The following is a 56,304-nucleotide window of genomic DNA, read 5'->3' on the forward strand; positions in this document are numbered from 1 at the left end:
CCGGCCCCCCCCCCCCCCCCCCCCCCCCCCCCCCCCCCCCCCCCCCCCCCCCCCCCCCCCCCCCCCCCCCCCCCCCCCCCCCAGCGGCCCGCGGCGCCGCTGCGGTGGATCAGAGAGAGGCGACCTTCTTGGCCAGCGCCGACTTGCGGTTGGCGGCCTGGTTCTTGTGGATGATGCCCTTGCTCGCGGCCTTGTCCAGCGCCTTGCTGGCGGTCTGGAGCGCGGTGGTCGCCGCTTCCTTGTCCCCGGCGTCGGCGGCCGCGCGGAAGCGACGCACCTGCGTCTTCAGGGCGGACTTGACCGCGACGTTGCGCTGACGCGCGATCTCGTTGGTCTTGATCCGCTTGATCTGGGACTTGATGTTCGCCACGCGTGAGCCTCGGATGTCTCGCAGGGAGGTGTACTTCTGACAGTGCGTCCGCGGCGCAGCACAGCGCACTGCGGACCGGCCTCACAAGATACCAGCTCACCCGCACCGAGCCCTACGGCGGACCGGTCGCCCACCCGGCGCACCGCTCAGCACCACCGTCGGGGACGACGCCCCGCCGGGCGATCGCCGTCCTCGGCCGAGTCATGGGACGATGGGCAGCACTGTGACGACTCCTGCCTCCACCGATCCCGCCCGGATCCGGAACTTCTGCATCATCGCCCACATCGACCACGGCAAGTCGACGTTGGCCGACCGGATGCTCGAGGTGACCGGGATCATCGAGGCGCGGCAGATGCGCGCCCAGTACCTCGACCGGATGGACATCGAGCGCGAACGCGGCATCACCATCAAGGCGCAGAACGTGCGCCTGCCGTGGGCCCCGCGCACCGGTGCGGCCGCCGGCGACGAGTACGTGCTGGACATGATCGACACCCCCGGACACGTCGACTTCACCTACGAGGTGTCCCGGTCGCTGGCCGCGTGCGAGGGGGCCGTGCTGCTGGTCGACGCCGCGCAGGGGATCGAGGCCCAGACGCTGGCGAACCTGTACCTGGCGCTGGAGAACGACCTCACGATCATCCCGGTGCTCAACAAGATCGACCTGCCGGCCGCCCAGCCGGAGAAGTACGCCGCCGAGATCGCCCACATCATCGGGTGCGACCCCGACGACGTGCTGCGGGTCAGCGGCAAGACCGGCGAGGGCGTCGCCGAGCTGCTCGACGCGATCGTGGAGAAGATCCCGCCGCCGGTCGGCGACGCCGACGCCCCGGCCCGCGCGATGATCTTCGACTCGGTCTACGACATCTACCGCGGCGTCATCACCTACGTCCGCGTCGTCGACGGCCGGATCAGCGGCCGTGACCGGATCAAGATGATGTCCACCGGCGCCGCCCACGAGCTGCTGGAGATCGGCGTCATCTCCCCGGAGCCCAAGCCGGTCGAGGGCCTCGGCGTGGGCGAGGTCGGCTACTTCATCACCGGGGTGAAGGACGTCCGGCAGTCCCGGGTCGGTGACACCGTGACGCTGCAGCACAAGCCGGCACCCGAGCCGATCGGCGGCTACAGCGACCCCAAGCCGATGGTGTACTCCGGCCTGTACCCGATCGACGGCAGCGAGTACCAGCTGCTGCGCGAGTCTCTGGACAAGCTGCTGCTCAACGACGCGGCGCTGGTCTACGAGCCGGAGACCTCCGCGGCGCTGGGCTTCGGGTTCCGGGTCGGGTTCCTCGGCCTGCTGCACCTGGAGATCGTCCGCGAGCGGCTGGAGCGCGAGGCCGGGATCAGCCTGATCTCCACCGCGCCCAACGTCGTCTACCGGGTGGTGATGGAGGACCGCTCGGAGGTCGTCGTCACCAACCCCAGCGACTGGCCCAGCGGCAAGATCGACAAGGTGTACGAGCCGATCGTGAACGCCACGATCATCGCCCCCAGTGACTACACCGGGGCGATCATGGAGCTGTGCCAGAGCCGGCGCGGGTCGCTGACCGGCATGGACTACCTCTCCGAGACCCGGGTCGAACTGCGCTACACGCTGCCCCTGGGCGAGATCATCTTCGACTTCTTCGACGCGCTGAAGTCCCGCACCCGCGGCTACGCCTCGCTGGACTACGCCGAGGCCGGTGAGCAGGAGTCCAAGCTGGTGAAGGTCGACATCCTGCTGCAGGGCGAGGCCGTCGACGCCTTCTCCGCGATCGTGCACGCCGACAAGGCCTACAGCTACGGCGTGCTGATGGCCGGCAAGCTGCGCGAGCTCATCCCGCGCCAGCAGTTCGAGGTGCCCATCCAGGCCGCCGTCGGTTCCCGGGTCATCGCCCGGGAGACGGTCCGCGCCATCCGCAAGGACGTCCTCGCCAAGTGCTACGGCGGTGACATCACCCGCAAGCGGAAGCTGCTGGAGAAGCAGAAGGAGGGCAAGAAGCGGATGAAGATGGTCGGCCGCGTCGAGGTCCCGCAGGAGGCCTTCGTCGCCGCGCTGTCCACCGCCGAGCCCACCACCGCGAAGAAGTGACCGGCCAGGTCCTCGCCGTCTGTGTCTCGGGCGCGGACCTGCTGCCGCTGCCGGACAAGCGCCCCAACCGGTCGGGCATCGACAAACGTCCGGTCACCGGCCGGGTCGCCGTCGGGCAGCTCGGCCTGGACGGCGACGTGCAGGTCAACAAGAAGCACCACGGCGGCGAGGGCCAGGCGGTCTACGCCTACGACCAGGCCGACGCCGACTGGTGGGCCGCCGAACTGGACCGCGACCTGCCGCCCGGCCGGTTCGGGGAGAACCTCCGCACGTCCGGCCTGGACCTGACCGCCGCGCTGATCGGCGAGCGCTGGCAGGTCGGGACGGCGCTGTTCGAGGTGACCGCCTGGCGCACCCCGTGCGCGAACTTCGCACGCTTCTGGGGCGTGCCCGACCTGGTCACGCGGTTCGCCGCCCGCGGTGCGACCGGCGCCTACCTGCGGGTGCTGGAGACCGGTGACGTCGGCGCCGGGGACGTGGTCGAGGTGCGCGACCGCCCCGACCACGGCATCACCGTGGGCCAGGCGTTCCGCATCGCGACGTTCGAGAAGTCGCGGTTGCCCGAGCTCGCCCCGGCACTGCCGTACCTGCCGGTACGCGCCCAGCCCAAGCTGGCCGCCCAGATCGAGAAGCGGCTGGCCGCCCGGGCCTGAGCACCGCTCAGACGGTGAAGACGATCTTCCCGTTGGTGCGCCCCTCCAGCATCCGCGCGAAGCCCTCGCGGGCCTCGGACAGCGGCAGCTCCACGTCGATCTGCGGGCGCACCCCGGTGACCCGGCACATCTCGATCAGGTCGTCGAGCTCCTCGCGGGTGCCCATCGTGGAGCCGATCACCGACAGCTGGGTGAAGAACACCCGGTTGAGCTCGGCGCCCGGGTTGAAGCCGGTGGTCGCCCCGCAGGTGACGACGACGCCGCCGGGCTTGAGCGACCTGACGCTGTGGCTCCAGGTGGCCTCGCCGACGGTCTCCATCACGCCGTCCACCCGCTCGGGCAGCCGCGCGCCGGACTCGAACGCCTGGTCGGCGCCGAGCGCCAGCGCCGCGGTGCGCTTCTGCTCGCTGCGGCCGGTCACCCACATCCGGTAGCCGGCGGCGGAGCCCAGCCGGACCAGCGCCGTGGCCACCCCGCCGCTGGCGCCCTGCACGAGCACGGTCTGACCTGGCCGCAGGCCGGAGCGGACGAAGAGCATCCGGTAGGCGGTCAGCCAGGCGGTGGGCAGGCAGGCGGCCTCGGCGAAGGACAGCTCGGCCGGCTTGGGGACGACGTTGCGCCGCGGTACCGCCACCCGCTCGGCGAGCGTGCCCTGGTACCGCTCGGACAGCAGTGAGCGCTTCGGGTCCATCGTCTCGTCGCCGGTCCAGCCGGGGGAGGAGACGACCGCGTGCACGACGACCTCGTTGCCGTCCTCGTCCAGCCCGGCGGCGTCGCAGCCGAGGACCATCGGCATCCGCTCGGCCGGCAGCCCGACACCGCGCAGGCTGAACAGGTCGTGGTGGTTGAGCGAGGCGGCCTTGACCGTCACCGTCGTCCAGCCCTCCGGAACCTCCGGCTCGGGCCGGTCGCCGACCTCCAGCACCGAGAGCGGATCGTCCGGGGCGGGCGTGGAGACGAAGGCAGCCAGCATGCCCGGACGCTAACCGACCACCTCCCCCATCCGCGACGCCGTGGTCGCGACCGTTCCCGGTTCCCCGGCTGCCTGGCGGGCCGCGGTGGCGCGCCAGGCAGCCGGGTGCGAACGGTGCCCGGACGGTCGGGCGACCGGGTGTCAGCGGATGGCGTGCCCGTCCGGATCGAACAGCAGGACCTCGCCCAGGTGGACCCGCAGGACCAGCTCGATGCCCTCCTGGACGACCTGGCGCTTGTCCAGCCGGACGATCAGCTCGCTCCGCGGGGCCACGCCGTCGTTGAGGCCCAGCGGGTCGAGGAAGGCCAGCGTCTCCGAGCCGAGGCGCTCGATCCGGGTGACCCGGGCGGCCAGTCGGTCCCCTGACCCGGTCACGTCACCCCCGATGGCGTCGGCCCCCTCCGGACGGATGCCGATCGTGACCCGCTCGTGCCCCGTCCTGCCACCGGGAACCGGGATCTGCAGCCACGGGGTGACCTCGGCCCGGCCGTCGCGCACCGGCACGCCGTCCACCAGGTTGATGGACGGCGAGCCGATGAACCCGGCGACGAAGGCGTTGACCGGCCGCTCGTAGAGCTCGGTCGGAGTGCCCACCTGCTGCAGTTGCCCGTCCCGGAGAACGACGACGCGGTCGCCCATCGTCATCGCCTCGGTCTGGTCATGGGTGACGTAGACGGTCGTGGTGCCCAGCCGCTTCTGCAGGTTCGCGATCTCCGCCCGAGTGGACACCCGCAGTTTCGCGTCCAGGTTGGACAGCGGTTCGTCCATGCAGAACACCTTCGGGTCCCGGACGATCGCCCGCCCCATCGCGACCCGCTGCCGCTGCCCGCCGGACATCTTGGCGGGCCTGCGGTCCAGCAGGTCCTCCAGCTGGAGCACCCGGGCGGCCTCGGCCACCCGCCGGCTGATGTCCGCCTTGCTGACACCGAGGTTCCTCAGGGCGAACGCCATGTTCTCCCCGGCAGTCATGTTCGGGTACAGCGCGTAGCTCTGGAACACCATCGCGACGTCCCGGTCACGGGCCCGGCTGCCGGTGACGTCGACACCGTCGATGAGCACCCGTCCCGAGGTCACCGGCTCCAGGCCGGCGAGCATCCGCAGGCTCGTGGACTTCCCGCACCCGGACGGACCCACGACGACGAGGAACTCGCCATCGTGGACGTCCAGGTCCAAGCGGTCCACTGCCGGCCGCTCACCCCGGGCGAAGGAGCGTGTGACCTCCTCGAACGTCACCGACGCCACGGCCGGCTCCCTCCTGCTGCTGGCCGGGACGTCACAGCTTCGGCTCGATGTCCCGCTCGTAGACCTGCTGGCTCTCCTCGGCCAGCTGACCGAAGACGGTCTCCACGTCCTCACCGCCGATGGTGATGCGGTCGAGGCCGGCGCCGATCCGGGCGCCACCACCGGGCAGGAACACCCGGACGTAGTCCTGCGGCGCGGTGACCTCGAGCTGCTCCAGCGCGGTCCGCGCGTTCGGGTTCTCCTCCAGGTAGGCGGCCATCTCCGGGGCGTCGATGGCGTCCTTGCGGACCGGCATGTACCCGGTGGCCTGGCTGAAGGTCACCGTGTTGTCGGTGTTGGTGAGGAAGGCGATGAGCTCCATGGCCGCCTCCTTGCGCTCATCGGAGATGCCCGCAGGGATCGCCAGCCCGGCTCCACCGGTCGGCGTGCCGGGACGCGGGCCGGGCAGGAAGGCCGTGCCGAACTCGAACTGGGCGGTCTCGCTGAGCCCGCCCAGGGACCCGGTGGACTGCAGCAGCGAGGCAGCCTGGGCAGCACCGAACTGGTTGTTCGCGTCGTTGGAGACGGCGATGTGGTCCTGGCGGTACTGGTCCTGCAGGAAGCGACCGGCCTCCAGTGACTCCGGGGAGGTGAACGTCGGCTCCCACTCGTCGGAGTACGCCCCGCCGAAGGTCCAGATCATGCCCTGGAAGTACCAGTCGAGGTAGTTGCTGCCGTCGGGCAGCACCATGGGGGCGATCCCCGGGTTGGCGGCGGCCAGCCGCGGTGCCCACTCGGCGAACTCCGCCCAGGTCTCCGGGCCGCGGTCGGGCAGGCCGGCAGCCGCCCACATCTCCTTGTTGTAGTAGAAGAGCGGCGTCGACCGGGCGTAGGGCAGGGCGTAGTGGGCGCCGTCGTACTCGTAGTCCTCCCGGAGGGAGTCGACGTACCCGGCGGTGTCCACGCCGACGGTCTCCCACAGGTCGTCCATCGGGGTGATGGCGTCGTTGAGCGCGAAGTTGAACCAGGTGACGTCGGAGGCGATGACGACGTCGGGCAGGTCCCCGCCGGACAGCGCGGCGTTGAACCGCTGGGCGGCTTCCTCGTAGGACTTCCCCGCGGTGACCAGGTTGACCTCGATCCCGGTCTCGGCCGTGAAGGCGTCGAGCAGCTCGGTCTCGACGGGCTTGGACTCACCCGGGTGGTTGGACCACATGGTCAGCGTCTCGACCGCTCCACCGTCGCCGGACCCCCCGGACCCCCCGGTCCCTCCGGTGGCGGTTCCGGCGCAGGCGGACAGCGCGAGGACGCCGACCGTGGCACCGGTCAGCAGGAAGTTACGGCGGTCCAGGGACCTCATGGGGGATCTCCATTCGTGGTGGTGGGATTCGTGCGGTGGGGCGTGAAGGGCGCGCACCGGTGCGCAGGACGAACCGGCTGCCCGGGTCGGCGACGTGGGTGGTGAGGGAGGGGAGCGGGGCCGCGGCACGGACCGGCGTCCGAGCCGCCGGATCACCCCTTGACCGCGCCCGCGGTCAGGCCCTTGATCATGTGCCGCTGGAGCAGCAGGAACACGATCAGGATGGGCAGCATGGTGAGCACCGTCCCGGCCATGACGGGGCCCCAGTTGGTGAGGCCCGCAGTGTCCTGCAGCTGGGCCAGCCCGACCGGCAGAGGCGCGGTGGAGGAGTCGTCCGCCATCAGCAGCGGCCAGAGGTACTGGTTCCACTCGGTGACGACCGTGATGAGCACGAAGGCGATCAGGGTGGGCCAGGACATCGGCAGGACGACCCGCCACAGCATCTTGAGCGGCCCGGCCGCGTCCATCTCCGCCGCCTCGATGATCTCCTTCGGCAGCGACAGGAAGTGGTTGCGCAGCAGGAACGTGCCGAAGGCGACGCCGGCCAGCGGGACGATGATCCCGGCGAAGGTGTTCCGCCACCCGAGCTGGGCGACCAGGGCGTAGTTGCTGATCACGGTCACCTGGTTGGGGACCATCAGGCTGGCGATCACGAACAGCAGCACCAGACTGCGGCCCGGGAACCGCAGGAAGGCAAGCGCGAACGCCGAGAGCACCCCGAGGGTGACCTCCACGACCGTGAGCACCGTGGTGATCAGGATCGAGTTGCGCAGGTAGTCGGTGAACGCGACGCCGGTGCCGACCCGCGAGTAGTTCGCCGTCGTGAACGGGTCAGGCACCCACGTGACCGGCACGGTGTAGATGTCCGGCCGCTCCTTCAGCGACGAGAGCAGGATCCAGTACAGCGGCAGGGCGACGACCAGGACGATCAGCAGCAGCCCCAGGTAACCGCCGATGCGGCCCAACGGCCCGGACTCCTCGTGCGGCGCTGACTGCCCGTGCGCCGCAGGACCCGTCCGCGCCTGCGGCGTCGCGTCCGTCTGCCCGGAGGGCGCCGGCGTGCTCACGACTCCCGCCCCCGCTCCATGACGCGGACCTGGACGAGGGTGACGACCAGCAGGACCAGGAACATGATGGTCGCCACCGTGGCGCCGAAACCGGCCCGCTGGTGCACGAAGGTCTCCTGGTAGACCTGATAGACCATCGTCGTCGTGCCGTTGCCGAGCGGGCCACCGCGGGTCATCGTGTCGATCACGTCGAAGACCTGGAAGCTGTTGAGCAGCACGGTGATGAGCAGGAAGAACGTCGCCGGGCGCAGCTGCGGCCACGTGACGTGCCGGAACCTGCGCCAGGTCGAGGCCGCGTCGATCTCGGCGGCCTCGTCGAGCTCTGCCTGCCTGCCCTGCAGGGCTGCCAGGTAGATGACGAAGGTGTAACCCAGGTTCTTCCAGATGTAGGTGGCGGTCACCATGAACAACGCCCATCCCGGGTCCTGGTAGAACGCCGGGGCGTCCACGCCGACCCGGCCGAGCAGGTCCTGCACCAGGCCGAACGTCGGGTCGAACACGAACTGGAACGCGACGCCGACCGCTGCCCCGGCGAGTACGAAGGGCGCGAAGACCAGCGAGCGCACCGCGTTGCGACCGAAGAGCTTCTGGTCCAGCAGCAGGGCCAGCGCCAGGCCGATGACCATCGAACCGATCACCGCCGCCCCGGTGAAGACGACGGTGTTCCACAGCACCTGCCGGCTGGCCTGGCTGGTGAACCACTCGACGTAGTTGTCCAGGCCGATGAACGAGGCGGTCGGTGCGGAGATGTTCCAGTCGGTGAACGACAGCCGGACGTTGTCCAGCAGCGGGCGGTAGGTGAAGATCGCCAGCAGGACGAGGTTGGGCAGCAGGAAGGCGGCTGCGATGAGCACGTCGCGCCGACGGTTGCCCGGGGGGCCGGCCTTGAGCGAGGGCGTAGGCAGGTCGCGAGGGGCGGCCAGCGGAGCCGATGGGCGCGGAGTGTCGGACGCAGCGGTGATCGGCTGGGCACTCACGGTCGCCGACCTTGACTTGCTGGGGTGAACGGCAGGTGATCGGGCGTGTCCGTCGGACACGCCGTCGGGTGAACACGCCGGTCCGGCGTCTCGGCGACCTGCGTCCCCGCTCGTCGGGCCCGGCGGTGCCCGGGCTCGGCCGACCGCCCTCGTCCGGCGCTGCTGGGCGCTCAGCGGACGACGACGGCGAACTCCTGCTGCTCGACGAACTCACCGATCACCGGGGCGCCCAGCACCTCGCCGCCGAGCAGCAGCCCACCGGAGGTCTGCGCGTCGGCCAGCAGCAGCGCGTCGTCCTCGCTGACCGCGGACAGGTCGGTGTGCGGGCGCACCCAGTCCAGGTTGCGCCGGGTGCCGCCGGAGACGTAGCCGGCGGCCAGCGCCTCGCGCGCCCCGGTCAGGTACGGGACGGCGGCGGCGTCGACCACCGCGGTCACCCCGCTGGCCCGGGCCATCTTGTAGAGGTGGCCGAGCAGGCCGAACCCGGTCACGTCGGTGCCGGCGCGGATCCCGGCGGCGACGGCGGCGCGGGAGGCCTCGGCGTTGAGCGTGGTCATGGAGGCGAGCGCCTCCGCGGAGACCTCGCCGGTGGCCTTCATCCGGTTGTTCAGCACGCCGACGCCCAGCGGCTTGGTCAGCGACAGCGGCGTGCCGGCCACCGCCCCGGAGTTGGTGATGATCCGGTCGACGTCGACCAGCCCGGTGACCGCCATGCCGTACTTGGGCTCCGGGTCGTCGATGGAGTGCCCGCCCCCGACGTGGCAGCCGGCCTGGTGGGCGATCTCCAGCCCGCCGCGCAGCACCTCGGCGGCCAGCTCCGCGGGCAGCACGTCGCGCGGCCAGCCGAGCAGGTTCACCGCCACGACCGGGGTGCCGCCCATGGCGTAGACGTCGGAGAGGGCGTTGGCCGCGGCGATCCGGCCGAAGTCGTAGGCGTCGTCGACGACCGGGGTGAAGAAGTCGGTGGTCAGCACCAGCCCCTGGCCCCCCGGGATGCGCACGACGGCGGCGTCGTCGCCGTCGTCCAGCCCGACGACCAGCTGGGCGGCGGGGTCGACCGGGCCGGTGGCGGTCAGCCCGGCCACGACGGACTCCAGCTCGCCGGGCGGGATCTTGCACGCGCACCCGCCGCCGTGGGCGTACTGGGTCAGCCGGGTCGCAGTGGCGGTCATGACGCCGAATCTATGCCCTCGTTCCGGGCTGGTCGGTGACGCCGGGGCTCGGGCGTAGGGTCGGCCGCGGAGACGTCAGGGTGCCTGGTGGCCCCCGCGGCCTCTAAAGCCGACGTGGCCGAGCATCTCGGTCAGGCGGGTTCGATTCCCGTCCGTCTCCGCCAGCCTGCCGCGGAGCCGGCCTCTCCGGGCCGGCTCCGCGGTCGTTGGCCCCGCGCGGCGAGCACCTAGGGTGGCGGTCGTGAGCGGTGACCCGCGCCGTCAGGTGCCCCGGACGGACACGGTCCTCGGCGAACCGCAGGTCGCCGCCGCCGTCGCCCGGCTGGGCCGGGACCTGGTCAAGGCCGCGGTGCAGACCGCGCAGCAGCAGGTGCGGGAGGGCGCGCTGTCGCCGGACGACGTCGTCGGGGCCGTGCTGGAGCGGCTGCCGGGCAGCGCGAGCAGCCTGCGCCCGGTGCTCAACGCCACCGGCGTGCTGGTGCACACCAACCTCGGCCGGGCGCCGCTGTCACCGGCCGCCGTCGATGCCGTGGTCGCCGCCAGCGGCACGACCGACGTGGAGCTGGACCTGGCCACCGGCCGCCGCGGCCCGCGCGGGGAGGGCGCGCTCGGGGCGCTGCTGGCCGCCGTCCCGGCCGCCGAGGCCGCGCTCGTGGTCAACAACTGCGCCGCCGCGCTCGCCCTGGTCGCCACCGCGCTCGGCGGTGAGCTGGTCATCGCCCGCGGCGAGCTGGTGGAGATCGGTGACGGTTTCCGCATCCCCGAGCTGCTGGCCGCCACGGGCGCTCGGCTGCGCGAGGTGGGGACGACGAACCGGGTCTCCGTCGCCGACTACACCGGCGCGCTGGGGCCGGACACCGGTGCGGTGCTGAAGGTGCACCCGTCGAACTTCGTCGTCCGCGGCTTCACCCGCTCCGCCGACGTCACCGAGCTGTCCGCCGCGCTGGCCGGCACCGGCGTGCCGCTGGTGGCCGACGTGGGCAGCGGGCTGCTCCGCCCGCACCCGCTGCTGCCCGACGAGCCCGACCTGCAGACCACCCTCGCCGACGGCGCCGACCTGGCGCTGTGCAGCGGCGACAAGCTGCTCGGCGGGCCGCAGGCGGGGATCGTGCTGGGCCGGGCGGAGCTGGTGCAGCGACTGCGCCGGCACCCGCTCTACCGCGCGTTGCGGGTCGACAAGACCACCCTGGCCGCGCTGGAGGCGACGTTGCGCGGGCCGGTGCCCCCGGTGCGCCGGATGCTGGACGCCGACGTCGCGGGCCTGCGGGCCCGCGCCACCGCCGTCGCCGCGACGCTGCGGGCGCACGGCATCGAGGCGGAGGCGGTCGACGCGACCGCCCGGGTCGGCGGTGGAGGAGCCCCGGAGTTCGAGCTGCCCAGCGCCGCGGTGGCCGTGCCGCTGGCGTTCGCCGAGCCGCTGCGCGCCGCGAGCACCCCGGTGGTCGGCTACGCCGCCGGCGACCGGACCCACCTGGACCTGCGCAGCCTCGCCCCCGCCGACGACGAGCGGCTGGCCGCGATGGTGCGGGAGGTGGCGGCTGCGTGGACGTGATCGCCACCGCGGGCCACGTCGACCACGGCAAGTCGACGCTGGTGCGGGCGCTGACCGGCATGGAGCCCGACCGCTGGGAGGAGGAGCGCCGGCGCGGGCTGACCATCGACCTGGGGTTCGCCTGGACCACGCTGCCCGGCGGCCGCCGCCTGGCCGTGGTCGACGTGCCCGGCCACGAGCGGTTCGTCGGCAACATGCTCGCCGGCGTCGGCTCGGTGCCGGCCGCGCTGGTCGTGGTCGCGGCGGACGACGGCTGGTCGGCGCAGACCGCCGAGCACGTGGCCGTGCTGGACGCGCTGGGCGTGCGGCACGGTCTGCTCGCGGTCACCAAGGCCGACCTCGCCGACGCGGGCCCGGTGCTCGCCGACGCCGCGCAGCGCCTGGCCGACACCTCGCTGGGGCAGGTGCCCGCGGTGGCCGTCAGCGCCCGCACCGGCGAGGGCGTGCCGGAGCTGACCGCGGCCCTGGACGGCGTGCTGGCGGCCCTGCCGGCGCCCGACCCCGCCGCGGCGGTGCGGCTGTGGGTCGACCGGGCCTTCACCATCCGCGGCGCCGGGACCGTGGTCACCGGCACCCTGGCTGCCGGCACGGTGGGCACCGGGGACCGGTTCGCCCTGGGCGACCGGGAGGTGACCGTGCGCGGGCTGCAGTCCCTCGGGGCGCCGGTCGAGGCGGCGTCGGCGACCGCGCGGGTCGCGCTGAACCTGCGCGGGATCGCGGTCGAGGAGATCGCCCGCGGCGACGCGCTGCTCACCCCGGGCGCCTTCCGCCGGTCCACCGAGGTGGACGTCTCCCTGGCCGCTCCGCCCGAGGACCGGCTGCCCGGGGAGCTGGTGGTGCACATCGGCTCGGCCACCGTGGCCGCGCGGGTGCGCCCGCTGGACGGATCGGCGGTGCGGCTGCGGCTGAGCGCCGAGCTGCCCCTGCGGATCGGGGACCGGCTGCTGCTGCGCGACCCCGGCGCCCGCCGGGTGCTCGGCGCCGACGTGCGGGACGTCGACCCGCCTGAGCTGCGCCGCCGCGGGGCGGCCCGAACCCGCGGGGCCGAGCTGGCCGGGCAACCGACCGGGGAGGCCGGGGCGCTCGCCGACCTGCAGCGACGCCGGTTCGTGCGGCGGGCGGACTTCGTCGCGATGGGCTGGCCCGTGCCCGCCGGGGCGACCGAGGTCGGCCCGTGGCTGATCGCCCCGGGGCTGGCCGACGAGCTGGCGGCCCGGGTGCCGCAGGTGGTGGCCCGGTACCGGCAGCTGCGCCCGCTGGAGACCGGGCCGCCGACCGCGGTCCTGCGGTCGGCGCTCGAGCTGCCCGACGCCGAGCTGGTGCCCGCCGTCGTGCGCCCGCCGCTGTCGTTGCGCGATGGCCGCGTCGTCGCCGGCTCCGCGGGGCTGCCCGCGCACGTGCAGCGGGCGGTCGACGAGGTGCGGGCCCGGCTGGCCGGCGCTCCCTTCGCCGCCCCCGAGGCGCCCGACCTGGCAGCTGCCGGGCTCGGCCCGCGGGAGCTGGCGGCCGCGGTGCGCGACGAGCAGCTGGTCCGGATCGCCGAGGGGATCTACCTCGCGCCCGGCGTGGCCGAGGAGGCGAGGCGGCGGCTGGCCGAGCTGCCGCAGCCGTTCACCCTCAGCGACGCGCGCAAGGCGTGGCAGACCACGCGCCGGGTCGCCGTCCCGCTGGCCGAGTGGCTGGACGCGCGCGGGGTGACCGTGCGGCAGCCGGACAACACCCGCCGGCTGCGCTGACGGCCCGGTCGGTGGCCGGCGTGGCCGTGCGCTGAGCGAGGGTGCCTGCCCCGGCGCGAGGTGGTCCGACGACGCTCGTGCTCTGCTCACCAGGGGTGAGCAGAGCACGAGCTCCCCGGGGGCATCAGTCCGCGGCAGGCACCCAGCGGGCCGGCCGCTTCTCCCGGAAGGCGGCGACGCCCTCCCGGCCCTCGTCCGATGCGAAGGCGCGGGCCGAGAGCTCCGCGAGGGCGGGGAAGGCCCCGGCGAGGTCGTGCCCGCCGCGCAGCAGCTGCTTGGTCACCGTCAGCGCTGCCGGCGCCCCGGCCGCCAGCGCGGTCACCTGGGTGGCGACGGTCGCATCGACCTCGTCGTCGGCGACCGCGAGGTCGACCAGCCCGGCGGACGCCGCGGTGGCCGCGTCGAACACCTCGCCGGTGAGCATCAGCCGGTGCGCGGCGTGCGGCTGCATCCGCGGGCGGCACACCGCCGAGATCACCGCCGGCACCAGCCCGAGCCGCACCTCGCTGAACGCGAAGGTCGCCGAGGCCCCGGCGACGACGACGTCGCAGGCCGCGGCCAGCCCCACCCCGCCGGCCCGGGCCGGGCCGCGGACGACGGCGACCACGGGCTTGGGTGCGTGCCACACCCGGGTGAGCAGCTCGGGGAACTCGCGCACCCCCTGGTCGCTGCTCGCCCCGCCGGTGGCCTCCCGCAGGTCCATCCCCGAGCAGAAGACCCGGCCGGTGTGGTCGAGCACGACCACCCGGACGGCCTCGTCGGCCAGCGCGTCGTCCAGGGCGCCGCGGAGCTGAGCACGCATGGCCCGGGAGAGCGCGTTCCGGTCGGCGGGGGAGTCCAGGGTCAGCCGGGCCACCCCGGCGGAGACGTCGACGGTGAGCACGCGGTCGTCGTTGGTCGCGGAGGTCACCCCCGGCATCCTGCCGGGACAGCGCCCGCGGCGGTCACACTGGAGTCAGATGACCACCAGCCTGCCCCTGCTCACCGGTGCCCGCGCCAGCGACCCGGTGCTGCCGGCCGACCCGGCGATGCTGCCCGACAGCGCCCGGGCCGGCCTGGCCACCACCCCGTTCGGCCTGTACGTGCACGTGCCGTTCTGCGCCACCCGCTGCGGCTACTGCGACTTCAACACCTACACCTCCGACGAGCTCGGCCCGGGCGCCAACCGCAGCGAGTACGCGGCCACCGCGATCGCCGAGCTGCGGCTGGCCGCCGAGGTGCTGGGGCCGGACCGGCCCGCGGTGCAGACGGTCTTCGTCGGCGGCGGCACCCCCACCCTCCTGCCGGCCGGTGACCTGGTCGCGATGATGGACGCCGTCCGTGAGCTGTTCCCCGTCGCGCCGGACGTCGAGGTGACCACCGAGGCCAACCCGGAGTCGGTCACGCCGGAGTCGCTGGCCACGCTGCGGGCGGGCGGCTTCACCCGGATCAGCCTGGGCATGCAGTCCGCGGCCGAGCACGTGCTCGCGGTGCTGGACCGCCGGCACACCCCCGGCCGCGCGGTGCAGGCCGCGCACGAGGCGCGCGCCGCCGGCTTCGAGCACGTGAACCTGGACCTGATCTACGGGGCACCGGGGGAGTCCGACGCCGACTGGCAGGCCTCGCTGGACGCCGTCCTGGCCGCGCCGGTCGACCACGTCAGCGCCTACGCGCTGATCGTCGAGCAGGGCACCCGGCTGGCCCGCCGGGTCGCCCGCGGCGAGCTGCCGATGCCGGACGACGACGTGCTGGCCGACCGCTACGAGCAGGCCGACCGGGCGTTCGGGCAGGCCGGGCTGGGCTGGTACGAGGTGTCGAACTGGGCACGCGACCGCGCCGCCCGCTGCCGGCACAACGAGCTCTACTGGGCCGACGCGAACTGGTGGGGCATCGGGCCGGGGGCGCACTCGCACGTCGGCGGACTGCGCTGGTGGAACGTCAAGCACCCGGCGGCCTACGCCGACCGGCTCGCGACGGGCGTGCACCCCGCGGCCGACGTCGAGCAGCTCACCGCGGCCGACCAGGCGCTCGAGCGGGTGATGCTGGGGCTCCGGCTGCGCGACGGGCTGCCGCTGACCGCACTCAGCGACGCCGGCCGGGCGCGGGCCGCGGAGTCCGTGGTGCGAGGGCTGCTGGAGCCGGCGGCGCACGCCGCCGGGCTGGCGGTGCTGACCGACCGGGGCCGGCTGCTCGCCGACGCCGTGGTCCGCGACCTGACGGACTAGCTGTACGACTAGCCGATCTCGTCCAGCGGCAGGCCGACGTAGAGCATGCCGATGAGCTCCCCGGCTGCGGAGTGCACGCCGGTGTACGCGGTGAAGTACTCCCGGCCGGCGACCATGGCCGGCCCGGTGTAGGTCTGCCCGGCGAGCACCGCGGCGAGCACCGGGTTCGGGCTGCCATCGGGGTTGGTGCGGGGGATGTAGGTGCCGATGTTGCGCCGCCCCGCCGGGGTGACCACCGACGTGGCCGCCCGGACCATGCTGCCCTCGGCGTCGAGGCGCTGGAAGAGCGTGCAGCTGCCGCCCACCTCGGCGACGACCGCGTCGACCAGCCGCGCCGGGCGGCGCGGGTCGTCGTCCCGGTCCACCGGCACGCCGCCGAGCAGCAGCTCCGGGAGCGTCGCGCCGTGCGCGGCGTCGGTGGCCTGGTTGCGCACGGTCAGGCTCACCGCCTGCTCGCCCAGCGCCACGCCGCCGGCGTCGTCGAGCAGGTCCTGCGCGGTGGTCAGCGCCCGGCGGACGTAGGCCAGCCGCTGGCTGTCGGCGAGCTGCGCCACGGCGTCGGTGATCCGCGCCGAACCGCTCGCGGCCCGGTCGACGTTGTCCACCACCCGGTCGGTGGCGGCGCGCTGCTGGTCGACCGCGGCGCTGATCGCGTCCTGCGCCTCGGCGATGGACCCGAGCGTGCCGGTGATCCGCTGGATCGCGCTGACCGCCTGGCGGGTCTCGGACTGCACCGCCTCGATCTGCGAGCCGATGTCCTCCGCGGCCTGGGCGGTGCGGCTGGCCAGCTGCTTGACCTCGTCGGCGACGACGGCGAACCCGCGGCCGACCTCGCCGGCGCGGGCGGCCTCGACGAAGGCGTTGAGCGCCAGGAAGCGGCTCTGCTGGCTGATCGCGGAGATCAGCCGGACCATCTCGGTGATCGACTCGCTCGCCGTCTGCAGCGCGGCGATCCGCTCGTCGACGGCCTGGGCGTCGCGGACGGCCTCCTCGGCCACCGCCGAGGCGCGCGAGGTGCTGGCGGAGATGTCGGAGATCGCCGCCCGCAGCTCGGTGAGCGACTCCGCGGCCTCGCGCGAGGTGTCGGAGACCTCCCGGCTGGCCGAGGAGAGCACCCCGGCCTGCTTGGCCGCGGTCTCCAGTGTGCCGTCGTGCTCGGCCCGCCGGCGGGGACGGGCGGGCGGTGCCGGCGGCGGTTCGGCCGTCGTGGTCGTCGGCGGGGTGCTCCCAGCAGTGGACCAGCGCACGAACAGGCTCCTTCCGGCGCGCCCGAGCGCCACCGGCCGGACGTCGCGGGCACCGGGTGCGCCTGTGGGCAGCGCCCGGTCCTCCGACATGGACAGCAGTTCCGCCGGCAGGGCTCCTGTGACCGGCCGGCGGACCGCGAGGCGAATGCTAGGAGCTGGGAACGTCGTTCTCCCGCCCCCGCGTGATGACGCGCCGACCCTGGGTGATCGGCGGGGCGCGGGATCGTTTCCATCTGACGGATGTCAGACCGGGTCGACGACGTCTCGCACTGCCGCGGCCGCACCTCCGGCCACCAGCCTGGTGCCCGTGTCCGAGACCCCCGCCCTCGACATCGAGGGGCTGACCGTCCGGTACGGCGGCGGCACCGTCGCCGTCGACGCCCTGGACCTGCGCATCGGCACGGGCGAGACCGTCGCCCTGCTCGGCCCCAACGGAGCCGGCAAGTCCTCGACCGTCAACGCGGCGCTGGGCCTGTTCCGCCCCACCGCCGGCCGCGTGCGCCTGCTCGGCCGGGCGCCGGGCGCCGCCGTCCGGGCCGGTGCGGTCGGCGCGATGCTGCAGCACGGCGGCCTGCCCAGCGAGACCCGGGTGGGGGAGGTGCTCCGCCTCGTCGCCGGCAGGTACCCGGCGCCCTGGCCGCTGGCGGACCTGGCCACCACCGTCGGCATCGACGGGCTGCTCGACCGGCGCACCGACGCGCTGTCCGGCGGCCAGCGGCAGCGGGTGCTGCTGGCCGTCTCGTTGGTCGGCTCCCCGCCGCTGCTGCTCCTCGACGAGCCGACCGCGGCGATGGACGTCGAGGCGCGGCGGGCCTTCTGGACGACGATGCGCGGACTGGTCCGGCTCGGGCACACCGTCGTGTTCGCCACCCACCACCTGGAGGAGGCCGAGGCGGTGGCCGACCGCGTGGTCGTCGTCGACGGTGGCCGGGTGGTGGCCGACGGATCGGTCGCCGACGTGACCCGGGGCGCGGGGGAGCGCACCGTCCGGTTCCGCGCCGGCGGCCCGCGGGGCGAGCTGGCCGACCTGCCCGGGGTGACCGGCGTGGGCGGCTCGGCCGACGTCGTCGAGCTGACCACCAGCGACCCCGAGGCGACGCTGCGCGCCCTGCTGTCCCGCTTCGACCGGCTCCCGGACCTGGAGGTCCGCGGCGCCAGCCTCGAGCAGGCGTTCCTCGCGCTGCTGAGCGGTCGCACCCCGACCCGACCCACCACCGGAGCCGACCGATGACCGACCTGCTGCTCTTCCAGCTGCGCCGCGTGGGGCGGAACAAGCAGTACCTGTTCTTCACCGTGCTGCTGCCCGCGCTGTTCACCGTCTTCTTCACCGAGGTCTTCGGTGGCTACGCGGGGAGCGCCCGTGAGTACCAGGACTGGGCCCGCGACTACATGGTCTCGATGATGAGCTACGGCGCGCTGAGTGCCAGCCTGGGCGCCACCATCCGGCTGGCCTTCGACCGCAGGTCCGGGTGGCTGCGCCAACTGCGGGTCACCCCGATCCCGGCCGGTGCGGTGCTCACGGTCGAGGGGCTCGTCGGTGCGCTACTGGTCCTCCCCAGCCTGGTGGTGGTCGCGCTGGTCGGCCGGCTGGTCAACGGCGTGCAGCTGGGTCCGGCCACCTGGCTCGGCCTGGCCGCCGTGCTGTGGGCGGGGTCGGCGGTGTTCGTCGTGCTGGGCCTCCTGCTCGGGCTGGCCCTGGACGACCGGGCCGCCGGAGGGGCGATCGGGATCCTGAGCACCGTGCTCGCCGCCCTGGGCGGGCTGTGGGTGCCGGTGGAGGTGCTCCCGGACGGGCTGGCCGCGGTCGCCCACGCGCTGCCCTCCTACTGGTATGCCGAGCTCGGGCGGGACGTCGTCACCGGCGCCCCGCCCTCACCGGCCGCCGTGCTGACCCTGGCCGGGTTCGGCCTGGTCTTCGCGGCGGCGGCTCTCGCCGTCGCCCGGCGGCGTCCGCTGCACGCGGTCGCCGGCTGAGCCGGTGGAGGTGCGGCGGGGCGATACCGTCGCCGCCGTGGAGACCGGCGGCCGGAACTGGCGGGGAGCGGTGTGGTCGCTGCCCTGGCTGTTCTTCCAGCTGTTCCCGATCGCCGACCTCGTCGGCACCCCGCGCCCGGCGAGCGCGGTCGTGCTGGCGGTGGCCGGGCTGGTGGTCTTCACCGCGACGTACCTCTACTGCGTGACCGCGCTGCCGGGCACCGGCGGAGCCCGCTGGGACCTGGCGGTGCTGGCGGTGCTCGGCGTGGTGCTCGCCGTCGCCTTCGGCAGCGCGTGGGCCGGGCTGATGATCTACGTCTCGGCCGCGGCGTCGATGACGCTGCCGCACCGCTGGATCTGGCCCGTGGCCGGCGCGGCGGCCGCGGTGTCCGCCGCGGTGCTGGCGGTCAACGACGACTTCAGCCTCGCCGTCATCCCGGCGCTGTGCCTGCTCACCGCGTTCGCCATGCGCGGCATGCGGTACCTGATCACGGTCAACCGCGAGCTCACCGAGGCTCGCGAGGAACTGGCCCGCAACGCCGTCGCGGAGGAGCGGCTGCGCTTCGCCCGCGACCTGCACGACCTGCTCGGGCACTCGCTGTCGCTGATCGCGCTCAAGAGCGAGCTGGCCCGCCGGCTGGCCGCGCGCGACCCGGCCCGGGCCGCGGCGGAGATGGGGGACGTCGAAGAGGCGGCCCGCCGGGCGCTGGCCGAGGTGCGCGACGCCGTCAGCGGGTACCGGCAGGTCAACGCCGCCCAGGCGCTCGCCGAGGCCCGGGCTGCGCTCACCGGCGCCGGCATCGCCGTCCGGCTGCCCGACCGCGTGCCGGTGCTGCCGGGCACCGTGGACGCCGCGCTGGGCTGGGTGGTGCGCGAGGCGACGACCAACGTGCTGCGGCACAGCGGCGCCCGACGGGTGACCGTCTCGCTCACCGAGGACGGCGTCACCGCTGCCCTGGCCATCGAGGACGACGGGACCGGGACCGGGGAGCGGATCCAGGTGGTCGGTGCGTCCTCGGGCTCGGGGCTGGCCGGGCTGCGGGAGCGGGTCGCCGCGCTGGGCGGCGAGCTCACCGCGGGCCGGGTGGACGACGGCGGCTGGCGGCTCGCCGTCCGCCTGCCGCTGCAGCCGGCCGGGGCGGCGGCCCGGTGATCCGGGTGCTGCTGGCCGAGGACCAGACCCTGGTCCGCGGCGCGTTGCGGGCGCTGCTGGACCTGGAGGAGGACATCGAGGTGGTCGCCGAGGTGGGCCGCGGCGACCTGGTCGTCGCCGCCGCCCGGGAGCACCGTCCCGACGTCGCCCTGCTGGACATCGAGATGCCCGGTCAGGACGGCATCGAGGCCGCGCGGGAGCTCGCCGGCGCGCTGCCGGAGGTGCGGGCGGTCGTGCTCACCACGTTCGGCCGGCCGGGGTTCCTGCGCCGGGCGATGGAGGTGGGGGCGGCCGGGTTCCTGGTCAAGGACTCCCCGGTGGCCGAGCTGGCGCGGTCGATCCGCGCGGTGGTGGCGGGGGAGCGGGTGATCGACCGCGACCTCGCCGCGGCGGCGCTGGCGATGGGCGCCACGCCGCTGTCGACCCGGGAGGCCGACGTGCTGCGGGCCGCGGCCGACGGGGCGACCGTCGCCGACATCGCCGGGCGGCTGTTCCTCAGCGAGGGGACGGTGCGCAACTACCTGTCCTCGGCGATCGGCAAGACCGGCGCGCGCACCCGGGTGGAGGCCGCCCGGGTGGCCGAGGAGAAGGGCTGGCTCTAGCGGGGCTGGTCGAGGTCCATCGCCGCGGAGCCCCCGCGGTGGGCGCTCCACGGGCCGCTGCCCCAGGGGGCCGTGGTGGTGCCGGGGTCGCCGGACTGCGCGGGCAGCTCGGCGGTGTCCGGCGCGGCGTGCCGGGGGGCCGGCTCGCGCATGAGCGTGTCGAGGTCCAGCACCCGGACGTGGATGACGTTGCGCTGCTGCAGCGCCGCCCGCAGCGCGCGGTGCAGGCCGTCCTCCAGGTACATCTCGCCGTGCCACTGGACGGCGTGCGGGAACAGGTCGCCGTAGAAGGTGGAGTCGTCGGCCAGCAGGGCGTCCAGGGCCAGCTCGCGCTTGGTCGTGACCAGCGTGGCGAGCCGGATCTGCCGCGGCGGGATCATCGCCCAGTCACGGGTGGAGAAGTTGTGGTCGGGATACGGCCGCCCGTCCCGCACCGCCTTGAAGATCAGAGCTGGTCCTCCCGTTCCCCCGGACACCCCCGGAGGGGTGCTCTCGACCGCCGTCCACCCTAGTGGGCCGGGCCCCGCCACGCCGACGGCCGGGACGGCACCGACGACCGGGACGGCGCCGGGCACCCGGTGCCACCGCGAGCCGGACGACGGCGGGGGAGTGCGGTCGTATGCTGGCACTCGGCTCGCGCGAGTGCCAGGACGCGTCCTGGTCGGCCGTGCGCGGGCCCGTCGAACCGGTACGGGAGGTGTCAGCCGTGGCGCACGACGACCGGCGCCTGCGGGTGCTGCGAGCCATCGTCCAGGACTACGTCTCCACCAACGACCCGGTGGGGAGCAAGGCGCTGGCCGCGCGGTACGACCTCGGGGTCTCCCCGGCCACCATCCGCAACGACATGGCGGTGCTGGAGGAGGAGGGGTACATCGCCCAGCCGCACACCAGCGCCGGGCGGGTGCCCACCGACAAGGGCTACCGCCTCTTCGTCGACCGGCTGTCCTCGGTCAAGCCGCTGTCGGCCGCCGAGCGGCGGGCCATCGAGCGCTTCCTCGACGGCGCCGTCGACCTGCACGACGTGCTCGGCCGCAGCGTCCGGCTGCTGGCCCAGCTCACCCGCCAGGTCGCCGTCGTCCAGTACCCGACGCTGTCGCGCAGCGCCGTCCGGCACCTCGAGCTCGTGCCGCTGACCAGCAGCCGGCTGCTCATGGTGCTCATCACCGACACCGGCCGGGTCGAGCAGCGCGTCGTCGACACCCCGGACGACGTCGAGCCCGACACCGTCGCCGAGCTGCGCACGCTGCTCAACGCCGCCTTCACCGGCAAGAAGCTCGCCGAGGCCAGCGACAAGGTCGGCGACCTGGTCGAGAACGCCCGGCCGCAGCTGCGGCCGCTGGTCGCCGCGGTCAGCGCCACCCTGCTGGAGACGCTGGTCGAGCCCTCGGAGGACCGGCTGGTCATCGGCGGCACGGCGAACCTCGCGCAGGGCAGCGCGCTGGACTTCCCGGGCACCTTCCGCCCGCTGCTGGAGGCCCTGGAAGAACAGGTGGTCGTCCTGCGGTTGATGGCCGAGGTGGGTCCGAGCACGGTGACGGTGAGCATCGGTGAGGAGAACGAGCACGAGGCGCTGACCGCGGCGTCGTTCGTCTCCGTGGGCTACGGGTCCGGCGACCAGGCGCTCGGCGGCCTCGGCGTCGTCGGCCCCACCCGGATGGACTACGCAGGCAACATGGCCGCGGTACGAGCCGTGGCCCGCTACGTCGGCCACCTGCTGGCCGAGAGCTGAGGACGGGACAAGACTGCATGGCGACCGACTACTACGGCGTGCTGGGCCTGGCCCCCGGAGCGACCGACTCCGAGATCAAGAAGGCCTACCGCCGGCTGGCGCGGGACCTCCACCCCGACGTCAACCCCGCCCCGGAGGCCAAGGAGCGCTTCGGTGAGGTCAGCCGCGCCTACGAGGCGCTGACCGACCCGGAGAAGCGCCGCATCATCGACCTCGGCGGCGATCCGTACGACACGAACGGCGGCCGGGGCGGCAGCCCGTTCGGCAACGCCGGCTTCGGTGGGCTCGGCGACATCATGGACGCCTTCTTCGGTGGCGCCGGAGCCGCGCGCGGTCCGCGCGGCCGGGTCCGCGAGGGCAGCGACGCGCTCATCCGGGTCGAGCTCGACCTGGCCGAGACGGTCTTCGGGACGACGACGGAGATCACCGTCGACACCGCGGTGGTCTGCGACGTCTGCACCGGTGCCGGCACCGCCCCGGGCACCCACCCCGAGACCTGCCCCACCTGTAACGGCCGCGGCGAGGTGCAGAGCGTGCAGCGCTCCTTCCTCGGCCAGGTCATCGCCAGCCGCCCCTGCCCGACCTGCCAGGCCACCGGCCAGGTCATCCCGAACCCGTGCGCGCAGTGCGGCGGTGACGGCCGGGTCCGCGCCCGCCGCACCATCCCGGTGAAGATCCCCGCCGGCGTCGAGGACGGCATGCGCATCCGGCTGGCCGGCCACGGCGAGGTCGGCCCCGGCGGCGGCCCGGCCGGCGACCTCTACGTCGAGGTGCACGAGCGCCCGCACGACGTCTTCACCCGCGACGGCGAGGACCTGCACTGCCGGGTCACGCTGCCGATGACCGCCGCCGCGCTGGGCACCACGCTCAAGCTGGAGACCCTCGACGGCAACGAGGACCTCGCCATCCGGCCCGGCACCCAGTCCGGCAGCGTGCTCACCCTGCGCGCGCACGGCGCCCCGCGGCTGCGCGGCACCGGCCGGGGCAACCTGCTGGTGCACATCGAGGTGCAGACCCCCAGCCGGCTCGACGAGCGCCAGCAGGAGCTGCTGCGCGAGCTCGCGGCGCTGCGCGGTGAGGAGCTGGCCGACGGTGCCGCGGCCAACCACGGCGGCGGCCTGTTCTCCCGGGTGCGCGACGCGTTCAACGGCCGATGAGCGAGGCCCCGGACGCGCCCGCGGCGGACGGTGCCCCCCTCTTCCTGCTCGACCAGGTGCCCGACGGCGACGTCGTCACCGTGGACGGCACCGAGGGGCGGCACGCGGTCGACGTGCTGCGGCTGGCCTCGGGCGAGCGGGTCAAGGTCGCCGACGGCCGCGGCCTGCTCGTCGAGGGCACGGTCACCGCGGCCGGGCCCGGCGGGCTGCAGGTGCAGGTGGACGCCCGGCACGAGGTGCCCGCCCCGCAGCCGGAGTTCGTGCTGGTCCAGGCGCTGCCCAAGGGCGACCGCGGGCCGCTCGCCGTCGACCTCGCCACCGAGCTGGGCGTCGACCGGATCGTGCCGTGGACCGCGGCCCGCTGCGTCACCCGCTGGCGCGATGACCGGGTGGAGAAGGGCCTGGCCAAGTGGCGCTCGGCCGCCCGGGCGGCCAGCAAGCAGGCCCGCCGGCCGCGGGTGCCCGAGGTGACCGAGCCGATGACCACCCGCCAGGTGGTCGGCCTGCTCGCCGACGTCGACCTGATCCTGGTGCTGCACGAGCAGGCGCGGGAGCCGTTCGCCCGGGTCGAGGTGCCGGCCACCGGCACCGTCGCCGTCGTCGTCGGCCCCGAGGGCGGGCTCACCGACGGCGAGGTGGTGGCATTCCGCGCCGCCGGTGCCCGCTCGGTGCGGCTGGGCGCCGAGGTGCTGCGCACGTCGACCGCCGGCGCCGCCGCCCTCGCCGCACTCAGCGCCCGCACCCGCTGGGCCTGACCTCCCCGGTGATCATGGGCGGGTTGCCGGGGACAGGCCGCGGGACGGCGTGGCGACCGGCGAGACGCCCATGACCGACAACGGTGGGGTCATCTGATCGCCTGCCGGGCGCGGGCGCTGACCAGGTCGACCCCCGCGGTCAGCAGCACGACGGCCACCAGCACCGTGGTCACCGCGGCCCAGTCGAAGGTGGCCAGCGACGTCGCCAGCAGCGCGCCCAGCCCGCCGGCACCCAGCAGCCCGATCAGCACGGTGTCCCGGATCGCGACCTCCCACCGGTACAGCGCGTAGGCCAGCACCGGCCCGACGGCCCGCGGCGCCACGCCGTACAGCCAGCCGGCCACCGGCGGCGCGCCCATCGCCGCCAGCGCCGCCCGCGGTCGCGGGTCGAGCTCCTCGGTGGCCTCCGCGGCGAGCCGGCCCAGCACCCCCAGGGTGTAGACGCCGAGCGCGAGCGCCCCGGGCAGGACGCCGGGCAGCAGCACGAACAGCAGCACCAGCGCCCACACCGGTGGCGGCACGGCGCGCAGCACCAGCAGCGCCAGCCGGACGACGCTGCCCACCACCCGGCGCCCCGGGCCCGGGCGCCCGGCCGGGTGCGCGGCCACCCCGGCCAGCAGCACCGCCCCGACGGTGGCGACGGCGATCGCGATCACCGACATCTGCAGCGTCTCCACCCCGGCGGTGACGACGGCGCGCAGCAGGCCGGCATCGGTGGCCGGCGGCCAGGCGGCGGCCAGCACGTACCGCAGCTGCTCGCCGGTGCGGTCGGAGACCAGGGTCGCGGGGGAGACCGCCAGGTACCACCAGGCCCATCCCACCGCGGCGACGGTGACCGCCACTGCGCTGGTGAGCCCCGGGTCGCGCCGGAGCCGGTCACCCGACGAGCGCGGCGACGCGACCCGCCGGCGCACCGCCCGACCGGCCACCACGGCCAGCACGCAGAGGGCGGTGAGCGCGTAGACGCAGGTCCACACCTGCCCCCAGCGCAGCGAGGTGAACGACAGCGACAGCTGGTACCCCAGCCCGCCGGCGCCGATCAGCCCGAGCACCACCGCCGAGCGCACCGCGCACTCCAGCCGGTAGAACGAGTACGACAGCAGCCCGCCCGACGCCGGCGGCAGCAGTCCGTAGACGACGGCGGCCACCCGACCGGCGCCGGCGGCGAGCAGCGCGTCGTGCGCGCCGCGCGGCACCTCGTCGAGCAGGTCGGCGAACACCTTCGCCGTCACCGCCCCGTACGGGATGCCGATCGCCAGCACGCCGACCCACGGGTCCAGGCCCAGCAGGTTGACCAGCAGCAGCCCCCACACCGCCTCGTGCAGCCCGCGGGGCACGGCCAGTGCGCCGCGGGCCAGCAGCCACCCGGCCCGCCGCCGTCCCCAGGTGGTGCGGGCGACGGCGACCGCGCCGACCGCCCCCAGCCCGACCGCCAGGGCGGTGCCCAGCGCCGCGTAGGCGATGGTCACCAGCGTCGCGGAGCCCAGCACCGAGAGGAAGGCGGGGTCGAGCTCGGGGGCGAGGGCGGCCGCGGCGAACCGGCCGAACTGCGCCGTCCCCGACCGGTTGACCACCTCGCCGGCGAGCAACCCGGCTCCGGCCAGCGCCCCGCCGACGACGGCGAGCGTTCCCAGCCCCCAGGCCCACCGGGTGCGCGCCCGCCGCAGCCGGGGGGCGGGCATCGCGGTCAGCACCGTCACCGCGGCGCCCCGTAGAACTCGGCCAGGTCACCGGCGGTCAGCCGCGCCGCCGGGGCGTCGAGCACCACCCGCCCGTCGACCAGCCCGACCACCCGGGTGCAGTGCCGCAGCGCCAGCGCCGGGTCGTGCAGCGAGGCCACCAGCGCGCCGTTCCGCTCGGCGGCGAGCCCGGCCAGCAACCCGAGCACCGAGTCGGCGAGCACCGGGTCCAGCGCGGAGGCGGGCTCGTCGGCGAGCACCACCTCCGGGCGCTGCACCAGCAGCCGGGCGACCGCCACTCGCTGCCGCTGCCCACCGGAGAGCCGCTCGGTGCGCTCGTAGGCCCGGTCGGCCAGCCCCACCGCCGACAGCGCGGCCAGCACCTCGGGCATCCCCTGCGGGCGCACCAGCGACCAGGCCGCCCGGGCCGCCGACCAGTCGCCGAGCCGGCCGGCGTTGACGTTGTGCACCACCCGCAGCTGGCCGACCAGCTCCAGGTGCTGGTGCACCGTGCCCATCCGGGCGCGCAGCCGGCGCAGCGCCGGCCCGCGCAGCGCCGCCGGGTCGGCGCCGAGCACCCGCAGTGCCCCCGCGGTGGGCTGCACCGAGCCGTTGACCAGCCCCAGCAACGTCGACTTGCCGGCGCCCGACGGCCCGACCAGCGCCACCCGCTCACCGGCGCCGACGGTCAGGTCGACGCCGGTGAGGGCGGGGGTGCCGCCGTAGCGGACCGAGACGCCGTCCAGCCGGATAACGGCGGTCAGCTGATCAGCCCCAGCTCGCGGCCGATCTCCTCGATCTGGGTGTAGTTCGAGGCCTCGGTCGGGATGAACGACCCGGCGCCGAACAGCTCGAGCACCTCGGCGTCGTCCGGGTCGTCGGCGGACAGCCCGGTGAACCAGTCGGTCAGCCGGCCGGGCAGGTCCGCGCCGATCCGTTCGACCGCCTGCGGCCCGAGCAGCCAGTGGTAGTCGTGGTAGGCCGGGGTGCGGGCGTACTGCACCACGGCGGGGTCGACCGCGCCCTCCTCGCTGCGGGAGGTCCACACCTGCTCGTTGAGCACGCCGGCCTGGTAGCTGCCCGACGCCACCAGCGCCAGCGTCGCGTCGTGCGAGCCGGAGAACCCGGGCCCGCCGGGGAAGCCCTCGGGGTCCACGCCCTGCTGCTGCAGGAACCAGGCGGGCATCAGCCGGCCGGAGGTGGAGGTCTCGCTGCCGTAGGTGAACCGCAGGTCGGCCAGCGGGGCGAGGTCGTCCGACGGTGCGAGCCCGGTGGCGGTGTTCACCACGAACACCGAGTGGAAGTCCTCGTCGATGTCGCGCTGGGCGATGGGCTCCGCGCCGGGGGTCTGCAGCCGGGCCTGCACGCCGGTGAGGCCGCCGAACCAGACCAGGTCGAGGTCGCCGGTGCGGAAGAGGGAGACGGCGGCGCCGTAGTCGGTCACCGGCTGGTAGGTGACGTCCAGGTCGAGCGCGTCGGACATCGCGTCCGCGACGGTGCCGTGCAGCCGCTGCAGGACCTCGGGGTCCTGGTCGGGGATGGCGCCGATGGTGAGGGTCTGGCGGCCGCCGCTGGTCGGTGCGGCAGAGCCCCCGGAGCCGGTCACGGGGGAGGAGCGGTCGCCGCAGGCGGCGAGCGCGGCGGCGGTGACGGTGGCCGCGGCGCCGGTGAGGAAGCCGCGCCTGCTCACCCTCCTGTTCGCTTGTACGAGGCCACCCGACCGGACGGCGGAACGGGTGCTCACTACGTCCTCGCGGGGGGACGGGGAACGGACACGGGGGCCTCCACGTGGGCTCGGGGAACGGGTGCGCCCATCCTGGCGCACCCGTACCCCGAGGGGCCCCGCCGGGTTCAGCCCAGTTCGACGATGCTGCGCGTGACGCCGGCCTGCTCGGTGAGCACCTCGCCGATGTGCTGCTGGGTCTCGTTGATCCGGCCGACGATCTCCCGGATGGAGGTCAGTGCGCCGACGACGTTCTGCACGTCGCCCTGGATGGTGGCCACCCGGCCGCTGACGTCCTCGGTGGCCTGCGCGGTCTCCCGGGCCAGCTCCTTGACCTCCCCGGCGACGACCGCGAACCCCTTGCCGGCGTCGCCGGCGCGCGCGGCCTCGATGGTGGCGTTGAGGGCCAGCAGGTTGGTCTGCTCGGCGATCCCGTTGATCACCTTGACCACCTTGTCGATCTCCGCGCTGGAGCGGCCGAGCCCGGCGACGAACTCGCTGGCCTCCCCGGCGACCCGCTGCCCGTCGCCGGCCACCTGGGTGGCCTCGGCGACGTTGCGCTGCACCTCGTCGATGGAGGCGACCATCTCCCGGCCGGCGTCGGCGATCCGCTTGGCGGCCCTGATCCGCTCCATCGTCTGGCCGATCAGGAAGGCGGTGTTGCGCAGGGCGTCCTTGCGGCTGTCGGCCATGATCAGTCTCCGCTTGGCGAAGAAGTCCATCGTGCCCACGATGCGGCCCTCGACCTCGATCGGGAGGCAGACGCCAGACCTGACGCCGGCCGCCCGCGCCGAGGGCGCCCGCACGCAGTCGGTGACCGAGCCGAGGTCCTCGACGAAGACCAGGTCGTGCGCCGCCCAGGTGCGCCCGGCCACGCCGACGCCCTCGGCGAAGCTCGCGTCGCGGCTGACGGCGTGGAACTCCGCGCCCAGGTCGCCGGACTCCAGGGACAGCACGAGCGCGTCGCGGCCCTCGTCCACCGTCCAGAAGGAGCCGTACTGCCAGTCGAACTCGCGCCGGATGGTGTCCAGCGCGGTGGTGACCGCCTCCTCGACGTCGGTCGCCCGGCTGAGCCGGCGCAGCAGGCCGCTGGTGGCGGCGACGTCACCGGCGGCCCGCTTCTGGTCCGCGGCCTCGGCGACCCGGCCGAAGGCCTGTGACACCAGCAGGCCGACCGCCCGCAGCGCTGCCAGCCGCTCCGCGGAGGGGCTGAGGGTCTCGGTGGTGAAGAAGTCCATCGTGCCGATCACCTGGCCCTTCCGCGTGATCGGGAAGCAGACCCCGCTGCGCACCCCGGCGCGCTGGGCGGCGGGGGCGCGGACGCAGTCGGTCATCTCGCCGAGGTCGGCGACGAAGAACAGGTCCCGGCTCCTCCAGGCGCGGCCGGAGAGCCCGACGCCCTCGGCGAAGGAGGCGCTCAGGGTGACCTCGCGGAACTCCTGACCGGCGGTGCCGGACTCCACGGCGAAGTGCAGCGCGTGGTCGTCGGGGGAGATCCGCCAGTAGGAGCCGTAGGCCCAGCCGAAGTCCTCCCGGACGGTGTCCAGCGCGGCCCGTGCCACCTCGTCCTCGGTCGAGGCGCCGTCGAGGGCGACCAGCACCCGGGTGACCGCGGTGACGTCCGAGCGCGCTTCCGCCAGCAGGGCCAGGACGTCCTGGTCCGCCTGCCGGTTCGCTCCGAACCTCATTGCTGCACTCCTGATGCCGGTGGTCACGGGATCCGTCCCACGACTCCTCGGCAGGTCCCGGCCGGAACTTGAACGCAGATGATCAAGTTGTGCGCAGTGGAATAGACGACGTGGTTCCGGATCGGGTCGGGGACTACGGTTCCCGCCATGACCGGGACCAGCAGCGACTGCCTGTTCTGCCGCATGGTCGCGGGGGAGATCGCCCCGGACGTCGTCCGGGAGACCGGCCGCACCCTGGCGTTCCGGGACATCTCCCCGCAGGCGCCCACCCACGTGCTCGTCGTCCCCCGGGACCACCACCCGACGATCGGGGCCCTGACCGCCGCCGACCCGGCGCTCGCCGCAGAGCTCCTGGCCGCCGCGCAGGCGGTCGCGGAGCAGGAGGGGCTGGCGACGGCGGACAGCCCCGAGCCCGGCTGGCGGCTGGTGGTCAACAGCGGGCCGGACGGTGGGCAGACCGTGCACCACGTGCACCTGCACGTGCTCGGTGGCCGGGGCCTCACCTGGCCCCCGGGCTGAACGGCCGCTGCGCCAGCCCGGCCGGGGGAGCGCCGCGCGGGTAGACTCGCCCGCGTCACAGCCCCGTCGCAGGAAGGCAGGGTCGAGCGTACTTGCCCGACACCTCACCAGACGCCGTCCCGGCCGCCCTCACAGCGTCGGCCCGCGAGCTGTCCGCGCGTGCCGCGGCAGCCGGCGTCCCGGACGACACGGCCGTACCGGCCGACGTCCGCACCGCCATCACCGTTCCCGAGACCGTCTCCATGGTCGCCCTGCTGGGCTCCGGCGACGAGCTGCTCCGGCTGGTCGAGAGCGAGCTCGCCGCCGACGTCCACGTCCGCGGCAACGAGATCGCCGTCACCGGCCAGCCGGCGGACAACGCCTTCGCCGTCCGCGTCTTCGACGAGCTGATCGCGCTGCTCGCCACCGGCCAGGTCCTCCGGCCGGACTCGGTCCGCCGGGTCGTCGCCATGCTCAGGGCCGGCGGCTCCGAGCGCCCGGCCGACGTGCTCAGCCTGGACATCATCAGCCGCCGGGGCCGCACCATCCGGCCCAAGACGCTGAACCAGAAGCGCTACGTCGACGCGATCGACACCCACAGCGTGGTCTTCGGCATCGGCCCGGCCGGTACCGGCAAGACCTACCTGGCGATGGCCAAGGCCGTGCAGGCGCTGCAGACCAAGCAGGTCAACCGGATCATCCTGACCCGCCCCGCGGTCGAGGCCGGCGAGCGGCTGGGCTACCTGCCCGGCTCGCTGTCGGAGAAGATCGACCCGTACCTGCGCCCGCTGTACGACGCGCTGCACGACATGGTCGACCCCGAGTCGATCCCGCGGCTCATGCAGTCGGGCACCATCGAGGTGGCGCCGCTGGCGTACATGCGCGGCCGCACGCTCAACGACGCGTTCGTCATCCTCGACGAGGCGCAGAACACCACCGCCGAGCAGATGAAGATGTTCCTCACCCGGCTCGGGTTCGGCTCGAAGATGGTCGTCACCGGCGACGTCACCCAGGTCGACCTCCCCGGCGGCGCGCAGAGCGGGCTCCGGGTGGTCCGGGACATCCTGCAGGGCGTCGACGACGTGCACTTCTCGACGCTCAGCAGCTCCGACGTGGTGCGCCACCGCCTGGTCGGCGACATCGTCGACGCCTACGAGCGGTGGGACACCGCCCGGCAGACCGCCACCGCGACGGCTGCCGGCCCGTCCCGGACGGCCCGCCCCCGCCGGCAGCAGGGGAGCTGACCGCGGTGCCCGTCGAGGTCGCCAACGAGTCCGAGATCGCCGTCGACGAGGACGCGCTGGCCGGCGTCTGCCGCTACGTGCTCGACAGCCTGGACGTCAGCCCGCTGGCCGAGTTGTCGGTGCTCTGCGTCGACGTCGACTACATGGCCACGCTGCACGAGCGGTGGATGGGGGAGAAGGGGCCGACCGACGTCCTCGCCTTCCCGATGGACGAGCTGGACACCGGCCGTCCCGACGACCCCGAGCCGGGTCCGGCCCTGCTCGGCGACGTCGTCCTCTGCCCGGCCGTCGCCGTCCGCCAGGCCCGGGCCGCCGGCCACTCGATGGCCGACGAGCTGCTGCTGCTGGCCACCCACGGAGTGCTCCACCTGCTGGGCTACGACCACATGGAGCCCGACGAGGAGAAGGAGATGTTCGGCCTGCAGTCCTCGCTGCTGGAGGGCTGGCGCTCCGTGCCGCGTCAACCGGTCACCGGGGAACCGGTCACCAGCGGGCCCTCGGAGCCGGGGGTCCGATGAGCACGACAGCGATCGTCCTGCTGGTGATCGCCGTCCTCCTCGTCCTGCTCGCCGGTGTCTTCGGCGCGCTCGACGCCGCCCTGCAGCGGCTGTCCCCGGCCGGGGTCGACGAACTCCGGCGCGACGGGGTGAAGCGGGCGGCTGCGCTGACCGAGGTCATGACGGAGCGGGCCCGGCACGTGGCCCTGCTCCTGCTGCTGCGGAGCGTCTGCGAGATGACCGCGGCCGTGGTGGTCGCCGTCGTCCTCTACGACCTGGTCGAGGGCCTGGCCGCGGGGATCGCCAGCGCCGCCGCCGTCATGACGGTGGTGAGCTACGTGCTCGTCGGCGTCGGCCCCCGCACGCTCGGCCGCCAGCACGCCTACCCGATCGGGCTGGCCGCGGCCGGGCTGATCCGCCTCCTGGGCCGGCTGCTGGGCCCGGTCGCCACCCTCCTGATCCTGATCGGCAACGCCATCACCCCCGGTCGCGGCTACCGCGACGGGCCGTTCTCCAGCGAGGTCGAGCTGCGCGAGCTGGTCGACATGGCCGAGGAGCGCGGCGTGGTGGAGTCCGGCGAGCGGAACATGATCCACGGCGTCTTCGAGCTCGGCGACACCATCGCCCGCGAGGTGATGGTGCCCCGCCCCGACGTCGTGTGGATCGAGCGCGGCAAGAACCTGCGCCAGGCGCTGGCGCTGTGCCTGCGCAGCGGCTTCTCCCGCATCCCGGTGATCGGGGAGAACGTCGACGACATCATCGGCGTCGTCTTCCTGAAGGACCTCGTCCGCCGGTCGCAGGGGCTGGCCTCCGGTGACCCGGGGCCGCAGGTCGAGGACCTCATGCGCCGGGCGAGCTTCGTGCCGGAGTCCAAGCCGGTCGACCAGCTGCTGCGGGAGATGCAGGCCTCGCGCACCCACATGGCCGTCGTCGTCGACGAGTACGGCGGCTTCGCCGGCCTGGTCACCATCGAGGACATCCTCGAGGAGATCGTCGGCGAGATCGACGACGAGCACGACACCGTGCAGCGCCCGCCCGTCGAGGAGCTCGAGGACGGGGCGGTGCGGATCACCGCGCGGCTGCCGGTGGAGGACCTCGCCGACCTGTTCAAGGTCGAGCTGCCCGACGACGACGGCGTGGAGACCGTGGGCGGGTTGCTCGCCCGGGAGATCGGCATGGTGCCGATCGAGGGGTCGGCCGCCGAGGTCGGTGGGCTGCACCTGGTCGCGGAGAGCACCGGCGGGCGGCGCAACCAGATCGACACCATCGTCGTCACCCGGGTGCCCGAGTCAGGGTCGGACGACGACGGCGGCACCGAGGACGGCGACGAGGACACGACCGCCCGGCAGCCCGAGCCGGCCACCGTGGAATCCTGACTCCTCGTGAGCGCTGCTGAGCTGGACCCCGAGGACGCCAAGCTGATCACCCTGGCCCGCTCCGCGCGCGGCCGCACGGGGGCCGCCGAGGGGGCCGCGGTCCGCGACACCGACGGGCGCACCTACCTCGCCGCCACGGTGGCGCTGCCCTCGCTGCAGCTGACCGCGCTGCAGGCCGCCGTCGCCGCGGCCGTCTCCAGCGGGGTCGACGGCCTGGAGGCCGCCGCCGTGGTCAGCGAGGCGGAGTCGGTCGAGGCGGCCGGGCTGGCCGCCGTCCACGACCTGACCGCGTCCGCGCCGGTGCTGCTGGCGAGCCCCGACGGGACGGTCCGCGTCACCGCCTGACCGCCGAGCTGCCCGCCGGACACGGCCGGTCCGGGGCCCGCGTCCGGCACCGCATGGTCATCTCCCCGTCATGTGCGGTTTCGTGTAGTCGAGGACCCGCCGGGCAGGCCCTGAGTACGCCGTACCGGGGCAGGGCCCCAGCGTGAGGCCCTCAGCCGGCCGTCGAGCCGGTGCGCCCGGTCGTGGATCACGAGGAGGCGCGAACATGAGAGCAGTCATCTACAAGGAACCCGGCAAGGTGGCCGTGGAAGAGGTGGAGAACCCGCGCATCCAGGACCCCACCGACGTGATCGTCAAGATCACCTCGACCGCCATCTGCGGGTCGGACCTGCACATGTACGAGGGCCGCACCGGCGCGGAGCCGGGGATCGTCTTCGGCCACGAGAACATGGGTGAGGTCGTGGAGGTGGGGCCGGGCGTCGCCAGCGTGAAGGTCGGCGACCGGGTCTCCATGCCGTTCAACGTGGCCTGCGGTTTCTGCAAGAACTGCCTGGCCAACAAGACCGGGTTCTGCCTGACGGTGAACCCCGGCTTCGCCGGCGGCGCCTACGGCTACGTCTCGATGGGCCCCTACGGCGGTGGCCAGGCGGAGTACCTGCGGGTGCCGTTCGCCGACTTCAACTGCCTGCAGCTGCCCAAGGGCACCGAGCACGAGAACGACTTCGCAATGCTCGCCGACATCTTCCCGACCGGCTACCACGCCGCAGAGCTGGCGCAGGTCAGCCCGGGGGAGAGCGTGGTCGTCATGGGCGCCGGCCCGGTGGGCCTGATGGCCGCCTACTCCTCGGTGCTGCGCGGGGCCGCCCAGGTGCTGGTGGTGGACAAGGTGCCCTCCCGGCTGAAGCTGGCCGAGCAGATCGGGGCCACTCCGATCGACTTCAGCCAGGCCGACACCGTGGAGCAGGTGCTGGAGCACACCGACGGCAACGGGGCGGACAAGGGGATCGACGCTGTCGGCTACCAGGCGCGGGCCCAGGACGACGAGGAGTCCCCGGCGATCGTGCTCAACACCCTCGTCGACGCCGTCCGGGCGACCGGCCGGCTCGGCGTGGTCGGGCTGTACGTGCCCTCCGACCCCGGCGCACCCAATGAGCACGCGGCGAACGGTGAGCTGTTGTTCAAGGTCGGCAAGTTCTTCGAGAAGGGCCTCACGATGGGCACCGGACAGGCCGACGTGAAGTCCTACAACCAGCAGCTGCGCGATCTCATCATCGAAGGACGGGCCGAACCCAGCTTCGTGGTCAGCAAGGAGCTCCCGCTGGACCAGGCCCCCGAGGCCTACCAGCACTTCGACAACCGCGAGGAAGGCTGGAGCAAGGTCGTGCTGAAGCCGGGGGCTGCAGCGGCGTGAGCACGGACGGCAGCCCCTCACCGGAACGGGGCGGCCATCCTGCCGTCGGCCCGGACGCGCACGCGCCGGGCCGACGGGGTCCCTCCGGCTCCATGATCGGGGCCCTGGCGGCCGAGCTGCTGGGTTCCTGGTTCTACATCTGGATGGGCACCGGGGCGGTGCTGGCCACGGCCGGCACCGCCGGCGGCGAACCGGTGCTGGACATCACCGCGGTCAGCGTCGCCTTCGCCTTCGCCGTGCTGGCCGCTGTCTACGTGACCGGGCCGATCAGCGGGGGTCACCTCAACCCGGCGGTCACCGTGGCGTTGGCGGCCGTGCGCCGGTTCCCGTGGCGAGCGGTGCCGGCCTACGTGGTCGCCCAGCTGCTCGGGGCGGTCCTGGCTGCCCTGACCAACTGGGCCCTGTTCGGGGGCCGGGCGCGGGCGGACTTGCTGCTGGGTGCCACCACCCCCGGGGATCGGGGCGCCGGTGTCGCGCTGCTGGCGGAGATCGCGCTGACCCTGGCCCTGCTGCTCACCGTCATGGCGACGGCGATCGGACGGAACTCCGTCGGCCCGCTGAGCACGGGGCTGGCGATCGGCTTCGTGGTCGGTGCCGGGATCTTCACGACGATCAACGTCTCGGGCGGTTCGTTCAACCCGGTCCGCACCCTGGGTCCGATGATCGTCGCCGGCGCTTTCCCGGGCTGGTGGGTCTACGTCGTCGGTCCGCTGGTCGGGGCGGTGCTGGGTGCAGTGGTGTGGGAGCGGGTCCTGCAGCACGGGTCCCCGCCGGAGGTCGAGCGCTAGTCCAGCGGGCGGCCCAGGGCGTCGGCGAAGGCGTCGGCGTCGCGCACCAGCACGGTGAACGCCTCCTCGGTCTCCCCGTCCATGCCCAGGTGCCGGACGCTGACCCGGGTGCGCCCGGGCCACCACCCGCCGCGCCGGCGTGCCTTCGGCCAGCCGGCCGGCGGAGGACCGGGCACGACCTCCTGGACCAGCACCCGCGGGACGACGCGGAACGAGGAGACCTGGCGCAGCCCGGCGATGTCGGTGGAGACACCGGCGTCGGAGACGGTCAGCCGCCCGGTCGAGCCCACGACCACCAGCAGCGCCAGCGCCAGGGCGATCGGCAGCTCCGCGGCCACGCCTGAGCCGCCCTCACGCCAGGCGATGACGCCCAGCCAGGCGGCGAGGGCCAGCGCGGTCAGGCCGAGCACCAATGGGCCGGCCGGGTCGTACTGCCAGTAGCGCAGCGGGGCGGGGGTGACGGTGACCGAGCGCTTCGGCCCGCGGGCGGCGAAGTAGCCGTAGCTGGTGACCTGCGTGATGTGCCGCTCGCGGTCGCGGGCCGCCGTCACCGCCAGCGGCTCGCCCTGTTCACGTCGGGACCGGGGAGGCATGCGCCCATGATCGCAGCCGTCCTCGCCGGGCTGTCGGTGCGCAGTGGGAGACTGGACCACGTGACCGACACCGACCAGCCGCCCTACCGCAGCGGCTTCGCCTGCCTGGTGGGCCGGCCCAACGCCGGCAAGACCACGCTGACGAACGCACTGGTGGGCGAGAAGGTCGGCATCGTCAGCAACCGGCCGCAGACCACCCGGCACGCCATCCGCGGGGTGGTGCACCGGCCCGGCGGCCAGCTCGTGCTCGTCGACACCCCCGGCCTGCACAAGCCCAAGAGCCTGCTGGGCCGCCGGCTCAACGACGTCGTCCGCGACACCCTGTCCGAGGTCGACGTCATCGTCTTCTGCATCCCGGCCGACCAGCCCGTCGGCGCCGGTGACGCGTTCATCGCCCGGCAGCTCAAGGAGGTCACCACCCCGATCGTGCTGGTGGTGACCAAGACCGACGCGGCGAGCAAGAAGCAGGTCACCGAGCAGCTGGTGGCCGCCAGCCAGCTGGTCGAGGCCCGCGAGATCGTGCCGGTCAGCGCCGTCGCCGGCGACCAGGTCGAGCTGCTGGAGGACCTGCTGGTCGGCCTGCTGCCCGAGGGCCCGCCGATGTACCCCGACGAGCAGACCACCGACGAGGACGTCGAGCGGCAGATCGCCGAGCTGGTGCGCGAGGCAGCGCTGGAGAAGGTGCGGCAGGAGGTGCCGCACTCCCTCGCCGTCACCGTCGAGGAGATCCTGCGCAAGCCCGACCCGCGCGACCCCGAGGCGGTGTTCACCGAGATCCACGCGCTGCTGCACGTCGAGCGTCCCAGCCAGAAGCCGATGCTGCTGGGCAAGGGCGGGCAGACGATCAAGGCGATCGGCAGCGAGGCCCGGGTCGGGCTGGAGACGCTGCTGGGTGGCCGGGTGCACCTCGACCTGCACGTCACGGTGCTGGGGGAGTGGCAGGACGACCCGAAGAAGCTGAACAGGCTCGGGTATTGAGCACGACGCCGCAGTCGCTCTACCGCGACGAGGGGATCGTGCTGCGCACCCAGAAGCTGGGTGAGGCCGACCGGATCGTCACGGTGCTCACCCGGCGCACCGGCAAGGTGCGCGCGGTGGCCAAGGGCGTGCGCCGCACCAAGAGCAAGTTCGGTGCCCGGCTGGAGCCGTTCAGCCACGTCGACCTGCAGCTGTACACCGGCCGCAACCTCGACGTGGTCAGCCAGGCCGAGTCGATCCGCGCCTACGGGCCCGCGGTCGTCGGCGACTACCGGGCCTACACCGCGGGGACGGCGGTGCTGGAGACCGCCGACCGGCTGACCGTGGAGGAGAAGGAGCCCGCGCTGCGGATGTTCCTGCTCGTCGTGGGCGCGCTGCGCACGCTCGCGGAGGGGGCCAAGCCGCCGCCGCTGGTGCTCGACGCCTTCCTGCTGCGCGCCATGTCGGTGGCCGGCTGGGAGCCCGCGCTGGGTGACTGCGCGCGGTGCGGCGAGGAAGGCCCGCACCGCCACTTCTCCGTCCCGGCCGGGGGCACCGTCTGCCCGGCCTGCCGTCCCACCGGCTCGGCGATGCCCAGCCCGGTGACCGTCGAGCTGCTGGAGGCGTTGTTGACCGGCGACTGGGGGCGGGCCGAGGCCAGCCAGGGCGTCAACCGGCGCGAGGGCAGCGGCCTGGTCGCGGCGATGCTGCAGTGGCACCTGGAGCGGGGCCTGCGCTCGCTGCCGCTGGTCGACCGCACCGAGGCCCCCCGCGCCGGCACGCCCCACGTCGAGGTGTCGCGGTGAGGCGCGAGGTGAAGGCGCCGAATCCGCACCCCTCGGGCGCCACCCCGCCGGACATCCCGGCCGACAAGGTGCCCGGCCACGTCGCCATCGTGATGGACGGCAACGGCCGCTGGGCGAAGCAGCGCGGCCTGCCGCGCACCGCCGGGCACGAGGCGGGGGAGTCCTCGCTGTTCGACTGCGTCGAGGGCGCGATCGAGCTGGGCATCGGGGCGATCAGCGCCTACGCCTTCTCCACCGAGAACTGGCGGCGCAGCCCGGAGGAGGTCCGTTTCCTGATGGGCTTCAACCGCGACGTGATCCGCCGCCGCCGCGACGAGATGCACGAGCTCGGCGTCCGGGTCCGCTGGGCCGGCCGCCGTCCCCGGCTGTGGCGCTCGGTGATCAAGGAGCTGGAGATCGCCGAGGAGCTGACGAAGGACAACGACGTCCTGACGCTGACCATGTGCGTCAACTACGGCGGCCGGGCAGAGATCGCCGACGCCGCGGCCGCGATCGCCCGGGAGGTGGCCGCCGGCCGCATCGACCCGGACAAGGTGGACGAGAAGACCGTCGCCCGCTACCTCGACGAGCCGGACATGCCCGACGTCGACCTGTTCGTCCGCAGCTCGGGGGAGAACCGGACCAGCAACTTCCTGCTGTGGCAGGCGGCCTACGCCGAGCTGGTCTTCCTGGACACGCTGTGGCCGGACTTCGACCGCCGGCACCTGTGGCAGGCCTGCGAGGAGTACGCCAGCCGCCAGCGCCGCTTCGGCTCCGCCTGAGGCCCGATCGGCGTCAGGCGCGGCCGGCGGCCCGGCACTCGGCGCAGGTGCCCATGATCTCCAGGGTGTGGCTCACGTCGGAGAAGCCGTGCTCGCCGGCGACCCGGTCGGCCCACTGCTCCACCGCCGGGCCGGCGACCTCCACGGTGCGCCCGCAGGAGCGGCAGACCAGGTGGTGGTGGTGCTGGGCGCTGCACCGGCGGTAGAGCGCCTCGCCGGAGTCGGTGCGGATGGAGTCCAGCTCGCCGTCGTCGGCCAGCGCCTGCACCGCGCGGTAGACCGTGGACAGCCCCACCGTGTCACCCGAGGTGCGCAGCCGGGCGTGCACCTCCTGCGCGCTGTGGAAGCCGTCGAGGGAGTCGAAGACCGCGGCGACGGCGGCGCGCTGGCGGGTGGTGCGGGCCATCAGGCGTTCCCCTCGGCGGTCTCGCGGTGCGCGGCGTGGGCGATCGCGTCCCGCACGATGTGGGCGACGTGCCCGTCGACGAGCCGGTAGTCGACCTCCCGGTGCCGGCGCACGCCGGTGACCAGGCCGGCCCCGCGCAGCACGCGCAGGTGCTGGGAGACCAGCGGCTGCGGCACGCCCAGGGCGTCGACGAGCTGGTGCACGCAGCGGGAGCCGTGCTCGTCGAGCAGGGCGACGATCGACAGCCGGAGCGGGAACGCCAGCGCGGTGAGCAGCTCGCTGGCGGCCAGCACGTCGGCGGGGATGGTCCGGCTGGGGGTGGAGACGGCCGCGGACATGACATCATCCTCCACGCACATGAGAACGGTTGTCAAACACAGGAGGTCCCGGTGTTCGCCGTCACCAGGTTGCGTGCCCCGGCCGACCAGGTCGCGGAGCTCCTCGCCGCCGCGACCGACCTGCTGGCGGTGCTGCGCACCCGACCCGGCTTCCGGGACGGCGCGGTGGGCCGGGCGGCCGACGACCCGGAGCTGCTCGCGCTGTGGACCGCGTGGGACGGCGTCGGCACCTACCGCCGGGCGCTGTCCGCCCCCGAGGTGAAGCTGGCCGGCGCACCGGTGTGGGTGCACGCCCTCGACGAGCCGGGCGCCTACCTCACCGACTGAGCCCGGTGCGCTGCCGGGCCGCGGCGGCGCGATCAGTCGGTGCCGGACTCCATCGCCGCCCGGTCCAACAGCTCGTCGTTCGGGGAGACCTGGCCGCGGGAGGCGATCGCCTCGGCGCCGCCCTCCTGCGAGGCGTCGATCAGCCCGGTGGACGCCGCCTGCGCCGCACCGATCGACGTCGGGGTGGCGCCGCCGACCATGCCCATCCGGGCGTACTGCTCCAGCTTGGCGCGCGAGTCGGCGATGTCGAGGTTCCGCATGGTCAGCTGGCCGATCCGGTCGACCGGGCCGAACGCGGAGTCCACCGTCCGCTCCATGGAGAGCTTGTCCGGGTGGTAGCTGAACGCCGGGCCGGAGGTGTCCAGCACCGAGTAGTCCTCGCCGCGCCGCAGCCGCAGCGTCACCTCGCCGGTGACGGCCATGCCGACCCACCGCTGCAGGGACTCGCGCAGCATCATCGCCTGCGGGTCCAGCCAGCGGCCCTCGTACATCAGCCGGCCCAGCCGCCGGCCCTCGCTGTGGTAGGTGGCCAGCGTGTCCTCGTTGTGGATCGCGTTGACCAGCCGCTCGTAGGCGATGTGCAGCAGCGCCATGCCCGGGGCCTCGTAGATGCCGCGGCTCTTGGCCTCGATGATCCGGTTCTCGATCTGGTCGGACATCCCGAGCCCGTGCCGGCCGCCGATGGCGTTGGCCTCCAGCACCAGGTCGACGGCGGAGGTGAACTGCTTGCCGTTGATGCTGACCGGGCGGCCGTACTCGAAGCCGACCGTCACGTCCTCGGTGGCGATCTCCACCGCCGGGTCCCAGAACTTCACGCCCATGATCGGCTCGACGGTCTCGATGCCGGTGTCCAGGTGCTCCAGGGTCTTGGCCTCGTGGGTGGCGCCCCAGATGTTGGCATCGGTGGAGTAGGCCTTCTCGGCGCTGTCCCGGTAGGGGAGGCCGTGGGCGACCAGCCACTCCGACATCTCCTTGCGGCCACCGAGCTCGGTGACGAAGTCGGCGTCCAGCCAGGGCTTGTAGATCCGCAGCCCGGGGTTGGCCAGCAGGCCGTAGCGGTAGAACCGCTCGATGTCGTTGCCCTTGTAGGTGGAGCCGTCGCCCCAGATCTGGACGTCGTCCTCGAGCATCGCGCGCACCAGCAGGGTGCCGGTGACCGCGCGGCCCAGCGGGGTGGTGTTGAAGTAGCTGCGGCCACCGGAGCGGATGTGGAAGGCGCCGCAGGTGAGCGCGGCCAGGCCCTCCTCGACCAGCGCGGCCTTGCAGTCGACCAGCCGGGCGATTTCCGCGCCGTAGGCGGCGGCGCGGCTGGGCACCGAGCCGATGTCGGGCTCGTCGGCCTGGCCGATGTCGGCGGTGTAGGTGCAGGGGACCGCGCCCTTGTCGCGCATCCACGCGACCGCCACGGAGGTGTCGAGGCCGCCGGAGAAGGCGATCCCGACGCGGTCGCCGACGGGCAGGGAGGTGAGCACCTTGGACACGGGTAAGAGTATGCACAGTCATGTATGAGCATGCAAAGGTGGGTGGTCACCGCCCGCAGGGCCGGCGACTAACGTCGTGCAGGACCTCCCTGCCCCTCGACACCCGCCCGCTCGTGCCGGGATCCCGCAGGAAGACCACCCGCCGACCGCCAGCCGGATGGAGCCCTCGTGCCCAGCGACACCCAGTCCCCCCGTACCGCCGACCCCGCCCGCCTGGACAAGGTGGTCAACCTCTGCAAGCGCCGGGGGATCGTCTTCCCGTCCGGGGAGATCTACGGCGGCACCCGCTCCGCGTGGGACTACGGGCCGCTGGGCGTGGAGCTCAAGGAGAACATCAAGAAGCAGTGGTGGCGCACCGTCGTCCAGGGGCGCGACGACGTCGTGGGCCTGGACTCCTCCGTCATCCTGCCCCGCCAGGTGTGGGTCGCCTCCGGTCACGTCGGCGTGTTCACCGACCCGCTGACCGAGTGCCAGAACTGCCACAAGCGGTTCCGGGCCGACCACCTGGAGGAGGCCTACGAGGAGAAGAAGGGCCGGGCGCCGGCGAACGGCCTGGCCGACATCACCTGCCCCAACTGCGGGGTCACCGGCTCCTGGACCGAGCCGCGCGACTTCAACATGATGCTCAAGACGTACCTCGGCCCGGTCGAGGACGAGTCGGGGCTGCACTACCTGCGCCCGGAGACCGCGCAGGGCATCTTCGTCAGCTTCGCCAACGTCATGGGCGCCTCGCGCAAGAAGCCGCCGTTCGGCATCGGCCAGATCGGCAAGTCCTTCCGCAACGAGATCACCCCGGGCAACTTCATCTTCCGCACCCGTGAGTTCGAGCAGATGGAGATGGAGTTCTTCGTCCAGCCGGGCACGGACGCCGAGTGGCACCAGTACTGGATCGACGAGCGCACCCGCTGGTACACCGACCTGGGCATCGACCCGGCGAACCTGCGGCACTACGAGCACCCGAAGGAGAAGCTGAGCCACTACTCGACGCGCACCGTCGACATCGAGTACCGGTTCGGTTTCCAGGGCTCGGAGTGGGGCGAGCTGGAGGGCATCGCCAACCGCACCGACTTCGACCTGAAGACCCACTCGGAGCACTCCGGCTCGGACCTGTCCTACTTCGACCAGGCCTCCAACGAGCGGTGGACGCCGTACGTCATCGAGCCGGCCGCCGGCCTGACCCGGTCGCTGATGGCGTTCCTGGTCGACGCCTACACCGAGGACGAGGCGCCCAACGCCAAGGGCGGCATCGACACCCGCACGGTGCTCAAGCTCGACCCGCGGCTGGCGCCGGTGAAGGCCGCCGTCCTGCCGCTGTCGCGCAACGCCGACCTCTCGCCCAAGGCCCGCGACCTCGCCGCCGAGCTGCGCCGGAACTGGAACGTCGACTTCGACGACGCCGGCGCCATCGGCCGGCGCTACCGGCGGCAGGACGAGGTCGGCACCCCGTTCTGCATCACCGTCGACTTCGACACCCTCGAGGACGACGCGGTGACCATCCGCGAGCGCGACGCGATGACCCAGGAGCGGGTGGCCCTGGACCAGGTCGTCGCCTACCTCGGCGCCCGCCTCCCCGGCTGCTGAGGGCTGGGCGGCTGAGCCGCAGAACCTGATGGGGAGCCGCGCCACGGCCCGGCTCCCCATCAGGTCGGCCGGCTCACCATCGGTCGGCGGGCACCGACCCGGTCGTCGGCGCGCGCGAGCCAGCCGTCGTCCCCAGGATCCTGGTCCCGCAACCGTCCCTCGGCCCGCGGGATCACCTCGAGCTCCGGGCAGGCCGGGCCGGGTGTGGACAGCATCCGCCGCACCTGCCCACCCAGCGCCTGCCGTCGCCGGTCGGTCAGGTCCTCGGCGGCCACCCGCACGAACCGGACGCCGAGGGAGCGCAACAGGTCCTCCGTGCGCTTCTCCTGCCACAGCTCCTGCTCCGCCGTGCGCCCGAAGGCCGGCCGGCGGTACTTCACCTGCCCGTCGAACTCGATGGCCAGCGCCGCGTCCGGGTACCAGCCGTCGGCGACCTTCAGCAGCCGCCCGCCGACCCGGAGCTCGACCTGCGGCACGAACGGTGGCAGCCCCAGCGCGGTGAAGACCAGCCGCCCGTACGTCTCGAGCCAGGACTCGCTGCGGCCGTCCGCGAGCTCCACCGCTCGCACCGCGCGCGGGATCCCCGCCACCCGGGCCTGCCGGTCGAGCACCCGAGCCAGCTCCTCCCGCGTGGTCAGCCGGCGCAGCAGGGCGGCGTCGACGGCGGCCACTGCACCCACCTCCGGCCAGGAGCGCGCCACGTCGACGACCGTCCGGGCAGCGGTGGTCACCCGGTAGGCCCCGTGGATGGTGACCTCGTCGTCCGGGAGCGCCGCGCGGGTCATCAGCCAGCCCCGGCCGCGTCGCCACCTGTGCGGGTCGGTGAGCTCCACCACGGACCCGGCCGAGCGCGGTCGCGGAAGCCCCCAGACCCAGGCGGCGGTCGCGCCGCTGAACGCAGCGGACGGCCGACCGAGGCTGGTGGTCACGGCGAGCGCGTCCAGGCCGGGACGGCGCCCGGTGCGCTCCACCTCGGCGAGGTCGATGGCAGTGGTGAAGACGCCGGTGCGCAGGCGGACCCACGTGCCCCGGCGCACGGCCGACCGGACCTCGCTCTCCGAGACGCCGGAAGCGTCCAGCTCGGCTGTGGTGAAGATGCCCAGCCGACGGCGGACCGGCTCGTCGACTGTCAGCGGGACGGGCAACGGGGTGGTCACCAGTGGAGGCTGCCCTGATCGGCAGCGCGCGTCGGCCGGCGGAGCCGCCCTGGGGACGACCGCACCACGGGTGGATGGGCCACCGCGCTGCCGGCCCGTTCCTGGTAGCGGCGCCGTCGCACTCGATGGACAGCCGCTGCAGCTGATGGTGAGCCGCGTCATGGCGCGGCTCTCCATCAGGTCGCCCGGCTCATGAGCCGTGACCACGGGCACACCGCCGGGCCACCTACCCTGGAGCGCGTGACCAGCACCCTCGAGCGGACGACGGCACTGCCGGCGCTGCAGCTCGGGTCGCTGACCGTCGACCCCGCTGTGGTGCTCGCGCCGATGGCCGGCATCACCAACCCGGCCTTCCGCACGCTGTGCCGCGAGTTCGGGGCCGGCCTCTACGTCTGCGAGATGATCACCACCCGGGCGCTGGTCGAGCGCAGCGCCAAGACGCTGCAGATGGTGCAGGCGGCGCCCGGTGAGGCCGACGCGTTCAGCGTCCAGCTCTACGGCGTCGACCCGGCGACGGTGGGCCGGGCGGTGGAGATGCTGGTCGACGAGAACGTGGCCGGCACCCGCCCGGCGCACATCGACCTGAACTTCGGCTGCCCGGTGCCCAAGGTGACCCGCAAGGGCGGCGGCTCGGCGCTGCCATGGCGCCGCACCCTCTTCCGGAACATCGTGCGCGCCGCCGTCACCGCCGCCCGCGACGTGCCGGTGACGGTGAAGACCCGCATCGGCATCGACGCCGACCACGTCACCTACCTCGACGCCGGCCGGATCGCCCAGGACGAGGGCGCCGCGGGGATCACGCTGCACGGCCGCACCGCCGACCAGCTCTACAGCGGCACCGCCGACTGGGCGCCGATCACCCGGCTGGTGGAGACCGTCGAGATCCCGGTGCTGGGCAACGGCGACCTGTGGGAGGCCGACGACGCGCTGCGCATGGTCGCCGAGACCGGGTGTGCCGGCGTGGTGGTCGGGCGGGGCTGCCTGGGCCGGCCCTGGCTGTTCGGCGACCTGGCCGCGGCCTTCGCCGGCTCGTCGCGGCGCACCCTGCCGACGCTGCGCGAGGTGGCCGCGGTCATGCACCGCCACGCCACCCTGCTGGCGGAGGACCAGGGCGAGCTGTGGGGCTGCACCGACTTCCGCAAGCACGTCGCCTGGTACCTCAAGGGGTTCAGCGTGGGCTCCGACGTCCGCCGGGCGCTGGCGATGGTCAGCAGCCTCGACGAGCTGGCCGAGCTGCTCGGCCGGATCCCCGACCAGCCGTACCCGGAGGCGGTGCTGGGTGCCCCGCGCGGGCGCACCACCCCGCCGCGGCCGGTGGCGCTGCCGGAGGGCTGGCTGGTCGACCGGGACGACCCGACCCCGCCGTCCGGCGCGGAGCTGACGGTGAGCGGCGGATGAGCGAGTCATGACCACGGGCCCCTTCCTCTACGACGACGACCCGGCGCCGCTGCACACCGGTACGCCGCGGCGGCGCACCGGCCTGCTCGTGGGGCTGCTCGTCGGCACCCTGGTGGTGGCCGTCGCCATGGTCGCCGCGATGGGCGTGTTCAAGGGCTCGCCGGAGGAGCAGGCCACCGAGGTCGCGACGGTCTTCGTCCGCGCGCTCGACGCCGGTGACCTCGGCACCGCCTACGACCTGGTCTGCGACGACGTGCGGGCCCGGGTCCTCGCCCCGGACCTCGCCGAGGACTACCTCCGGCCGGGCGATCCGGAGGTCACCGCGGTCACCGGTGACGTGGTCGACGGCGCGCCGGTGCAGCTGGTCGACGTCCGCTGGGACGACGACGGCGCGGTCTCCCGGACCCAGCTCACCGTCGTCCCCGAGGGCGGCACGAAGGTCTGCGGCACCCGGACGCTCGACTGAGCGGGCACGTCGCCGTCCGGTCCGCTCCCCGTCGGCCCCGCGTGGTACCCATGACGCGTGGCAGCGTTCGCGGGCCGGCTGGCCGTCCGGGTGGTCGGGGCCGCGGTGGTCGCGTCGGCGCTGCTGGTCGGCTCGACGGCGCTGGCGATCTGGTGGACCGCTCGGCAGGACGCGCGGCCGGCCTCCGACGCGATCGTGGTGCTGGGCTCGGCGCAGTACAACGGCGTCCCGTCCTCCATCTTCGAGGCGCGGCTGGAGCACGCCCGTGAGCTGTACGAGCAGGGCGTGGCCCCGGTGGTCGTGACCGTGGGCGGCCGGGCCGAGGGCGACGAGTTCTCCGAGGCCGAGGCCGGCCGCGACTACCTGGCCGAGACCGGTGTCCCCCGCGAGGCGCTGCTGGCCGTGCAGGAGGGCGTCGACACGCTGCAGAGCATGCGGGCGGTCGGCGCCGCGTTCGCCGACCGCGGCTGGGACACCGCCGTCCTGGTCACCGACCCGTGGCACGCGATGCGCGCGGAGCGGATGGCGGAGGACGCCGGCATGGACGCCACCAGCTCGCCCACCCGTCAGGGCCCGGCGGTGCAGACCCGCACCACGCAGTTCCGTTACATCCTCCGGGAGACCGCCGCGTACCTGCTCTACCGCGCGACCGGTGAGAGCGTCGCCGGCGCCCCGGGCATCGGCTGAGAGGGAGGACGAGCCATGGCCGGTCGGGGACGCATCCGGGCCGCCGACATCGCGCTGGTCCGCGAGCGGGCGAAGATCGACGAGATCGTCGGTGAGCACCTGCAGCTCAAGCGCGCCGGCGGGGGCAGCCTGAAGGGGCTGTGCCCGTTCCACGACGAGAAGTCGCCGTCCTTCCACGTGACCCCCTCGAGGAACCTGTTCCACTGCTTCGGGTGCGGGGCAGGCGGTGACGTCATCCGGTTCATCCAGGACATCGACCACCTCTCCTTCACCGAGGCCGTCGAGCTGCTGGCCCGCCGGGCCAACGTCGAACTGCACTACGAGGACGACGGCGGCCGGCCGACCGGCGGGCCCGACCGGGCAGCGGCCGGGCAGCGCGCCCGCCTGGTGTCGGCCAACGCCGAGGCCGCGCGGTGGTACGCCGAGCAGCTGATGACCCCCGACGCCGCACCGGCCCGGCAGTTCCTCGCCGAACGTGGCTTCGACCGGCAGGTCGCGCTGGACTTCGGCTGCGGCTACGCCCCCGGCGGCTGGGACACCCTGACCCGGCACCTGCGCGGCCTGGGCTATTCGCAGGCCGAGCTGGTCACCGCCGGGCTGGCCAAGGAGTCCTCCCGCGGCACGCTCATCGACCGGTTCCACCGCCGGCTGATCTGGCCGATCCGCGACCTCACGAACGACGTCATCGGCTTCGGCGCGCGCAAGCTGATGGACGACGACCCGGGGCCGAAGTACCTGAACACCCCCGAGACGCCGCTGTACAAGAAGAGCTCGGTGCTCTACGGCGTCGAGCGGGCCAAGCGGGACATCGCCCGCAACCACCAGGCCGTCGTCGTCGAGGGCTACACCGACGTCATGGCCTGCCACGTCGCCGGGGTGACCACCGCGGTCGCCTCCTGCGGCACCGCGTTCGGGCCTGAGCACATCAACGTGCTGCGCCGGCTGCTGATGGACCAGGACGAGTTCCGCGGGGAGGTCGTCTACACCTTCGACGGCGACGCGGCCGGCCAGGCGGCGGCGATGAAGTCGTTCAAGGAGGATCAGCGCTTCGTCGCGCAGACGTTCGTCGCCGTCGAGCAGGAGGGGCGCGACCCGTGCGAGCTGCGCCAGGCGCACGGGGACGCCGCGGTGCGCGACCTCATCGCCCGGCGCACCCCGCTGATCGAGTTCGTGCTGCGCACGATGCTGGCCGAGTACGACCTGGACACCGTGGAGGGCCGGGTCGCGGCGCTGGACAAGACCGCGCCGCTGCTGGCCCAGATCAAGGACCACGCGCTGCGGCCGGCCTACGCCCGCCGGCTCGCCGGCCTGCTCGGCCTGCCCGACGAGAGCGAGGTGGTCGCCCGGGTGCGCCGCCTGGCCGACGGCGGCGCCGCCCCCGAGCGGGGTCGGGTGCGCACCCCGCGCAAGAGCCCGGACGACGTCGCGGTCGAGGTGGAACGGGAGGCGGTGAAGGCCGCTCTGCAGTGCCCGGAGATCGCCGGCCCCGAGTTCGACGCCGTGCGCGCCGACGACTTCACCCACCCCGACTACGCCGCCGTCGCCGCCGCGGTCGCCGCGGCCGGGGGAGCGGCCAGGGCCACGGTCAGCGGCGCCGACTGGGTGGAGCAGGTGGAGCAGCACTGCGACCGGGAGACGGCGAAGGCGATGCTGACCGCGCTGGCCGTGGAGCCGATGCGGTCGGTGGGGGAGAACGACGTCACCTACGTCAACGCCCTGATGGCCCGGCTGCAGGAGATCACCACCGTCCGGCAGGTGGCCGCGCTCAAGGGCCGCCTGCAGCGGATGAACCCGGTCGAGGCGGCTGATGAGTACATGAAGGCGTTCAAGCAGCTGATGGACCTCGAGCAGCTGGCGATCTCGCTGCGCAAGCGGGCGGCCGGCGGCCTCACGCCGTGACGCTGCTCGGCGCCCTGCGCGCGCGGTTCGCCCGCCCGCCCGAGCCGGTTCGGGCGGTGGTCGCCGCGTCATCGGACGCCGACGAGCGGGTGCTCGCCTGGGGCGGGCTGGTGGGCGGGGGCTGGCTGGTGGCCACCAGCCGCGGGCTTCGGCTGGTGCCCGACGACCTGGCGCTCGCCGACGCCGCGGCCGTGCCCGTGCTCCGCTGGCACGAGGTGGGCACGGCGCGCTGGACCGCGGCGGGCACCGGGGGCAGCTTCCTGGTCACGTCGCTCACCGAGGTCGAGCCGGGCGTGCAGGCGAGGGGCCCGCAGCAGCGGTACGTGCTCGCCGAGGCGGGGGAGCTGCCGGCCGAGGTGCGCAGCCGGGTCGACCGGACGGTGGTGACCAGCCAGCGGCACCCGCTGCCCGGTGGCGGGGCGGTGTTGCTGGTGGCGCGCCGGGTGCCCGGCCAGGCGGCGCGGGAGTGGAGCGTGGTGTTCGACGACGACGCCGACCGCGACGACCCGCAGGCCCGGCAGATCGCCCGGGACCGGCTGGCCGCCGCGGTGGATGCCGACGACCCGACCCGCTGACCGCGGGCCGGACGGGGGTCAGCGCTGGGTGCTGTCCTGCCCGGTGCTGCCCTGCCCGAGGCTGCCCTTGACCGACTTCACCGCGGCGTCGGCCTGGGCCTGGGCCATGCCCGCGACGCTCTGCAGGCGCGGGTCGTCCTTGGCGTGGGAGTAGGCGCGGCGGATCTGCTCGTAGCGCTCGCGGCCGGCCTTGGCGCCGAGGACGTAGCCGGCACCGAAGCCGGCGAGGAAGGACAGCTTGGCCACGGGAGTTCCTCCAGGGATCGGGACGGAAGTGGGGACGGTACCCGGCATCGCGCCGCGCGACCCGCCGAGAACCCCCTCCCGACGCCGCCGGCCGGGTGGGGTAATCTCTTCCAGGCGCACGGGCGACCACCCGTTCGTTCCCCCGTAGCTCAATTGGCAGAGCATGCGACTGTTAATCGCAGGGTTACTGGTTCAAGTCCAGTCGGGGGAGCAGAGAAGGCCCTGACCAGCGCAACCGCTGGTCAGGGCCTCGTTCGTTTACTGGGATGGCACCCGGAGAGCGGCGCCGGCGGGCCGTCCACGTCGACAAGACCGGCGTCCCCCGCTTGTCCAGGAGCAAGACCCGGCCCGCCCGGTTTAGGGGCCTCGACTGGCGCGCCCACAAGGTCTCCCAGACCGGGTGCAAGCCGCGCCGCCGCCGAGCGGGCGCGCAAGGCTGAGCTGGCCGCGCCGTGGGCCCGGGGGAGTGGGCGTGCTCACCGCAAGCGCCCGGGTGTCGGCCCTCGTCGAGGCGTGGCCGGCCGCCGACCACGGCTGGTCGGTCGGCACCGAGCGCACCTACCGCTCGGTGGTGCGCACCTCGGTGCTGCCGGCCTTCGGTCAGCTGACGCTGCAGGAGGTCACCCCCGGCCGGGTCGGCCGCGCGCTCACCGCGATCGCCAGGACCAGCGGGCCCGGTGCCGCCAAGACCGCCCGCGCGTGCCTGTCGGGCATGTTCTCCCTCGCCATCGACGACGGCGCGGTCACCGCCAACCCGGTGCGCGACGCCAGCCTCCGGATCGACACGACCGCCAAGAAGGCGCCGCGGGCGTTGACCGTCGACCAGACCGTCCGGCTGGTCGAGCTGTTCCGGGGGAGTGCCCGGGCCAACGAGCTGGACGTCGTCGACCTGATCGACTGGATGCTCGCCACCGGCGCCCGCATCGGCGAGGCGGTGGCGCTGCGCACGGGTGAGACCGCCGGCCGGCCGCTGCTGGACCTGGACGCCGGCACCTGGGAGGTCAACGCCACCGCGGTGCGGGTGCCCAAGCAGGGGATGGTCGTGCAGCCGCGGACCAAGACTGCAGCCGGCTGGCGGATCATCGCGGTGCCGGACTTCGCGGTGGAGATGGTCGCCGCCGGCTGGCGTCACCCCTGCGGCCGGACACCGAGCTGGTGCTCCCGAGGCCGGTCGCGGGCACGCTGCGGGACCCGACGAACGTCTCCACGGACCTGCGCCAGCTGCTGGACGGCTTCGAGTGCGAAGCCTGCGGCGGGACCGACTTCCAGCCCGGAGCGAGCCGGACGGCGGCCGGCCGCCCGGTCCGCTGCGCCGAGGGCCCGTGGTCGTGGGTCACCTCGCACAACTTTCGCAAGACCGTCGCCACCCGCCTGGACGAAGCCGGCTTCACCCCGCGCCAGGTGGCCGACCAGCTCGGCCATGCCAATCCCTCGATGACCCTGGATGTCTACTTCGGCCGTCAAGTGGTCAGCGCCGAGGCCGCCCGAGTGCTGGGGCGGTGACTGCAAGACTAAGCGAGACTTCGATGCCCTTCGCTGACCTTCATGATCAGCGTTATGTCTTCTGAGCTGGCCTTTCACCGTTGGCGGCGATGGCCGGCTACAGTCCAAAGCCGCCCTTCTGTGGGCACCGTGTGGGCAGGATGCGGGCCTGTCGGTACGCACGCGAGGCAGGGGTTGCGCGCCTCATGCATGGCGGCGGGTGGTCGGGTCGGTCCCGCCGTCTGCTGCCGGCGAGGCTAAGGCGCCGACAGGCGGCGTAATGGGTCACTGCGTTGCTATGAGGCCGCTGCCGTCAGTGTCAGAATCTTTCGGTGAGCAAGTCAACGCTGGTCGCGTACTCGCACGCGTTCCTCGTCGCGGCCGACGCGCATGCCACCGCGGCGAAGGCAGCTGGAGTCGACGGCGAGGTCGACGGGATGATGTGCGTCATTGCATTGCAGAACGCAGTCGCTGGCGCCATCAAGTTCCTGGGCAAGGATGACCCCGCGGTGAAGGCCTACTTCGAGCAGAGTCAGGACCTGAAGGATGTGCGCGACATGTTCACGCACTTCGACGAGTACGCGCTCGGCAAGGGAAAACTTCAGAAGTCGTTGGACGGAACGGGCGGCCCCTTCGGTTGGATGCCCATGTGGAACACCGACGAGACGTTCCTGATCCTCAACCGACGCAAGGGTGAAACGCTACCCACGGAGTATAGGGTCAACATCCACTCCGCCCTAAAGTCCGTTGCTGCCCTTGTTGCCGCAGCCGCAGCAAAGATGAACAAGACACCGAGCGCACTGCTGATCAGACTCATTGACGAGACCTGACGCGTCGGCCAACTAGGCGCTCCTCGCCATGACTCTTGGAGGTCGCTCGCGTGAGCGTGCTGCTGATTGACACCAACGTGTGGTCCTACTTGGCCGAAGAGACGGACCCAGAAACCGTTGCTGCGCTCTTCAAGCGCACCGGTCACAAGGCCGTGCTCAGCGCGATGATGTTGACCGAGGCCCTTCGCACCGGCGACGTCGGCAAGCGGACTGCCATCGTGAACATGATGGCCTCGCGGCATTGGCGCAAGCTTCCTGCCGATGCGGAGGCGATGGAGCTCGTCGAGGAGGTCAGGCGTCTGCGGCCCGAGTGGTTGCGTTCGATTCCGAAGACCGACCGCTTGTTCTCCTTCCGGGATTACTGGACGAAGGTCTACTGGCGCGAGGCAAAGACGGAGCCAGAGAAGGTCCTTGAGCGACGGGCCAGGGCGACAGCCGAGGATGACGCGGCAGCCGAGATTGCTCGGGTCCAGGCAGCTAATAGGGCTGGGTGGCCGTTCCTTGAAGGTGATCTCTTATCAGCCGCCCTGGCTGCGACCATCGCCGAGGACCACCCTGACCCGGACCCCGGATCTCGACTCGGATGGCCGGCGGACACGCCGGTCCTGTGGTGGCGCGTGAGCGCCCGAGACGTCATGTGGGCGACCCTCGGGCGCGAGGGTCTTGGACGACTCATCGGATATGGCGATAAGACGCAAGAGGACTCCCTGGGTGCGTACGTCGATCTGAGAACGATGCGGAGAGATCGCGAGTCGTTCAACAGATTCTTCCTATTCGACATCGAAGGCTGGAACCTCCCGCGGTGGTGGTGGCACGGAACTGTTGAGGTGCTCCAGCTTGGGAAGCGGCTCGCGGAGAGCAACGGCATGGATGCAGCACATGCCTCCTACCTGCCCGACTGCGACTACATGCTCACCACGGACAGGCGCTTCTACGACATCGTCAAGGCCGCGAGCGAGACCATGGGCGCTCCCCGCGGAGGCGCGGTCGTCCTCGTCGAGAGTCACCCGAACGGTTGGCTCGCCGCTCTCGAGCGTGCGCTCTCAGACCTGCCTCCCAGGCGGAAGCCGACGCCCACTCGAATTATGCCGGTAGACGCTGGCACTCGCGTAGGCAACGGTCCGGGTGAGGTCTCTGCTGCTCAAGTGCGCAGTGCGATGAAGCGAGGGCCGCATGTGAAGACCTACGAAGGTCCCGCGCGCCTGCTCGATCCCGACGGAGGCGTGATTGCTGAGCGCGTTCAGGTCGTCATCACCAACCAGCCGGAGATGCGGCCGGAAGGCGAGCGGTCGAAGTTCTTCGGCGCTCTGCGGGTCCTACCCGCCACCGATGGGGCCGTGGAACCCCGGCCGGTGACTACTAGTACCGCCTGCATGCTGGAGTGGCGCAGCGGAGGTGGCCTCGATCCCACCGAAATCTGGATTCGTGAAACCGAAGGTCATGGCACCCTCGCCAGCTTCTCTGTGAATGGGAAGACCTAGCCACTCCATGCCGTCGGTTCGCGATGCACACGTACGGAAGAACCGTGCCGTCAGGAAGTTGGTGGCGCTGCCCTCGGTCGGGGACTGGACCAGGGCCGCCATCGTCGACGGAGATGGCTGAGCGCGCCGTCCTGTAGCTACGTGCGGGACGACCACCATGATCGGCTCAGCGGCTGCCGTGCAGCGCTGCCGCGACCTTGGTCTCCCACCACCGGTCGCACTCCGCCTCGTCGTAGAGCACCCGACGACCAACCTTGATGCCGGAAGGGCCGATGCCGACGTGACACCAGTAGCGGACCGTGGCCGGCCCGGTGCGGAAGCGGGCGGCGACTTCCTCGGTGGTCAACAGACGAATGGTCATGGCATCTCCTCGGACGAAGACGAGTGGAGCTGGTCGCTTGGAGAAGGCGCTGGCGTCGTGAGGTTGCTGCCAGCAGCGTCGGGGTGACACCGGACTGGGTGGCGTCACTCTTGGCTGACTGGCACGTCACCCCGGCGTCCTACTCAGTGCGGGCGGGGCGCTGTCCGGTTGCGGATGTAGATGCGGCGGGTCATCGAAACGCTGATCGCGGTCAGGGCACGGGACAGCTCGTCCAGGTCCCGGTTGTAGATGCGGCCGGCGTCGAGCTGGGTGACGAGCTCATCGAGCAGGCGGGGCCAGTCGTGGCGGGTCGGCGGGATGGGCACCGGCGTCTCCACGCGTCGTTCGACAACCTGGACTGCCGAGCGTCCCGAGGTGGCGGCGCAAGTCTGCTCCCAGGCTCGCTGTCGGCACGACGCCGAGCACCACTTCGGGAGCCGTCCCGTCGCCTTGACGGTGATTGGGCCTCCGCACCACCCGCACGTCGACGCGGCGCGCCGCCGGGCCTGGGCAGCGGACTCGATCGCTTGCGTTGCAGCTGCTGCCGGATCACCGGACTGTGAGGCGCTCGGCTGCCGCGCCTGCAGCCGCGCCACTCGGCGCTGCGCCTCAAACCGCATCGATGCATTCCGCCGCCTGCTCATGCTGGCCACTGTTAGGACCGATGTTCCAGTCGACGGCACCCCGATACGTCACGACGCAACGACAAGCCTGGGTGCAGGAGGTGTGTCGGACCCGGTGGTGTGAGAGACGCGCTGGTGCCGGGGCGGGGATCGGAGCCAGGGGTCATGGCACATTGGCCACGATGGTTACGCTTGCGCCTGGCCCGGTGTTCGACTCGTACTGGCGGTTTGCAGCCGCCCGGCAAGACCTGTACCTGCGACGGCTGCGGGGCGAGGCGCCGCCATGGACGGATGATCCGGTACTGGCATCGTGGCGGTTCACCAACGCCTTTCGTGCCGCTGACCGGGTCAGTCAGTATCTGATCCGTAACGTCATCTACTCGGGAGATCAGGACCGCGACGAGGTCGTATTTCGGGTTCTTCTCTTCAAGTGGTTCAACCGGATTAGCACCTGGGAGCTGCTAACCGACCGGCTCGGGCCACCGCGCCTGGCCTCGTTCGACCCCTCGGCAGTCGGCCGGGTACTCGGGCAGGCCCGGGCCTCGGGTCTGCGTATCTACTCGGCCGCGTACATCGTTCCCCCGGTGCCCGGCGAGCCCGGACCAAAGCACGCGGGGCACCTTAGCCTGACGATGAAGATGCTCGAAGCTGGAATGGGGGACCAGCTGACGGCGGCGGGCTCTCTGGAGGAGATCTACCGGCTACTGACGGCATGGCCCGGAATCGGCGCCTTCCTTGGGTATCAGATGGCTATCGATTTGAACTACTCGACGGTCATCGATCATGACGAGGACGAGTTCGTCGTTGCTGGTCCCGGAGCGCGGGACGGGCTGGCGAAGGCCTGGCCGGGAGCGGACCTGCGGCGGTCCGCGGACCTGATTCGGTTGACCACTCTGCAGCAGAAGGAGCAATTTGCTCGCCTCGGCTTGCAGTTCGACGGGCTGTTCGGCCGGCCGCTGAAGTTGATCGACTGCCAGAACCTGTACTGTGAGATCAGCAAGTATGCCCGGGTGGCGCACCCGGAGGTCACGGGTGTGTCCGGCCGTACTCGGATCAAGCAGGGATATCGGACGCGGCCTGTACCGCAGCCGGTGCCGCGTCCGTTCTTCCCGCCGAAGTGGCGGCTGCGGGTGCCGGAGTCTTATGGCGCATCGCCGGGCAGCAACCCGAAGCCCCGAATGTTTGACTTTCCTTTGTCAGCGGCTTCGCGGCCTGGAGGGCGGTAGATCCTGTAGCAAGTTGGACTGCGAGGCTGTCCGCTGGCTTGCCCGAACTGCGGCTTACCGAATGCCTGCAGGGGGCCGCTTGTGATAGCTGAGCGATCGGGCGTCAAGGTCGACCACCAGGAAGCCACCGGGCCCCAAGGCGAGGGAGCGCATGGCCGAGAAGCCCTGTGTGATCGCGCGCCTCCATAGCCACGCCGGCATGCGGTCGACCTCAAGATCCTCCAACACCGTCCGGAGCATCTCGACGGTCTCCTCGTCGACCGACCGCTCGGCAAGGAAGCCCTGCGAGTTCGCCGCCCGCTTCGCCAGCACGGCCGCCATTCCTTCTTCGGCGAAGATGGCGCGTGCCCCGTCCTCGTTCTCATCGGTGAGAGAGTCGCTGCGCCGCTTGAGCTGCAGCAGCATGCGCATCAGCGGTGACCAACCCATCACGGCCAGAAACCCGAGGTGGATGGCGTCGTGGAAGCGATAGTCGTCGACCCGACGGGAGTTGTCGGTTAGCGCATCACCCAGCGATTGCGGCAGGTCGAAGCCTTGCGCCTTGCCTTCGCGGCCGGTCTCGACGGGACCGTCGGGGAAAACGTTCGGCTCGGCGGCCAGTAGCGTGAGAGCCACCTGGGCGCGGCCGTGCACGTACTGCTGCTGAAATCGGATCACCAGCCGGCGGGGGAAGCGTTCCTGGTCCGGGTAGTCCTCATCCAGAATCGGCAGATGGGCAGGCAGCTCGGCCAGCGCCAAGCGCTCGCGATGGCGTTCCTCCGCACGGACCGCGCTGTCTTCGAGCACGTCCTTGAGGTCGATCCGGGAGTGGCGAGCGACCGTGGCCGCGTACCAGAGCAGGTCACCGAGCTCCACGGCCAAGAACTCCGGATCGGTGGCTGCCGGGTCGCGGTCGCGGTAGGCCTTCTTCTGCGCGACGAGAAGAGTGCCGGCCTCGCCGGCGAGGCCCAGCATCGGGACGCCAAGCGTGAGCGGGTCGACTCCGTCCTTGGCGTCCTCGTCGGTCACAGCGGCCAGTTCTTGGTAAAAGTTGGCACCGACCGGCCCCTCGGGGACGGTTGGCGCCGCCGGCAGCCGTCGGTCCTTGGCGCGGTGGCGGATCTTGGCGATGTTCGCCCGGGCGATCTCATCGAGGGACAGGCTGTTCACCGTTGCCATCACCGAAACGTGGCGGAGCAGGTCGCCCAGTTCGCGGACCACCAACGCGGTACTGGCGCCGAAGTCGAGAGCGTCCTGCAAGTAGCGGCTGTGCGCCTGAAGCAGCGCGCCGGCGTGTGCGCCGATCCCCAGGACGGAGGTGAGAGCGTCTCCGTCGTCCGCTGCGGCGATGCGGTCCTGGTAATCATCGAGCCGCACGGCGGGGCTCCCGTCTGTGTCCGAGCCGACCGGGCGAGGCGGCGACGCCGCCGAAATGACGGGATGGTCCGAGGGTACGGCGGGGGATCGAATATCTGCCCGTGCCGG

General features: G+C 73.1%; 56 protein-coding genes, 2 tRNA genes and 2 pseudogenes. 36 read left to right on the forward strand and 24 right to left on the reverse strand.

Going from position 1 to position 56,304, the window contains the following annotated elements; translation table 11 throughout:
- Positions 1-109: 109 nt before the first annotated feature.
- Entirely contained in the window at positions 110-370 is a 261-nt protein-coding gene (gene rpsT / locus ACI79Y_RS12805) for a 30S ribosomal protein S20 (protein WP_153360672.1), read from the reverse strand.
- A 223-nt stretch (positions 371-593) separates the two neighbouring features.
- Between rpsT and lepA the strand changes: the two genes are divergently transcribed.
- Together lepA and ACI79Y_RS12815 are read left to right on the forward strand one after the other, a co-directional pair.
- Positions 594-2,438 carry a translation elongation factor 4 gene (gene lepA, locus ACI79Y_RS12810; protein ID WP_457158839.1) on the forward strand — a complete coding sequence of 615 codons (1,845 nt, stop codon included), beginning with the start codon at positions 594-596 and terminating at the stop codon, positions 2,436-2,438.
- On the forward strand, positions 2,435-3,091 hold the full coding sequence (locus ACI79Y_RS12815) for an MOSC domain-containing protein (RefSeq protein WP_457158840.1): 657 nt from the start codon (positions 2,435-2,437) through the stop codon (positions 3,089-3,091). The genes lepA and ACI79Y_RS12815 overlap by 4 nt, the downstream gene beginning before the upstream one ends.
- Positions 3,092-3,098: 7 nt before the next feature.
- Here ACI79Y_RS12815 and ACI79Y_RS12820 read toward each other — a convergent pair whose 3' ends face one another.
- From ACI79Y_RS12820 to selD, 6 genes are all read right to left on the reverse strand, one after another.
- On the reverse strand, positions 3,099-4,064 hold the full coding sequence (locus tag ACI79Y_RS12820) for a zinc-binding dehydrogenase (RefSeq protein WP_457158841.1): 966 nt from the start codon (positions 4,062-4,064) through the stop codon (positions 3,099-3,101).
- Between the two features lie 141 nt (positions 4,065-4,205).
- Positions 4,206-5,306 (reverse strand): ABC transporter ATP-binding protein, encoded by a 1,101-nt coding sequence (locus ACI79Y_RS12825; protein ID WP_457158842.1) that lies wholly within the window; start codon positions 5,304-5,306, stop codon positions 4,206-4,208.
- A gap of 31 nt (positions 5,307-5,337) precedes the next feature.
- Positions 5,338-6,645: an ABC transporter substrate-binding protein gene (locus tag ACI79Y_RS12830; protein ID WP_457158843.1), complete on the reverse strand. Its 1,308-nt coding sequence runs from the start codon at positions 6,643-6,645 to the stop codon at positions 5,338-5,340.
- A gap of 152 nt (positions 6,646-6,797) precedes the next feature.
- Positions 6,798-7,610 (reverse strand): carbohydrate ABC transporter permease, encoded by an 813-nt coding sequence (locus ACI79Y_RS12835; RefSeq protein ID WP_457158844.1) that lies wholly within the window; start codon positions 7,608-7,610, stop codon positions 6,798-6,800.
- A gap of 98 nt (positions 7,611-7,708) precedes the next feature.
- Positions 7,709-8,689 carry a carbohydrate ABC transporter permease gene (locus ACI79Y_RS12840; RefSeq protein ID WP_457158845.1) on the reverse strand — a complete coding sequence of 327 codons (981 nt, stop codon included), beginning with the start codon at positions 8,687-8,689 and terminating at the stop codon, positions 7,709-7,711.
- A gap of 170 nt (positions 8,690-8,859) precedes the next feature.
- Positions 8,860-9,861, reverse strand: a complete 1,002-nt coding sequence (selD, locus tag ACI79Y_RS12845) for a selenide, water dikinase SelD (RefSeq protein ID WP_457158846.1) — start codon at positions 9,859-9,861, stop codon at positions 8,860-8,862.
- A 68-nt stretch (positions 9,862-9,929) separates the two neighbouring features.
- Between selD and ACI79Y_RS12850 the strand changes: the two genes are divergently transcribed.
- The 3 genes from ACI79Y_RS12850 (at position 9,930) to selB (ending at position 13,149) form a co-directional block, all read left to right on the forward strand.
- Positions 9,930-10,025, forward strand: a tRNA-OTHER gene (locus ACI79Y_RS12850).
- A 77-nt stretch (positions 10,026-10,102) separates the two neighbouring features.
- Positions 10,103-11,413 (forward strand): L-seryl-tRNA(Sec) selenium transferase, encoded by a 1,311-nt coding sequence (gene selA / locus ACI79Y_RS12855; RefSeq protein WP_457158847.1) that lies wholly within the window; start codon positions 10,103-10,105, stop codon positions 11,411-11,413.
- Positions 11,404-13,149: a selenocysteine-specific translation elongation factor gene (gene selB / locus ACI79Y_RS12860; RefSeq protein WP_457158848.1), complete on the forward strand. Its 1,746-nt coding sequence runs from the start codon at positions 11,404-11,406 to the stop codon at positions 13,147-13,149. Before selA ends, selB begins: the two co-directional genes overlap by 10 nt.
- 124 nt (positions 13,150-13,273) lie before the next feature.
- On the opposite strand, the gene ACI79Y_RS12865 is transcribed toward selB, so the two are convergent.
- On the reverse strand, positions 13,274-14,059 hold the full coding sequence (locus ACI79Y_RS12865; RefSeq protein WP_457158849.1) for an enoyl-CoA hydratase-related protein: 786 nt from the start codon (positions 14,057-14,059) through the stop codon (positions 13,274-13,276).
- A 49-nt stretch (positions 14,060-14,108) separates the two neighbouring features.
- Between ACI79Y_RS12865 and hemW the strand changes: the two genes are divergently transcribed.
- Complete coding sequence (gene hemW / locus ACI79Y_RS12870; RefSeq protein WP_457158850.1) at positions 14,109-15,353, forward strand: radical SAM family heme chaperone HemW; 1,245 nt, start codon at positions 14,109-14,111, stop codon at positions 15,351-15,353.
- A gap of 8 nt (positions 15,354-15,361) precedes the next feature.
- On the opposite strand, the gene ACI79Y_RS12875 is transcribed toward hemW, so the two are convergent.
- Positions 15,362-16,600 (reverse strand): Cache 3/Cache 2 fusion domain-containing protein, encoded by a 1,239-nt coding sequence (locus ACI79Y_RS12875; protein WP_457158851.1) that lies wholly within the window; start codon positions 16,598-16,600, stop codon positions 15,362-15,364.
- A gap of 307 nt (positions 16,601-16,907) precedes the next feature.
- On the opposite strand from ACI79Y_RS12875, the gene ACI79Y_RS12880 reads away from it, so the two are divergent.
- Genes ACI79Y_RS12880 through ACI79Y_RS12895 form a run of 4 tightly spaced genes read left to right on the forward strand, consistent with a single transcriptional unit; the run spans position 16,908 to position 20,329 of the window.
- A complete protein-coding gene (locus tag ACI79Y_RS12880) occupies positions 16,908-17,831 on the forward strand; it encodes an ABC transporter ATP-binding protein (protein WP_457158852.1) in 924 nt (307 codons plus the stop codon).
- On the forward strand, positions 17,828-18,574 hold the full coding sequence (locus ACI79Y_RS12885) for an ABC transporter permease (RefSeq protein ID WP_457158853.1): 747 nt from the start codon (positions 17,828-17,830) through the stop codon (positions 18,572-18,574). The genes ACI79Y_RS12880 and ACI79Y_RS12885 overlap by 4 nt, the downstream gene beginning before the upstream one ends.
- 37 nt (positions 18,575-18,611) lie before the next feature.
- Positions 18,612-19,727 carry a sensor histidine kinase gene (locus ACI79Y_RS12890; protein ID WP_457158854.1) on the forward strand — a complete coding sequence of 372 codons (1,116 nt, stop codon included), beginning with the start codon at positions 18,612-18,614 and terminating at the stop codon, positions 19,725-19,727.
- Positions 19,724-20,329 (forward strand): response regulator, encoded by a 606-nt coding sequence (locus tag ACI79Y_RS12895; RefSeq protein WP_457158855.1) that lies wholly within the window; start codon positions 19,724-19,726, stop codon positions 20,327-20,329. Before ACI79Y_RS12890 ends, ACI79Y_RS12895 begins: the two co-directional genes overlap by 4 nt.
- On the opposite strand, the gene ACI79Y_RS12900 is transcribed toward ACI79Y_RS12895, so the two are convergent.
- On the reverse strand, positions 20,326-20,958 hold the full coding sequence (locus ACI79Y_RS12900) for a type II toxin-antitoxin system VapB family antitoxin (protein ID WP_457158856.1): 633 nt from the start codon (positions 20,956-20,958) through the stop codon (positions 20,326-20,328). The genes ACI79Y_RS12895 and ACI79Y_RS12900 overlap by 4 nt on opposite strands.
- 77 nt (positions 20,959-21,035) lie before the next feature.
- On the opposite strand from ACI79Y_RS12900, the gene hrcA reads away from it, so the two are divergent.
- From hrcA to ACI79Y_RS12915, 3 genes are read left to right on the forward strand one after another with little or no spacing between them, the layout of a single operon-like run.
- Positions 21,036-22,058, forward strand: coding sequence for a heat-inducible transcriptional repressor HrcA (gene hrcA / locus ACI79Y_RS12905; protein ID WP_457158857.1), 1,023 nt, complete (start codon positions 21,036-21,038; stop codon positions 22,056-22,058).
- Between the two features lie 17 nt (positions 22,059-22,075).
- A complete protein-coding gene (gene dnaJ, locus ACI79Y_RS12910; RefSeq protein ID WP_457158858.1) occupies positions 22,076-23,215 on the forward strand; it encodes a molecular chaperone DnaJ in 1,140 nt (379 codons plus the stop codon).
- A complete protein-coding gene (locus tag ACI79Y_RS12915; RefSeq protein WP_457158859.1) occupies positions 23,212-23,970 on the forward strand; it encodes a 16S rRNA (uracil(1498)-N(3))-methyltransferase in 759 nt (252 codons plus the stop codon). The genes dnaJ and ACI79Y_RS12915 overlap by 4 nt, the downstream gene beginning before the upstream one ends.
- Before the next feature lie 89 nt (positions 23,971-24,059).
- On the opposite strand, the gene ACI79Y_RS12920 is transcribed toward ACI79Y_RS12915, so the two are convergent.
- From ACI79Y_RS12920 to ACI79Y_RS12940, 5 genes and pseudogenes are all read right to left on the reverse strand, one after another.
- Positions 24,060-25,670 (reverse strand): PhnE/PtxC family ABC transporter permease, encoded by a 1,611-nt coding sequence (locus tag ACI79Y_RS12920; protein WP_457158860.1) that lies wholly within the window; start codon positions 25,668-25,670, stop codon positions 24,060-24,062.
- On the reverse strand, positions 25,667-26,413 hold the full coding sequence (locus ACI79Y_RS12925) for a phosphonate ABC transporter ATP-binding protein (protein WP_457158902.1): 747 nt from the start codon (positions 26,411-26,413) through the stop codon (positions 25,667-25,669). Before ACI79Y_RS12925 ends, ACI79Y_RS12920 begins: the two co-directional genes overlap by 4 nt.
- Complete coding sequence (locus tag ACI79Y_RS12930) at positions 26,410-27,339, reverse strand: putative selenate ABC transporter substrate-binding protein (protein WP_457158861.1); 930 nt, start codon at positions 27,337-27,339, stop codon at positions 26,410-26,412. Before ACI79Y_RS12930 ends, ACI79Y_RS12925 begins: the two co-directional genes overlap by 4 nt.
- A 161-nt stretch (positions 27,340-27,500) precedes the next feature.
- Positions 27,501-28,007, reverse strand: coding sequence for a methyl-accepting chemotaxis protein (locus tag ACI79Y_RS12935; protein WP_457158903.1), 507 nt, complete (start codon positions 28,005-28,007; stop codon positions 27,501-27,503).
- Between the two features lie 6 nt (positions 28,008-28,013).
- A pseudogene (locus tag ACI79Y_RS12940) lies at positions 28,014-29,060 on the reverse strand (GAF domain-containing protein); the annotation flags it as partial.
- Positions 29,061-29,207: 147 nt separating this feature from the next.
- On the opposite strand from ACI79Y_RS12940, the gene ACI79Y_RS12945 reads away from it, so the two are divergent.
- The 7 genes from ACI79Y_RS12945 (at position 29,208) to ACI79Y_RS12975 (ending at position 35,159) form a co-directional block, all read left to right on the forward strand.
- A complete protein-coding gene (locus ACI79Y_RS12945; protein WP_457158862.1) occupies positions 29,208-29,579 on the forward strand; it encodes an HIT domain-containing protein in 372 nt (123 codons plus the stop codon).
- Positions 29,580-29,671: 92 nt separating this feature from the next.
- A complete protein-coding gene (locus tag ACI79Y_RS12950; RefSeq protein WP_457158863.1) occupies positions 29,672-30,802 on the forward strand; it encodes a PhoH family protein in 1,131 nt (376 codons plus the stop codon).
- Between the two features lie 5 nt (positions 30,803-30,807).
- Positions 30,808-31,320, forward strand: a complete 513-nt coding sequence (gene ybeY / locus ACI79Y_RS12955; protein ID WP_457158864.1) for an rRNA maturation RNase YbeY — start codon at positions 30,808-30,810, stop codon at positions 31,318-31,320.
- A complete protein-coding gene (locus ACI79Y_RS12960) occupies positions 31,317-32,675 on the forward strand; it encodes a hemolysin family protein (RefSeq protein ID WP_457158865.1) in 1,359 nt (452 codons plus the stop codon). The genes ybeY and ACI79Y_RS12960 overlap by 4 nt, the downstream gene beginning before the upstream one ends.
- A 6-nt stretch (positions 32,676-32,681) precedes the next feature.
- Positions 32,682-33,020: a cytidine deaminase gene (locus ACI79Y_RS12965; protein ID WP_457158866.1), complete on the forward strand. Its 339-nt coding sequence runs from the start codon at positions 32,682-32,684 to the stop codon at positions 33,018-33,020.
- A 205-nt stretch (positions 33,021-33,225) separates the two neighbouring features.
- Complete coding sequence (locus ACI79Y_RS12970) at positions 33,226-34,371, forward strand: glutathione-independent formaldehyde dehydrogenase (RefSeq protein WP_457158867.1); 1,146 nt, start codon at positions 33,226-33,228, stop codon at positions 34,369-34,371.
- Positions 34,372-34,463: 92 nt separating this feature from the next.
- Positions 34,464-35,159 carry an MIP/aquaporin family protein gene (locus tag ACI79Y_RS12975; RefSeq protein WP_457158868.1) on the forward strand — a complete coding sequence of 232 codons (696 nt, stop codon included), beginning with the start codon at positions 34,464-34,466 and terminating at the stop codon, positions 35,157-35,159.
- Here ACI79Y_RS12975 and ACI79Y_RS12980 read toward each other — a convergent pair.
- On the reverse strand, positions 35,156-35,752 hold the full coding sequence (locus ACI79Y_RS12980) for a hypothetical protein (protein ID WP_457158869.1): 597 nt from the start codon (positions 35,750-35,752) through the stop codon (positions 35,156-35,158). The two genes, ACI79Y_RS12975 and ACI79Y_RS12980, sit on opposite strands and share 4 nt — an antisense overlap.
- Before the next feature lie 6 nt (positions 35,753-35,758).
- Between ACI79Y_RS12980 and era the strand changes: the two genes are divergently transcribed.
- From era to ACI79Y_RS12995, 3 genes are read left to right on the forward strand one after another with little or no spacing between them, the layout of a single operon-like run.
- A complete protein-coding gene (gene era, locus ACI79Y_RS12985; RefSeq protein ID WP_457158870.1) occupies positions 35,759-36,730 on the forward strand; it encodes a GTPase Era in 972 nt (323 codons plus the stop codon).
- Positions 36,727-37,515, forward strand: a complete 789-nt coding sequence (recO, locus tag ACI79Y_RS12990) for a DNA repair protein RecO (RefSeq protein ID WP_457158871.1) — start codon at positions 36,727-36,729, stop codon at positions 37,513-37,515. Before era ends, recO begins: the two co-directional genes overlap by 4 nt.
- Entirely contained in the window at positions 37,512-38,276 is a 765-nt protein-coding gene (locus ACI79Y_RS12995; RefSeq protein WP_457158872.1) for an isoprenyl transferase, read from the forward strand. The genes recO and ACI79Y_RS12995 overlap by 4 nt, the downstream gene beginning before the upstream one ends.
- Before the next feature lie 13 nt (positions 38,277-38,289).
- Here the strand turns inward: ACI79Y_RS12995 and ACI79Y_RS13000 are convergent, their stop codons facing one another.
- Positions 38,290-38,682, reverse strand: coding sequence for a Fur family transcriptional regulator (locus tag ACI79Y_RS13000; RefSeq protein ID WP_457140747.1), 393 nt, complete (start codon positions 38,680-38,682; stop codon positions 38,290-38,292).
- The gene (locus tag ACI79Y_RS13005) at positions 38,682-39,020 is read right to left on the reverse strand and encodes an ArsR/SmtB family transcription factor (protein WP_457158873.1); all 339 of its coding nucleotides are present in this window, start codon (positions 39,018-39,020) and stop codon (positions 38,682-38,684) included. Before ACI79Y_RS13005 ends, ACI79Y_RS13000 begins: the two co-directional genes overlap by 1 nt.
- A gap of 51 nt (positions 39,021-39,071) precedes the next feature.
- On the opposite strand from ACI79Y_RS13005, the gene ACI79Y_RS13010 reads away from it, so the two are divergent.
- Positions 39,072-39,347 (forward strand): antibiotic biosynthesis monooxygenase, encoded by a 276-nt coding sequence (locus ACI79Y_RS13010; protein ID WP_457158874.1) that lies wholly within the window; start codon positions 39,072-39,074, stop codon positions 39,345-39,347.
- Positions 39,348-39,379: 32 nt separating this feature from the next.
- Here the strand turns inward: ACI79Y_RS13010 and argG are convergent, their stop codons facing one another.
- Entirely contained in the window at positions 39,380-40,828 is a 1,449-nt protein-coding gene (gene argG / locus ACI79Y_RS13015) for an argininosuccinate synthase (protein WP_457158875.1), read from the reverse strand.
- A gap of 168 nt (positions 40,829-40,996) precedes the next feature.
- On the opposite strand from argG, the gene ACI79Y_RS13020 reads away from it, so the two are divergent.
- Positions 40,997-42,409, forward strand: coding sequence for a glycine--tRNA ligase (locus ACI79Y_RS13020; protein ID WP_457158876.1), 1,413 nt, complete (start codon positions 40,997-40,999; stop codon positions 42,407-42,409).
- A 59-nt stretch (positions 42,410-42,468) separates the two neighbouring features.
- On the opposite strand, the gene ACI79Y_RS13025 is transcribed toward ACI79Y_RS13020, so the two are convergent.
- Positions 42,469-43,566, reverse strand: coding sequence for a type IV toxin-antitoxin system AbiEi family antitoxin domain-containing protein (locus ACI79Y_RS13025; protein ID WP_457158877.1), 1,098 nt, complete (start codon positions 43,564-43,566; stop codon positions 42,469-42,471).
- 240 nt (positions 43,567-43,806) lie between these two features.
- Between ACI79Y_RS13025 and dusB the strand changes: the two genes are divergently transcribed.
- From dusB to ACI79Y_RS13050, 5 genes are read left to right on the forward strand one after another with little or no spacing between them, the layout of a single operon-like run.
- The gene (gene dusB / locus ACI79Y_RS13030) at positions 43,807-44,964 is read left to right on the forward strand and encodes a tRNA dihydrouridine synthase DusB (protein ID WP_457158878.1); all 1,158 of its coding nucleotides are present in this window, start codon (positions 43,807-43,809) and stop codon (positions 44,962-44,964) included.
- Between the two features lie 7 nt (positions 44,965-44,971).
- A complete protein-coding gene (locus ACI79Y_RS13035) occupies positions 44,972-45,430 on the forward strand; it encodes an Rv0361 family membrane protein (RefSeq protein ID WP_457158879.1) in 459 nt (152 codons plus the stop codon).
- Positions 45,431-45,487: 57 nt separating this feature from the next.
- Positions 45,488-46,117: a YdcF family protein gene (locus ACI79Y_RS13040; protein ID WP_457158880.1), complete on the forward strand. Its 630-nt coding sequence runs from the start codon at positions 45,488-45,490 to the stop codon at positions 46,115-46,117.
- A 15-nt stretch (positions 46,118-46,132) separates the two neighbouring features.
- A complete protein-coding gene (dnaG, locus tag ACI79Y_RS13045; RefSeq protein ID WP_457158881.1) occupies positions 46,133-48,016 on the forward strand; it encodes a DNA primase in 1,884 nt (627 codons plus the stop codon).
- Positions 48,013-48,591 (forward strand): hypothetical protein, encoded by a 579-nt coding sequence (locus ACI79Y_RS13050; RefSeq protein ID WP_457158882.1) that lies wholly within the window; start codon positions 48,013-48,015, stop codon positions 48,589-48,591. The genes dnaG and ACI79Y_RS13050 overlap by 4 nt, the downstream gene beginning before the upstream one ends.
- An 18-nt stretch (positions 48,592-48,609) precedes the next feature.
- On the opposite strand, the gene ACI79Y_RS13055 is transcribed toward ACI79Y_RS13050, so the two are convergent.
- Entirely contained in the window at positions 48,610-48,837 is a 228-nt protein-coding gene (locus ACI79Y_RS13055) for a hypothetical protein (RefSeq protein ID WP_457158883.1), read from the reverse strand.
- A 138-nt stretch (positions 48,838-48,975) separates the two neighbouring features.
- On the opposite strand from ACI79Y_RS13055, the gene ACI79Y_RS13060 reads away from it, so the two are divergent.
- The 5 genes and pseudogenes from ACI79Y_RS13060 to ACI79Y_RS13080 all read left to right on the forward strand — a co-directional run bounded on the left by ACI79Y_RS13060 (position 48,976) and on the right by ACI79Y_RS13080 (position 52,630).
- Positions 48,976-49,048: transfer RNA gene (locus tag ACI79Y_RS13060), tRNA-Asn, on the forward strand.
- Positions 49,049-49,330: 282 nt separating this feature from the next.
- Positions 49,331-49,591 (forward strand): annotated as a pseudogene (locus ACI79Y_RS13065) (phage integrase central domain-containing protein); the annotation flags it as partial.
- 401 nt (positions 49,592-49,992) lie between these two features.
- Positions 49,993-50,340 (forward strand): tyrosine-type recombinase/integrase, encoded by a 348-nt coding sequence (locus ACI79Y_RS13070; protein WP_457158904.1) that lies wholly within the window; start codon positions 49,993-49,995, stop codon positions 50,338-50,340.
- 311 nt (positions 50,341-50,651) lie between these two features.
- On the forward strand, positions 50,652-51,149 hold the full coding sequence (locus tag ACI79Y_RS13075; protein WP_457158884.1) for a hypothetical protein: 498 nt from the start codon (positions 50,652-50,654) through the stop codon (positions 51,147-51,149).
- Positions 51,150-51,199: 50 nt separating this feature from the next.
- Complete coding sequence (locus ACI79Y_RS13080; RefSeq protein ID WP_457158885.1) at positions 51,200-52,630, forward strand: hypothetical protein; 1,431 nt, start codon at positions 51,200-51,202, stop codon at positions 52,628-52,630.
- Positions 52,631-52,796: 166 nt separating this feature from the next.
- On the opposite strand, the gene ACI79Y_RS13085 is transcribed toward ACI79Y_RS13080, so the two are convergent.
- Together ACI79Y_RS13085 and ACI79Y_RS13090 are read right to left on the reverse strand one after the other, a co-directional pair.
- Complete coding sequence (locus tag ACI79Y_RS13085; RefSeq protein ID WP_457158886.1) at positions 52,797-52,991, reverse strand: helix-turn-helix transcriptional regulator; 195 nt, start codon at positions 52,989-52,991, stop codon at positions 52,797-52,799.
- Positions 52,992-53,134: 143 nt separating this feature from the next.
- Positions 53,135-53,317 (reverse strand): hypothetical protein, encoded by a 183-nt coding sequence (locus tag ACI79Y_RS13090; RefSeq protein WP_457158887.1) that lies wholly within the window; start codon positions 53,315-53,317, stop codon positions 53,135-53,137.
- 503 nt (positions 53,318-53,820) lie between these two features.
- Here ACI79Y_RS13090 and ACI79Y_RS13095 point away from each other — a divergent pair.
- Positions 53,821-54,840 (forward strand): nucleotide kinase domain-containing protein, encoded by a 1,020-nt coding sequence (locus ACI79Y_RS13095; protein ID WP_457158888.1) that lies wholly within the window; start codon positions 53,821-53,823, stop codon positions 54,838-54,840.
- A gap of 54 nt (positions 54,841-54,894) precedes the next feature.
- Here the strand turns inward: ACI79Y_RS13095 and ACI79Y_RS13100 are convergent, their stop codons facing one another.
- Positions 54,895-56,196, reverse strand: a complete 1,302-nt coding sequence (locus tag ACI79Y_RS13100; protein ID WP_457158889.1) for a MazG nucleotide pyrophosphohydrolase domain-containing protein — start codon at positions 56,194-56,196, stop codon at positions 54,895-54,897.
- Positions 56,197-56,304 lie beyond the last annotated feature (108 nt).

The organism is Modestobacter sp. SYSU DS0875, from assembly GCF_054050915.1.

Coding starts and splice junctions, on each gene's coding strand:
- ACI79Y_RS12820 (WP_457158841.1), bottom strand. CDS start 4,064: ATGCTGGCTGCCTTCGTCTCCACGCCCGCCCCGGACGATCCGCTCTCG.
- ACI79Y_RS12830 (WP_457158843.1), bottom strand. CDS start 6,645: ATGAGGTCCCTGGACCGCCGTAACTTCCTGCTGACCGGTGCCACGGTC.
- selD (WP_457158846.1), bottom strand. CDS start 9,861: ATGACCGCCACTGCGACCCGGCTGACCCAGTACGCCCACGGCGGCGGG.
- hemW (WP_457158850.1), top strand. CDS start 14,109: ATGACCACCAGCCTGCCCCTGCTCACCGGTGCCCGCGCCAGCGACCCG.
- ACI79Y_RS12885 (WP_457158853.1), top strand. CDS start 17,828: ATGACCGACCTGCTGCTCTTCCAGCTGCGCCGCGTGGGGCGGAACAAG.
- dnaJ (WP_457158858.1), top strand. CDS start 22,076: ATGGCGACCGACTACTACGGCGTGCTGGGCCTGGCCCCCGGAGCGACC.
- ACI79Y_RS12915 (WP_457158859.1), top strand. CDS start 23,212: ATGAGCGAGGCCCCGGACGCGCCCGCGGCGGACGGTGCCCCCCTCTTC.
- ACI79Y_RS12935 (WP_457158903.1), bottom strand. CDS start 28,007: ATGGAGCGGATCAGGGCCGCCAAGCGGATCGCCGACGCCGGCCGGGAG.
- ACI79Y_RS12945 (WP_457158862.1), top strand. CDS start 29,208: ATGACCGGGACCAGCAGCGACTGCCTGTTCTGCCGCATGGTCGCGGGG.
- ACI79Y_RS12960 (WP_457158865.1), top strand. CDS start 31,317: ATGAGCACGACAGCGATCGTCCTGCTGGTGATCGCCGTCCTCCTCGTC.
- ACI79Y_RS12970 (WP_457158867.1), top strand. CDS start 33,226: ATGAGAGCAGTCATCTACAAGGAACCCGGCAAGGTGGCCGTGGAAGAG.
- ACI79Y_RS12975 (WP_457158868.1), top strand. CDS start 34,464: ATGATCGGGGCCCTGGCGGCCGAGCTGCTGGGTTCCTGGTTCTACATC.
- ACI79Y_RS12980 (WP_457158869.1), bottom strand. CDS start 35,752: ATGCCTCCCCGGTCCCGACGTGAACAGGGCGAGCCGCTGGCGGTGACG.
- era (WP_457158870.1), top strand. CDS start 35,759: ATGATCGCAGCCGTCCTCGCCGGGCTGTCGGTGCGCAGTGGGAGACTG.
- ACI79Y_RS13000 (WP_457140747.1), bottom strand. CDS start 38,682: ATGGCCCGCACCACCCGCCAGCGCGCCGCCGTCGCCGCGGTCTTCGAC.
- ACI79Y_RS13005 (WP_457158873.1), bottom strand. CDS start 39,020: ATGTCCGCGGCCGTCTCCACCCCCAGCCGGACCATCCCCGCCGACGTG.
- ACI79Y_RS13035 (WP_457158879.1), top strand. CDS start 44,972: ATGACCACGGGCCCCTTCCTCTACGACGACGACCCGGCGCCGCTGCAC.
- dnaG (WP_457158881.1), top strand. CDS start 46,133: ATGGCCGGTCGGGGACGCATCCGGGCCGCCGACATCGCGCTGGTCCGC.
- ACI79Y_RS13085 (WP_457158886.1), bottom strand. CDS start 52,991: ATGACCATTCGTCTGTTGACCACCGAGGAAGTCGCCGCCCGCTTCCGC.